This is a genomic window from Shewanella surugensis (genome assembly GCF_023284005.1).
Classification (GTDB): domain Bacteria; phylum Pseudomonadota; class Gammaproteobacteria; order Enterobacterales; family Shewanellaceae; genus Shewanella; species Shewanella surugensis.
The window spans coordinates 1-41,558 of the sequence record NZ_JAKIKS010000044.1 but is presented as its reverse complement, the minus strand read 5'-3'; the positions used below and the strand labels follow the sequence as shown (position 1 = coordinate 41,558).

Below are 41,558 nucleotides of genomic sequence, written 5' to 3'. Positions count from 1 at the left end.
GAACTCTACAGCGATGTTTAGGATGATTCTTGAACGCTTCTTCTAGCGTGGTGAACTCATGAGGTAACAGGGCTCTAACTTGTTTCATTTATAAAAAGTGATAATTCATATGCTAATGATAGTTATACAAAAATTTCGATATTGATACAAGTTCTATATCATTGGTAATGTAAAAAATATCAAAGATTAAATATTAACCTAATTGTTGGTAATTTTATACTCAGGTACTTAGCGACACTGTCAACTCAAGACGAACTGTTATTTTGTAATCGGTCATTATCCGTTTCTGCTTATGATGTGATTTATTATCTTGAAGATATGTTGTCGGATCAACAAGACTTTTTATTAATGGGTCAGGCGGGCTATGGTATCAATAATTGGGCGATGCATTATTTTATCAATTGGAATAATACCACATTATTATTACAAGAATCGTGGGGGGTGGGGAGCTATTCTGATATCAACCTTGCTAAGAAACGCCTTAGTTATAAATATGAACAATTAAAAAAAATATTAGTTCAAGTCCATAAAAAAAGTGCTTCTTTTCCTGGACGGCTTGTAGTCATTGATTCTGAATATAATCAATCGGGTTGGGGATGGAAGAAGTCAGATACTCATGTGGAGTGGGAAAAAGAAGACATGGATATTTTTGAGAATGTGAATCAAGCATTGGCTCAAATCGATTAGTTGGTCTGTTTCAATATGTAGAAATATTGAATAAAACATCATCTTTCCATAGCTTACGTTATTCAATGCCATTGACTTTTCAAACTGTGCTATGTCATAAAGGGGATAAGTACTTCAACGATGATCCCCAAGGCAATGCTTAAGAAAATAATACCTGTGACAAGGTTAATCATGGGCGTCATGTGTTTGAGTCTCAATTGTATATGTGCTTTAGATAAAAAGAGGCTAAGTAAGCTAAACCATAAAAGTGACAGTGAGAATAATAATATCACACTGGCAAGCTGAGTCTTAAGGTCGACTTCAGGGGTTATTAAGGTCGAAAAGAGGGTAATGAAAAAAATCAGTGCCTTTGGATTGAGTAAATTGGTCAATAAGCCTTGCCTAAAGGCTTGAAGTGGGCTGAGCACTATTATTGATATGGCCTTTTTCTTAGACGAATTGTTCAAGGATAGGCTAGAAAAGGCGGCTTTAAGGGCATGAACGCCTATCCAAGCAAGGTAAGAAGCACCCATCAATTGCACTAAAGTGAAAAGGATTGTGGAGCTGTGGATGAGTAAACTGACCCCCGTTAAGCTTAAGCTTGTGAGAATCAGAATGCCTACAGAAATACCTAGTGCAGCAGCAAGAGCCACTTGACGGTTTTGTTGTGTGGCTACTTTGACTGTTAAGGCAAAATCAGGGCCAGGACTCATCAGGGCTAAACTATGAATGATGGCCAGCGTTGTCAATAATTCGAAATCCATATTGTTATGTTCACAAAGTATAAAGAGGAATATAAATCAATTATCGTTAATTTGAGTATTGATGGATTGTAATAAATTGCAATGACAGCTTATTGATTAAAGAACCTATTAATCAGTGCTTGTCAATTAAGAACCTATCAATCGACGTTGAAAGTGACTTGGTGTGATTAAATAGGCTTCTTTAAAGGCTTTGTTGAAATGACTTTGATCAAAAAATCCCATATCGTGAGCAATATTTGTTGATGTTCCCCCCTTAAGTAAGGCTTTCTTTGCATGTTCTAGTCTGAGTCGCTTTAAATAGGCGTGAGGTGTCATGCCTGTTGCTTGTTTAAATTGCCGAAGAAATTGAAATTGACTTAAATCGAGCTGGTTGGCGAGATCCTCTAATTTAAAATAATGAGTTAAGTTTTTATTAAACAATGATTTAACTGCTATCAGTTGTTTGTTGCTTAAGCTAAATTGATGAAGGTGTGTACTTTGAACTTTTTGGCTATGACGCAGCAGTAATTCGGTAGTAAACGCCATGGTTGCAGTTTCTTTTAGCAGCCGATTGTCGTGATGCTGCTCTTCTTGTTGGGTGAGAAGTGAGTGTAAATTTAAAAAAGCGTGGCAAAACGCAGGATCGGGTAAAATCGCATGAGAAAAGAAACAGTCCGAGTGATGTAATTCTTGTGCAATATGATTGATATAATGAATCGGCAATGATAATACATTAGCCGTGTAGCCCTCATTTTGATAACTTTCGCCATCATGGACTTCATCATGGACTTCATCATGGACTTCATCATGGACTTCATCATGGACTTCATCATGGACTTCATCAGGGTTTAGGGTGGAAAGCACCGTGTTATTCACATGATAACCTTGGCCTTTATGGGTATAACGCTGACTACCTTCGGTAATTAAGCCGATGTGATAATCTAAATGGACATGTTTTGGAAAGGTAAAGTGTTGCAATCGTGCACGACTGATCTCCATTCCTGCAATGCTTGGATTATGCCAATAGTGAATACATTCTTTTTGCATGTTGCTACTTGTTGTTATTTTCTCTTTGTTTAGTAAAAAGTCGCACACAGAGAGATAAAATGGATGATCCCATCATAGCGATTGCCAGATACTCAGACTAGTAAATAATTGCAGGTGCTTATATTCGTTCTAAAGTGTTCCCTGATTGGTATCTTTAGATTGCATGGGTATAATCTCTATGGTCTATCGTTAATTAGTGCTAAATTCGTTGGCATAAAAGACTTTTACTATCAATAGGAGCCCCCGTGAAAGGTCAGATTATAAGAGAAATGAAAGTGTTAAAGGTTATTGATCCCGCTTTTGAAGTGCAAAGACGAGTCGCGTTTATTAAGGCCAAGCTTAAGCAGTCTAGCTTTAATGCTTTGGTGCTTGGGATCAGCGGGGGGGTTGATTCATCGGTTGCAGGGCGTTTATGCCAGCTGGCCGTTAATGAGCTTAACGAAGAAACTAATCGTGCAGAAGTGGATAATTCAGTACAGGCTGAAGCTGGGATGAGTAAAGATGAATATCAATTTATTGCAGTGCGTTTACCTTATAAGGTTCAAAAAGATGAACATGAAGCGCAGTCAGCTTGCCAATTTATAGCGCCATCAAAACAAGTGACGGTGAATATCGGTCAAGGGGTGGATGAATTGCATCATGCTGTTTTGACTGGGGTAACAGATGCAGGGTTAGTGAATGAAAATAACAATACGGATTTTGTTAAGGGTAATGTAAAAGCGCGGATGCGTATGATCGCACAATATGAAATTGCAGGTTTAATGGGGGCCTTAGTGGTAGGGACAGATCATAGCGCTGAAAATATTACTGGGTTTTATACTAAATGGGGAGATGGTGCGTGCGATCTTGCGCCTCTATTTGGATTTAATAAACGCCAAGTGAGACAAGTGGCACGCTTTTTAGATGCCCCAGAAACGTTGGTGGTTAAAGCCCCTACGGCCGATTTGGAATGCAGCCAACCTCAATTAGAAGATGAGGTGTCGCTAGGGCTGACTTATGATCAAATTGATGATTTTCTCGAAGGCAAAGAGGTGTCGAGTTTTGTGAGTGATAAGTTAATTTCCATCTATAAAGCCACGCAACATAAACGTGAACCCATCCCCACTATTTATGATTAATGATAGTCGTTAAGAGTAACGCTTATGTGTTACTCTCGATAAGGATATTTTCATATCATTTTGCTATAAATAAAAAAAATTAAGCAACTAAAAAACCTGATCACCTTTATATTCAATAATATTGAAAATGGGTGTTGCGTTTCTGTCTGTGACGAAGTGGCCATTATCAACTAACCTTATAGCGTTCAATATCGGAGTATTGCTAATAAGGATATATCTCATGAAAACCTTCTTTTGTTCAATTTTAATGGGTCTACTTTTTGGTTTGAATTTTTCGGCTCAGGCCGATCCTATTCAAGACTTAAGTATGAATGCTTACAAAGCAGGCTGGTTTCCAAACTTTTACCAGGGGCAAGCCATGACCTGTCCAAAAGCGTGTGAGGTTTGGGTTGGGACGCGTGCGGAGCAGGAAAAAACGACTGATATCGTATCCACAAAAGATGTGGCTTACGTGTGTAAAATTACGCGCGATCCGGCCATTATTATGGATCCGCAAAACGATCCGAGTTCTCATTGGATTTATGGTTCCCAGTTCGATGATGTCGCAGCTTGTTTTGCGACGCGCAATATAGGCTCAGACTTATTTATGTGCTTATGTGTGGATTATTAACTGGGCGGATGTCAAATCATAAGGATTTTTTGCGGAGAATTTAAAAGCCTTATTTATCCAAGGAGTCGTGGAGTCTTTTTCTCTACAAGGGTCAATATAAAGCCACATCAATCCTCAGTTAACTGAGGATTGATGTGGCTTTTGCATTTTGGGCTCAATGAATAGTGAAGGTCACTCATTTATTTCTATTGAGTGTTATTTTTCAGCAGATAATATATTTTTTGAGTTTTTCACTGACAATGAGCTTTGACGATTATGGGGGGCGTGGCCTACTCTTTCATATGTCCAAGTGACATGAAAACTGCATTTGTAGCTGATATGGAGATAGTCTCTTAGGCTAGGTGTTATGTAGCAATCATAATCGTGGGTATTTGGATTGATTCTTTGGTTCATGTTGTTTGCTGATAAAATGTAGAGCTGAGTGGAATGCGCAAGATGGATCGTTATTTTATTGGCGTTGATGTGGGAAGTCACAGTGTGCGATCTGGTTTTTTTAATGCCAGTGACCGAAAAATGACGGAAGCTAAGCATGAGACACTGATGTTTAAACCTCAGGCTGATTTTAATAGACGTTTATCCTTGATTAGCGGGGCGCGTCGTCTTGCCATATGCTTATACAAGCACGTGATACTTCATTAATCCTATTAGGGTTTGATTCGGCGTAAAAAGTGTTTTGACCTTGGGGTCACTTAGATACCCTTCTTCGCGTAGCGAATTTGAGTCTAAGCGAAAAGCCTTGGCGTGGGGTTGTTGATTATGTGGTTTTTTAGCGGGAGTTAAAAACATGGTAGGCAAGATTAAGTCAAGCCGTATCAAAACTCAAGTTTGAGTTTCATGCGGCTTTTTGTTTGTGTTTAAAAATATTAGTGTCATTTTGATAGGGTTATCAGCTTCATTTGTAGATAAATTTAAACCTTAAAATGGCTGATTGAAGTAAAGGATATTCAATCTTAGTTATCTAGGCTTAATATTGCCTCATACCAGCTCATTATTGGATTACGGACTATTTGATCGTTAGCTTCGTCAACAATACTGCTGCAGGGGCCTCGCTCAAATCCGAGATTACAACTGTCTCCCGTTTGGTCGATATAATTGATGTAATAGGATACAGTGCCTTGGCCGCTGGCCAATTGAATATCACTGGATTGTAATTGGATCGCGAATACTTTCGATCTATTCTCTTCATTGACCATCATCTTCAACTCTTCGAATGCTAAATCAAATTCATCATCGTTTAAGTTTTGAGTGAGGAGCTTTTCAAATTGTATTTTAAAGCCTTGAATGTCGGTTCCGCATAAATAATCCATAATATAATCACAAATATAATCAAAAGTGCGTTGGATTAAATGGGCTTTTTCTATGCTAAGTGGTTCGTTTGCCGTTAATATTAAGCCTGATTGTTCTGCATTTTCTCCTATTGCTCTGTTGATTGTATTTTGAAAATAGCTCTCACTGATGTTAATGCTATGTTATCCTTCTCTGTCGGTTGAATTAACGGCATTTTGGTTGTTCTCTGAAGAGAGCGAGTAGGCATTAATATTTGTTGCGAGTGGGTTAAAATAAGTCATATGAGTTGTCCTTTCTATGCGGGATGTTGAAGTGACAGGTTATGATACTTCTATGGCACCTTGGCTTCTATAAATATACATATTTTCAATGAAATCGTTAGTACTTTAGTCTGTTATTTTATGTTGTTACGAGTGGTGCATGGGCATTGTTTTTCATCCTAAATAATATGGCTTTAATCAGTGTTGAAGGTATTATTTAAGATATTCTGATTTTAAGAAGGTTAACATGTGTCAGCTTATTGCTAAGATCTAGGATACTTTCGTGATCCGTTATACTATGAGACTTACCATACATATTTACTTTTTGGGCTGATTCCGTTCCAAATAGGATGTCGAGTTGTCTCAATGCAATAAAAAACTCATTATCGCTATGCTAGCTGCGGGTGGCAGCCGCCGTTTTAAGGGCACTAAATTAGCTGCCACACTGAAAAGCAGCCAGAATGCGATACTCTTGGATACTTACCTTAAGTTAAAACGCGCTGCAGATGTTATTAATGCGGGTATGAATACAGACATTAATCTTGAGATGGAAGTCGAAGTCGTGGTGATTTTAGGTGGGCATCGGGCGCAGTTGCAGCCTTTATTACCAGAAAGCACCCATTGGGTAGTCAATCCCGATTGGGAGCAAGGCTTATCGACTTCGGTGAGGTGCGCAGCGCAGCATGCGATTAATTCACAAGCGTCAGGTTTGATGTTAACCCTTGCCGATCAAGTGGCTATTTCAGCAGCAGACTATCTAGAGCTTATTTATCTTTGGCAGCAAGATAAACAAACAGTGGCGTCGGAGTATTTAGAGGAGCCGGGCGTACCTGCTATTTTTAATGGAGACGATTTAGCGGTGTTTTCGAGAATTAAAGGTGATAGAGGCGCTAAGCCAGTGTTAATGCAATATAAAGCCCAAGGACGATTGAGTATGTTATCGCTGGATTGTGGCGCGTTAGATATTGATACTCGCGACGATCTTAATCGCTGGGATCTGCAATAGCGTTAAAACAGTTGGTTGTTTTTATACGCCCCTAAAAGCACTCCGTTGAAAAAAGAGAAAAGTCTTTTATGCTTCGTTACTGAGCATCAACTTAGAATCATTAGGCTATCAGCTCAAGAAGACAGTTGTGCTCGTTCACTCACGTCCATGTGATCACGACATTTGTTATCTGACCTATATGGATATCGGGAATGTCTTATTATTGTCTGGAGCAACAAAGACCTTAAACATCAGATGACGGGAATGTTATTGATGCAAGAGCAATTAACGATCTTGCTTAAAAGGCTTTAAATTCCAGCTGGATCCGGTATCTTCAATGGTTACGGGTATACATGTCGATATTGGCGTCGAACCTAACTGGATGGCCTTTCCTTTTTCACTTTTCTATTTTTTTAAATGCCCATATATGAGTAGGTGATACTGCATTAATAAATTATCGCTGTTCTATTTGTATTCGTATTACGCTAATTTCATGGTTCTGCTCTGTTATTTTACAACTGAAAATGTGACTTTGTGACGAAATATTGAGAAATTGTGGGGTTAATAGCATTTTTATGTATTAATTCGTGTTTTTTTACTCAAAAAAAGGTAATTTAGCCTACTTGTAAATTATGTTTACCTAATGCAGTAGCAGATTGGAATCGCGGGGGTGGGCTAAGTGAGAGGCTCACCTTTATATTCCATGCTAATAATAATTAATAATAAAAGCGCATTGATACATGGGCGTACGGCGATTTAAGTCGAGGATGCTTTAAAAGGTAACGCAATAACTTGATGAGTCAGTTTTAAAGTAAGCGGTTTAAGCCGAATACGACTATGTGGTATGAGTTCGGAGATATTTATGGAAAATCGTTGGTCTGTGGCTGTTTCAGCGGGGTTACTTGCTGTCGTTTGGGCAGGCGTTGCAGATGTTTTTAATTGGATCACTTGGCTGGGTTTCATGGGGTGCAGTACTTTTTTCGCTCAACATCTGTCAGGGATAAAAGGCATGTTTATGGCTTGGGCGACCAATTTATCTGGCGTGTTATGGGGTTGGTTGATTATTTCGGCGAGTAGTTTCTTTGTGTCGCCCATGGTGGGATATATTATGACTGGACTCGTGACTGCTGCCATGTGTTTACAAGCCAGTTATTATCGTTTGGCCTTTATTCCAGGCACTTTTATTGGTTGTTGTGTCTGTTTTGCGCTAGCGGGCGATTTAGTGGCCATTATACCGCCATTATTGATTGGAGGTACATTGGGCTTAGCGATGAGCTTATTAACAGGACAATTTGTGAGCTTGAGTAATAAGTTATCAAAAGCACAAGTAGCAGAGTGAGCGTTTGAAGAATGTAGTGAGTATTGTTGAATAAAGTGTCTAACGGGTCAGTAAAAAATGTACTTTAGATAAGTGAAACTAAAGTACACTTTTTTAACGAGAATAGTTTATTTAAAGCTGCTCCAAATCGGGGCATGATCTGATGGTTTCTCAATGGCCCTAAGTTCATAATCAACATCGGACTCGACAAGGCTTTCGGCGAGTGAAGACGTTGCGAGCACCACATCGATGCGCAAGCCGCGATTATCAACAAAGCCTTTACTGCGATAATCAAACCAAGAATAACGCTCGGTGCGATCAGGGTGCAGTTGACGGAAGGTATCGATGAATCCCCAGTTTAACAATGTTGCTAGCCATTCACGCTCCTCTGGTTGAAAGCTGCATTTTCCGGTTTTCAACCAGCGCTTGGCGTTAACATCCCCAATACCAATATCGAGATCAATCGGTGAAATATTGATATCGCCGATAATCGCAATGTCTTCTTCAGGATCATGATACTCATTCAAATAGTGCATCAGATCTTGATAAAATCGACGTTTAGCAGGGTACTTAGTCTCATGATTGATGTTATCTCCCTGAGGGAAATAGCCATTAAGCACAGTGAGAAGACGGCCATTTTCTTGTATAAAAGTGCCCATGATCATACGGCGCTGAGCATCTTCCCCATCAGTTGTAAAACCTTTTTTAATTTTTGTAGGGGCTTGCTTAGATAACATTGCCACACCGTAATGGGCTTTTCCGCCATGAAAATGAACATGGTAGCCCATGGCTTCTACATCTGCTAAAGGAAAGGCTTCATCATGAACCTTAGTCTCTTGCAGGCCGATAATATCGGGTTGGTGAGAGTCAATTAATGCTTGAAGCTGATGTAGTCTTGCGCGTAATCCATTGATATTAAATGAAACTATTTTCACTATGGTTTTTCCTTAGGGTAATACGCGTTTAAACGGTTTAACAATCACACTTTGATAAACACCTGCACTGATATAGGGATCGTTGTCGGCCCAAGCTTGTGCCTGCTCGATAGAGTCAAAGTCGGCCACGACTAAGGATCCTGTAAAACCGGCATCACCGGGGTTGTCGTTATCAATGGCAGGATGGGGACCTGCGATGAGCAGTTTACCTTCGTCGGCGAGCAGCTGTAGGCGAGCAAGGTGTTCGCTCCGTACAGATTTTCTTTTTGCTAAACTGTTTTCAATGTCTTGAGATGAGATCATATACCACATTATTTCAGTTCCTTACGCTGCTCTTCAGACATGTTTTTATAGAGATAAATGATAGTGATTACGGTGTTGATAAGGGTGAGTGCGGTTAAACCGAAGACTTTAAAGTTTACCCAAGTTTCCTGCGGTAAACTAAAGGCGACATAAATATTTAATAAACCACATGCGGCAAAAAAGAAAACCCAATACCAAGTGACATGTGCCCATATTTTATCGGCAACAATCAGCTCTTTTCCTAGCATACTTTTGAGGACAGGCTTATTAATAAGCTGGCTCACGATTAACCCAATGGCAAACAATGAGTAAACGATGGTGACTTTCCATTTAATAAAGGCATCATCATGGAAAAATAAGGTTAAAGAACCAAAAACAGTCACCATGGCAAAGGTGATGAGATGCATTTTTTCTAGTTTTTTGTACAGCATATAACTGACGATCAGTTGCAGCGCGGTGGCGACAATAAGCGCACCACTGGCGACATAAATATCGTAGATTTTATAAAAAGCAAAGAAAATGACTAAAGGTAAAAAATCGAGCAACTGTTTCATAAAGTGATATCAATCAAAATAAGTAAAAGTAGCCCTGAGTGTAGCACGATGGTGAAAGCGGAAAAAGCTCAGGGTAATATTAAGGGCTGATTTGAATAAGCGCTGTGGTGAGTTTATCACTTGGATTGGTTTGAGTGATGGATAAATAAGTATCACTGCTTTTTCTTGCCGATATAGGGAGACTGTTTTTAGTATTCTCTAAATAGACGTAATTATGGTAAATCATATTCCTGATACTCTCGTGGTTATTTTCTTTTAATGTATAAGAGACAACGAACCGCTCCGTTTCAATGAGATAACCGACGCCTTTATATCGATAAAAAGTTAATTGGTTAGGCTGTAGAATGTTAACTTGGCAATGTCGGTAAGGATTTTCTGCACGTGGGTGACGGTACCACAGATGAGGTGATTGATTGGGGTTATTGTGTTTAATGGTTTTATTACGGGTTACAGCAATGGTGAGATTAGTACATCCATGGGCAAGGAAACTCACTATCATTTTTTGGTCCGTGTTATTGAATACCGTGACCTGAGTGTCTTTAGGGATGTTAGTTTCGGGAAAAGCATTAACGACCTGAGTCAATAATACTGTAAAGATAAGTAAAAACAATGCCTTTAAACTAAATGTTTGGCACATACTTCCTCCTTTTTTATTTTGTCACTTTATAAAAAATAGGAGTGGGTTAACCTAAAAGCAAAGATAATATTGTTACATTGTATGTTCTGGTGTTTACTTTCTGTTTAATTGACTCTTTAATCACTACATGGTGTTATCAAGTGGTGACTTAGGTGTGGGCTGATCCGAACTTAGCGTATTAATCCGAGTTTGGCCGCTCGCTGGAGTGTCTATGTTAATGGTGTGAATTAATGACAATCACAACTAGCTTCAGTACGCTTGCAATACTGAATCTGCAGCACAGAAACAATCTACTTTTCCATCCTTAGAAGAGCAGCTGACTCCGACTGAAATGAGACCTGTTTCGGCCATATTATCACTAATATTTTGACGTGCTGAAATTTCAGAAATCCATTCACCTTGGAGTATTAAGTCAGTAAATAAATACTCCATTTCTGTCCAGTTTACATTTGTTTTTGGCTGAATGTAAGGTAAGTTTCGATTAGGATTGGCGTAGGCTAAACTTGAAGTCAATATGATTAAAAGTATGAGGTGGTGGCAGAATGCTAGCATGTTGATTCCTTTTTAGTTCTGATTAAATTGAGTCAATTCACTTCTTCACGTTGATTCATATGAATGCATCATTTTTTATGACGATAAGAGGTGCCAATAATAACATTGAGTTAGCAATGATTGATTTTCTCGCTTAAAAAATATTAACGTTGGTTGTTATTTCTCAATAAGAGGTAGTCATTAAGGCTTAAATTGATAGACTGGAGCAGAGTTGAGATGTTAACTTCTGATCATTACAGGATAAAACGAAACGATGATAAGTTCGGTCAGTATAGTGGGGTGTGGTTGGTTTTACCTTTAGCAAAAGCATTAGTAAAGGAAAACTTAATGGTTCGAGGATCGAAACGTACTCAGCAACAAGCACAATGGTTGGTAAAAGAAGGGATAGCAGGCTTCAGTTTGGACTTAGATGATTGCACCACAAGCCAAACTAATCGCCGAGTCAATCTCTTTGGGTTTGATTCCCCGCAGCTTGCTGCGTAAAAATCTTCAAGTGTTAGAATGAGTGGATGAGCACATTTATTCATAAAAGTCACAATGTATCAGTTCTTATGTACCATATAGTTTGTCCGACAAAATACAGAAAAGCTGTTTTTACTGAGGAGGTAGATACAGAGTTGAAGAATATTTGTATTGATATATCAAATCGGTATGAAATTATTTTCATTGAGATAGTAGCGGACAAAGATCATGTCCATTTTCTTATACAGTCGGTGCCAATGTATAGCCCCAAAAAGATAGTACAGATAATTAAAAGTATTTCAGCTCGTGAAATATTCAAGAGATGTCCTGAAGTGAAAAAGCAATTATGGGGAGGGCCGTTTTGGTCAGATGGTTATTTTGTTAGCACAGTAGGAAAGCACGGTGATGAAGAAATGATCAAAAAATATGTAAAGAATCAAGGTAATGATGACTATAAACAGTTTCATAAACAATCGGTAGAGAAGAGTGAACAGTTGATGGTGTGGTGATCAATTAATACCCCGCAGCTTGCTGAGGGGATTTTTATTAGCCGCCGAGCAAGTGTTTAGCGATGTGGCGCCAACCTGTGTGCTGAGGTTTGCCGGTTTAGTAGGCCCTAATCGTCATCCTGGACGCTTCTTATCAGGAAAAAGTGATATTGCGGGAGGGGCTGCGCCCGTTAATCTGGTGCATTTGGGTGATTTTGTTAAGGCGGTCACTTGTATCATTTTAGCCGATAATGTTCAGAGTGTTTATAATCTTTGTGCACAGGAACATCCAAGTCGGCAAGCATTTTACCGAGCCGCTTCTATTGATTTAGGGCTCACTTTACCTGTATTCAACCAGATTGAGCAGGTGGGGAAAAGAGTGGATGGGGACTTAATCACACGTGATTTAGGTTTCGCATATCAGTTTAACGAGCCCCTCGATATGTTGAGTCATTGCTAGCTATTTATTATTAATTACCGATGGTGTCATTTATGAAAAATGTTTTAAAAAACAAATATCTATTGTTATTTTTTGTGACAATTTTAATGCCTTTGCTTGTTAGTGCTAATACAAATTCAAGTGCGGTAACTTATGTAGAAGGCCAAGATTATACGCATATAGCAGGGATCCCTGAGGCTCAACAGCCTGTCGTACGTGAATTCTTTTCTTATAATTGTCCTCATTGTTATCGTCAAGATGCATTATTTGAACAAACGGCCACTTTACTGGGTAAGGATATTGTATTTGTTAGGACCCCTGTCGGCGCAGGTAGAGAGTCTTGGATTTTAAGTCAAAAGGCTTATTATCTTGCGCAGACGTTTAAGGTGACTCGTCAAGTGCATGGGGCCATTTTTAAGCGTATTCATGAGCAAGAAGGCAGTTTTAAAAATGACATGGATCTGGTTAACTTTTTTGTTAAACAAGGATTAGAAGTCAATGAGGTTAAGGCTACATTGGTGTCTGTGGATGCGAGCCTCGCATTATCCAATTACGATCTTCAAGCGCAATTGTCAGGTATTCGCGGCGTGCCTTCATTGTTGGTGAATGGTCAATACCTAATCAGTTCGATATCACAAACACCTGAGCAGCTTAGCAAGCTGATTCAATATTTAAGTCAGTTACCGATTAAAACCAGGGAATAATGATCCCCAAGCCAGTTGACTATGCATCTTTATCTGGCTTGGATCTTGTAGAATCATTGTCAGCTTGAGTGGCAATGATTTTTATTGTTTTTCCTTTCCTTATTTTCTATTGCTGACGCTATGAGTTTGATATGCTAATGGTGTGATAATATATAAATCATCTGAGACAAATTCATCGCTTTTGGCTTGGCCCCACCAGTGATGCCAAGGACCTAGATCACTGGTACTGTGAAATAATGCTTTGGACGTTAAGTGGGTGACTAAGCTTCCAAGAGAAATGGGCAGTCCTGATGGTGTCCTCTTTTTGATCATTTGTGGCATTAAGTCGGCAGGATCGTTCAGTCCCATTGCCCCGACAAGTTCATAGAAACTGTGTAAGGTGTTTTTATGAAAATGCATCACCCGCTCACTTTTCAGGTTAACATCGATAGCTTTACTTCGCACCGGATCTTGTGTGGCGACGCCTGTTGGACAACGATTGGTATTGCAGTGACGAGATTGTACGCATCCTATGGCGAGCATCATGGTTCTAGCTACATTGACGGTATCGGCGCCAAGGGCAATTTTTGTCAATAAATCGAAACTCGAAGCGGTTTTTCCTGAGCCAATAATACGAATTTTATTTCTAAGATCAACACCCATTAAAGCATTATGCACAAAGTAAATACCTTCAAGGCAAGTCATGCCTAAATGATTACTAAACTCTAAAGGCGCTGCACCAGTGCCACCTTCAGCACCGTCGACGGTAATAAAATCGGGAAGAATATTAGTTTCTAGCATGGCTTTACAAATGCACAAAAATTCTGCTGGATTACCGATACAGAGTTTAAACCCGACGGGCTTTCCGTCGCTCAGTTGACGTAATCTTTTTACGAATGTGAGTAAGGCTATCGGGGTGGTGCATTCAGGGTTGACTGCGGGTGACACACAGTCTTGTCCTTTAGTAATATGGCGGATAGAGGCGATTTCATCGGTAATTTTAGCCGCAGGTAACACACCGCCGTGACCGGGTTTCGCCCCTTGAGATAATTTGATTTCAATCATTTTTATTTGGGGTTTGTTGGCCATGGCTTTAAACATATCATCATCGAATTGGCCTTCATCGTTTCGGCAGCCAAATAAGCCTGAGCCCACTTGCCAAACAAGATCGCCTCCGTGCTTTAAATGATAAGGACTGACGCCTCCTTCTCCAGTGTTATGGAAGCAGTGTGCTTTTTTAGCCCCTAAATTAAGCGCTTCAATCGCGTTACGGCTAAGGGCACCAAAACTCATAGCGGATATATTCAGATAAGAGGCGCGATAGGGCTGGGTGCAATCATCGCCGCCAAAGATGATGTGTTTAGTTTCTGCTTTGACTGTTTTAGGGTTTAAGGAATGCCATGCGCTTAAATAATTTTCTTCCATTAAGTTTCGCTGGGTACCAAAGGCGATGGTATCTCTGACATTTTTTGCTCTTTGGTATACCAATGAACGTTGTTCACGGTTAAAGGGCTTTTCTTCTTCGTCATTAGCGATGAAATATTGTTGTATTTCAACTCGGAAGGATTCTAAAAAGTAACGAATATAGGCAACGCTTGGATAGAGACGATTCAAGTTATGTTTACTAAACTTTAAATCATAAAAGCCGACGATGGTATAAAGTAATGTACAACACAAAATGAGAACAGAGGAAAGATCACCAACATTAAGCCAGAGGGTAAAAGCCAGTATATTACCTACGCTAGCAATGAACCAAAATACTTTCTGCATCGGAGTCATAAAGGATCCTTTTATTACGTCTAATTCGATCGTAGAGTATGAGTGTCTATTCAACGCCATTGCTGTAACTATAGCAAGGTCGTTGACATTTTATTCCGGTTTCTTTCAATGTGCTATTGATGAGATTCAAAAAATCTGAAAATATACCCCAATCGGTTCAAAATGCAGGATCTCGCTGACATTAAACGTTTTGATCGTTAATGGCTTTTATGCATTTACTGATATTTTTCTCCAGTAGATCATCATTTTCATTGATCTGGCTATGATATTTATGCTTTCTTCAGGATAAGATGACCAGATCGTTTATTCAGGATCATTATTGGCTTAAGAGTATTTTTAATGTCAACTGAACCCATATACCCGTGATACTTCAAGATGCATGTTTTCAGAGCCAGTAAAACCAATCAATTTAAGGCGCATGATTGCGGGAATGTAGGCACCTTTTAAAAGCATGCAACATAGAAGTGATTGGTTTTAATGGCTCCTAATAGGCTGGTTTAAAAGCCTTTTATTCTGCGTTATAGAGCATTAACTTAGAATCACTAGGTCATCTGCTTAAAGCCTTGCCTACAAGGCTTTTAATTCCAGCTGAATCCTGCATCTTGAAGTATCACGGGTATATAACGCGATCGCTTGGGTATCGATTTAGCGTCATTTAGGGATATCATCTATTATTAAGCAATGAACAGTATTGGAGTGAGTCATGGTCGTTGCAGAGACAGATCGGTTATACCTTCGGCGATTTATCGCTGATGATGCTAAAGCCGTTTTTTTACTCAATAGTATGCCTAAAATCTTAAGTCATTTACCGGGTTCACCGATAAAGTCGATAGAGGAGGCACGTCGAGTCATCATTGATGTTGCCTTACCGATGTATGCTGAGTTTGATTATGGTCGATGGGCTGTTGTTCATAAGCAAGATGATCGCGTTATTGGCTATTGTGGCCCTAAATACCTAGCCGAGTATAATGAAGTTGAATTAGCCTTTCGGTACTTACCGGAATATTGGGGTCAAGGTTTTGCAACAGAAGCAGCCGTTGCAGCCATAGAGGAGTGTGAGGAGTATCATCTTACTGGTATGATAGCCTTGGTATTACTCGGTAATAAAGAATATGAAAAGGTGCTTAATAAGATTAAAATGTTTGAAATAAAACGTGACAATTATTTAGGCTATAAAGTGAAAATATTCCACAGATTCTTTAATCATTAATATTGCGCATTGTGTTGAGAACTTTGAACGTGAGTCGTTTGAACATGCATTTGGTATATAAAAAAACCAGCTAGTATTGCTGGTTTGTACACTTCTATTTAATTGTTATTCTACGTCATGATTGCAGCTATCATCGGTACAAACACCGTATAAATATAAGCTGTGATTAGTCAGTTTAATATTGTATTTAGTGGCAATGATATCTTGACGTTGTTCGATGATGTCATCGGCAAATTCAATGACTTTACCACAAGATAAACACACTAAATGATCATGATGATGCTGGCTGGCAAGTTCAAATACGGCTTTACCACTTTCAAAATGATGACGTGTCACAATGCCTGCGTCATCAAATTGGTTTAACACGCGATATACCGTTGCAAGGCCAATTTCTTCACCTAAATCTAATAATCTTTTATAAAGATCTTCAGCACTGATGTGTTGGTTTTCCGGCTCTTGCATGAGCTCTAAGATCTTAATTCGGGGAAGGGTCACTTTTAACCCTGCTTTTTTTAGCGCTTGATTTCCATCAGTCATGATGCATCTCTTATTTGCAGAACGATTAGCATAAGTGTTAATGGTTCATTTGTGGCCGTTGAAACCATTATATGTGTACAAATAGAAAACTGAAACCTTTGATTTCTCCATATGTCCTCGAATGAATAATAATTATAGGGTATTTTTAAAAATATAAGATAAAACAATCAATTTAAGCATACATTCTGTAATGTTACTCGTTAATGCGATGAACAGAGGATGAGGAAAAACAATCTATATTATTGGATTAACAGGATCGAAAAAACCCCATAAAGTGTTTTATGGGGTTTTTATTTTTGTTAAAGATGAGTCGCTAACTAAGCATTACTTCTTAGCTGCAGCTTCACGTGCTTTAACTTCAGCAATCACTTTTTCAGAAACACTGTTTGGACATGGTGAGTAGTGAGCGAATTCCATAGAGAATTGGCCACGGCCCGATGTCATAGTACGTAGTGAACCGATGTAACCGAACATTTCGGATAACGGTACGTCAGCTTTAATACGAACACCAGTCACACCGGCCATTTGGTCTTTGATCATACCGCGACGACGGTTAAGATCGCCAATAACATCACCCACGTTGTCATCTGGGCTAAATACGTCAACATTCATGATAGGTTCAAGAAGTTGTGCACCGGCTTTAGGCATAGATTGACGGAAAGCGCCTTTAGCAGCGATTTCGAACGCGATAGCTGACGAATCAACTGCGTGGAAAGCACCATCAAGAAGAACGAGTTCAACATCTAATACAGGGAAACCAGCAACCGTACCCGTACCCATCAAAGAGGCGAAACCTTTCTCAACGGCAGGCCAGAATTCCTTAGGAACATTACCACCAACAACTTTAGAGCTGAAAGTGAAACCTGTGTTTTGCTCACCAGGACGAATGATGTAATCAATTTTACCGAATTGACCAGAACCACCAGACTGTTTCTTATGCGTGTAGCTATCTTCAATTTCTTTAGTGATAGTTTCACGGTAAGCAACTTGAGGCTCACCTACAATGAGATCTACACCGTATGTACGCTTCAGGATATCGACCTTAATGTCTAGGTGAAGTTCACCCATACCTTTAAGAATCGTTTCACCTGAATCAATATCTGTTTCTACGCGGAATGATGGATCTTCAGCGATCATCTTACCGATAGCGATACCCATTTTCTCTGATCCGCCTTTATCTTTTGGTGTAACAGAGATAGAGATAACGGGCTCAGGAAATACCATCGCTTCTAGTGTACAAGGATGCTTAACATCACACAGAGTGTGACCTGTTTGCACGTTCTTCATACCGACGATAGCGATGATGTCACCCGCTTGAGCAGATTCTAATTCGTTACGCTCATCGGCTTGCATTTCAACCATACGACCTACACGTTCAGTTTTACCGGTGAACGAGTTAAGGATGGTGTCTCCCCTGTTCAGTTTACCTGAGTAAATACGGACGAAGGTAAGTGCACCGAAACGGTCATCCATGATTTTGAATGCTAGTGCTTTAAGTGGTTCATCAATAGAAACAAGTGCGAATTCGCCATTCTCTGCACCGTCTTCATCAGTCAGCGGCTGAGGATCGACTTCAGTTGGTGAGGGTAGGTAATCAACAACAGCATCAAGCAGAAGTTGCATACCTTTGTTTTTGAACGCACTACCACAATATGTTGGGAAGAATGACATATCACGTGTTCCTTTGCGGACACAACGCTTGATGTCTTCGATAGAAGGCTCTTCGCCTTCCATGTAAGCTTCAAGTAAATCATCGTCCTGCTCAAGAGCCGTTTCGATGAGTAGTTCACGGTATTCTTCAACTAAGTCGACCATGTCAGCTGGAACATCTTCAATTTTGTAGTTTTCAGCTTGTCCCGTTTCGTCCCAAATCCATGCTTTACGAGTCAATAGATCGACAACACCGGTGAATTCGTCTTCGATACCGATTGGAAGTACCATGACGATTGGATTAGCCGCTAATACGTCTTTAGTCTGCTTAACAACGCGTAGGAAGTCAGCACCCATACGGTCTAACTTGTTGACGAAGATGATACGAGCAACTTCTGATTCGTTCGCATAACGCCAATTTGTTTCTGATTGAGGCTCAACACCGCCACTACCACAGAATACACCTACACCACCGTCTAATACTTTGAGAGAACGATAAACTTCAACAGTGAAGTCAACGTGACCAGGGGTGTCAATAACGTTAAAACGGTGATCGTTCCAAAAACAACTGACAGCAGCAGACTGAATGGTAATACCACGCTCAGCTTCCTGTTCCATGAAGTCAGTTGTAGATTCACCATCGTGAACTTCACCGATTTTATGGATTTTACCGGTTAGCTTAAGGATACGCTCGGTTGTCGTGGTCTTACCCGCGTCAACGTGAGCGAAGATACCAATGTTTCTGTACTTTGATAAATCAGTCATTTTTTTACTCTATTGGAGTTACGTTCTAAAATTCCGCGCAAGTATAGCAATACTTTCCGATTTTTTTTATCAATTTTTATCAATTGGGGTTAAATAAGCATAATTAAAATCAAAAAGCCCTTAAAATCGCTGAATTATGGATTTAATTATTGACCTATAATTTTGTTTAACCCCAATATCGGTTCGATTAAGGTGTGGTAAGTGGTTATGAGGTCATAGGGGAGTGAGGTATTTATTCATCATGTCGAAAAGTTTGGTTTTTTGAATGGGTTTAGAAAGATAATCATTCATGCCTACTTGGGCACACATTTTGATGTCCTGATCTAAAATACTGGCAGTGAGTGCGATGATAGGAGTGGGGGTTCTTTGCTGTTGTTGTTCATATTGACGGATTTCTTTGGTGGCGGTAAAACCATCCATTTCTGGCATCATGCAATCCATGAGTATTAAGTCAAAATGAGGACCATTTTTCACTTTTTCAAGGGCTTCTAAACCATTGCTCGCAATTTCATAAAGGTAATTTTCTTTGGATAAAAATAAGGAAACAACTTTTTGATTAACCAGATTATCTTCAACAATTAAAATGTTTTTTTGTACATTTTCTTGCTGATTATTGTCGTGCTCTGTTTGAACAAGGTCATTCAGTGAGTGGCTTTGGCGTTGATAGCAATATTTTATCCCACTCGCTAAGGTATTGATGAGCCGACTACCGAGTAATGGGTATTTCACTATGCCATCAATTTGGTCTTTAAAATCGATACTGGGTGTGAGAATGTGCTGGCATATGATGAAGGGAATATGTGGATGTTTATCTTGAAAGGCATTCAGTTGGGCGAAGAAGTCGTTGTCATTTTCTCCTTGATAATGGTAAAGGATAATCGTGTTTTCAGTGAGTGTTGTTATATCGCGAATATCGGCTAGGCATGGATGGACAGCCATTCCATAATAGTGGAGTTTACTGTGTAATACTTGATTGAGCTCAGCGTCATCACTGATGACAGTAACTGATGACTTGCTGAGTATTGATGATATGACAGGGGGTTTTTCGTTAACAAGTTGTGCATCTATGGTAAAGAAGAAGCTGCTGCCTTGGCCTTTTTCCGAATCGACTTCTAATTTACCCCCCATCAGTGCAACCAGTTGCGAACAGATACTTAGCCCTAAGCCTGTTCCGCCAAACTGACGAGTAATAGAGCTGTCTTCTTGGGTAAAAGGGGAGAAAATACTGTCTTGTTTATCTTTTTCTATGCCTGTTCCTGTGTCTGTTACTGCAAAATAAAGCCGCAATTGGTCTTGCTGTTTTTCAGCCAGTTTTATGTGTATTGTAATGGCGCCGGAGCCGGTAAACTTTACGGCATTGGACATGAGGTTCATTAGTATTTGACGTAATCGGTGTTCATCAATCATCAAATTAAAGGCGACGTTATCATCAATATCGACATCTAGATTAACGGATTTTTCTATTGCTTTAGAGACCACAATGGCGAGCGTATCATAAGCCACTTCACGAACATTGGCTTCACAAGACGTGATCTCTAAATTACCTGATTCGATTTTTGATAAATCCAGTACATCGTTTATTAACATTAATAAGGTTTGTGAGGAGGTTTCAATGGTACCTAAGTATTCTTGCTGAGTGGGGGTGAGCTTGGTTTCGGCTAAAATGCTCGACATACCAATAATACCATTCAGTGGTGTGCGGATCTCATGGGACATATTGGCTAGAAAGGCACTCTTTGCTTTATTGGATGTTTGCGCTTGTATATTGAGTTGCTTTAAATTATTTTCAATTTTGGTTAACGAGCGGGTTAAATAAAATAGCACGGAAACAAGTAGAACAAAGAGTAAGAGTATTAATAATCGATTGAAATTTTCTAAATTAGCGAGTTTATTGGTGAGCGCCAATGGAATTTCAATGGTCAAGATATTGAGTTCATTTTCTACCGAATGAATGGTATCTCTGAGCTGTCCTTGTAAACCTAAATGTTGATTGATGCCTGCAATATGTTCGAGTTCTTCCAATTGAAACAATATTTTAGTAAAAGCTTGCAGATCATTATGCAGTTTTTCATGATCGGGATGAATGGCAAATAAAGACTCTAATTTATTAATATCATTGGTGAAATTATATTGATATTGAGCTTCATGTAAAGTAAAGAAATGATAAATATTTTGTTGAACCTGCCAAAACATGAGTTGAATACTCTGATTTTGGGTGTTGATGATGTCTTTTTCAAGGTGCATTAAAGCGATTTGTAACAGATGCCTTAATCCATCATTATTTCTCCCTCGGATATTGAGTAAGACTAAGGATAATTCATTGATGGCGAGCATATAAGAGTCGATACTGGTAATCATATCTTCACTGTTATAATTAAGTTCAATATTATTAATCTTTAATAAACGCTTAATGTGGGTCACATCTTGTTTTAATTGTTCTCCTTGTTGCTTTAATAATGTGGTGTATTGTTCACCCATTCGAGCCATAAAATCTTTTTCGTGCCTGCGCATCATTAATAAACGATTAGAAGAGTTAGAAACAGTGACTTCTAATGAAAGTAAATTGTTTTCAGTTTCAATGATTTGATGATTGAAGTAACTATAGATAATAAGCAGTATAATAATGGCGCTGGTGGCGAGTTGGAGTTGTAACTTGATTGAGCTGGCTATTCTTTTTGGCATAATAAAATCGCGTCCATATACTGATGTTTTTTGAACAAATAAATATTTTTTCTTGTTGAGTATAGTCAACACCCTTTATTTTGGTGGAAAGATATAGAATATGGCGCCATGAACGTTGGCAGAGATACTTAGCAGCAATAAGCGACATACTCTGACGTTATCTTCGAATGTGCTGAGTTCTGTACGGGGAATAGGGGCGTCATAAAGGGCTTTAGTCTGCTGGTGGAATATTGGCGTTTTTACGAAATAAATTCATTGGATCGTATTTTTTCTTTATTTGTCTTAGTTTGTCGTAATTTTTTCCAAACACAGAGGGAAGCTGACCGACATGATCTTCTTCAACACCAGAATGATTAAGATAAATGCGGTTGTTATTTGAATAAGCAGCGAGTCTATCCCATAGTGCACGCCCCCAAGCAATGTTAGCATCATCAAAGTTAGCATCAATCCACGCTAAATTAGATTCGAGCATAAAGTCAGTATCTCTTGAGCCAAAGGCGGTTGCTTCTTCGGGGACTTCACGATAAACGCCTCTTAAACATTGGATCACAAATGAGACATTACCCTGACAGGTAGCCAGTGGGCGAAGTCTAAAGCCATCGATAAATTCTTTTAATATATTTTGATCTAATTGATTGGTAAACATAGATTTAAAATAAAATCGTTGTGGTTGGATTTTATCGACATCCCAGCCTTCAAACCACTGCTGTACGGCTTCAAAAGGCATGATGGATGTCGCGTCATGAATAAGTCCATCAAAATGGCGAAGGGCTTCAATTTGTTTCTTGGCTTCTTTGCTCTCTCCTGTATGTACACCTGCGAGCATGACCACATCTTGATTATGTAAATGTTTAGGAAAATGAGTACTGGGCGGGACCCGGTAAATAAAAGCCACAGAGGTTAAATCTCGACTCGCGTGCGTCATAAAATCTCGCCATTTCAGTAATACCGACTCTGCTTTATCGATGGCATACATCGGGCCACAGAAGAGTACTTCCGGTCCAACAGGATGGGCTTGAAATAAAAAGGAGGTGACGACGCCAAAGTTTCCGCTGCCGCCTCGAATAGCCCAAAATAAATCGGCATGGTTGTTTTTTGAAACGTTTAATACTTTACCATCGCTGGTGACTATTTGAGCGGCTAACAGGTTATCAATGGATAAACCATGTTTTCCGGTTAGCCAACCAAAACCTCCGCCCAATGTCAGACCTGCTACACCGGTGACGGAGACGACACCGGTTGGCACTGCGAGTCCAAAGGCTTGGGTTTCATGATCCAGCTTGTGAAGTAGAGTGCCTGCTTCTACTCTCACTTGTTGTGTTTTGGGATCGACATAGACCCCTTGCATTAAACATAAGTCTAATAGAATACCGCCTTCACAGCTGGCGTGTCCCGCGATATTATGGCCGCCGCCTTTAATGGCGATGAGTAATCGATGTGCAGCAGCAAATTGGACAGTGGTTTGAATGTCGGCCACACCCGTTGGTTTAACAATCAGGGCTGGCTTACGGTCGAAAATATGATTAAATATCTGCCTTGATTGCTCATATTCATCACATCCTTCATATAACACCTCTGAATTAAGTGTGGACTCAAATTGTTGCCGTTCAGCTTCTGATATATCAACGTCAGTATCATTCAATCCTTTAATTTGTATCATGTTGCCGCCACACCTTATTACTCGCTATTATCTATTCAATATATTAGTCGATGATTGATGATTTTTTAACATTTTAGTGGGTAATGGGATTGGGGGGGGACTTATTTGTTTGATGTCGCTTTCTAAAGTGTGATCCTAACGTGAGTATTACTTTTCGTTTTTATTGAAAATCTTTCAGCATTAAAATGTAAAGAGCCTTAAATGGACCACCCACAGATAATAAGCCTATGGATGGTAAAAAGAAGCAATGACTCAATCAATAGATTGGTATAAATACGCCGCTGCGCCAATGAGTCCGGGTTGGGGCTCTGTGATTAAATATAAAGGCGCTTGATCCACATATTCTTTGAACCGGCCTTTATGGGTGTAACATTGATTAAATTGCTCAAGATCTACATGTTCAATGATACGAGGCATAATGCCCCCCGAAATATAGACCCCACCAAAGGCCCCATTCATCAGTACGAGATCCCCTAAAAATTGCGCTAAAATCTCAAGGAATAGTGTGACACTTTCAACACATAAAGTGTCGGCTTGGTTGATGAAAGCATCGGTAATGTCTTTTGCATCAAATGGTTGAGGATGTTGGCTCGCTTGGGCAGCAAGGGCTTGATAGATATTGACGATGCCTTGGCCGGATAATAATCGCTCAATGGATACGCGTTTATGTTGGCCAAATAGATAGGCGAGTACGTGCATTTGTTGTTCAGTGGTGGGCGCAAAGGCAATATGACCGCCTTCTCCACTGATGCAGTGGTATTGTTCACCAATAGGCACAAGCTGGGCAATACCCAGTCCAGTCCCTGGGCCGCAGACCATTTTGGGCGCGTGTGCTTGTCCTTTTCTTTTGCTCATGGTGATGAGTTGTGTTGACGATAAATGCGGCAGAGACATAGCAATGGCATGATAGTCATTGATAAGATGTACTTTATTGATTGCACAGCGCTTCTCGATGGAATGAGCTGAAAAACGCCAGTCCATATTGGTCATTTTTATTTCTTCATCGTTAACCGCGCCAGCAATACAAATACAGGCTTTATTAACAGTCAACTGATTTTGTTCAATATAATGGTTAATAGCGGCTTCTAGAGAGGAAAATTCAGCGCACTTATAGGTTTCAATATGATTAAGTTCACTCTTATAAGCAATGGCAATGCGGATATTGGTGCCACCGACATCGGCGACTAAATGATCTTGCTGCATAGGCTTCTCTTTGTTTCACGTTATTAAAGTTAAGATAACGGATCCAACACGGGATCGTGAACAAGACCAAAACCTAGCGATTGAGATTTTGTTACTGCATTACGTTATCAAAATGACAAAAAAGCGTGAGTTAAACGTATTTTAAAGCTAGGCATTGAATGAATGCCTAGTAATATATTGATTTAACTCACCAATAATAAGCTCGCTAAGCTATGGATCTTAATAACTTAACTGTTGTTTTTTTATCATGATTACCCCACTAATGCAACCCGAATTCAATCCCCCCAAGTGTACCACTTCGTTAGCACTTCAGTTTAATGTGGTTTGGTCATTGAGACTGAGAACGTTTTTATTTATTGCATTAGCTGTGGGTTTTGTTCAATAAATATTGGAGGCGGGGGGCTTGGAGCCTTGTTTTTATTTTTAGTGTTGTTTTCACCAATAAGAGGCTTAACCTCGCTGTCACTTGGGGTTATACTGGCGGCGAATTATTATCGAGTTGCGGTTATCAATAAATGACACAAGAAGTTCAAATAACAGTGCCATCAATCATATTGGCATTAGACACCTGCACAGAGTCTTGCTCTGTGGCTTTAACGGTGAATGGCGTGGTGTATCAAGAGCAAGTGGATGCGCCTCGTGAGCACAGTCAACGATTGTTACCGATGCTCGACAGTGTATTAAAGCAAGCACAAGTGGTATTGAAAGATGTGGGCCTCATTGCCTATGGCCGCGGTCCGGGTAGTTTTACCGGTATTCGTATTTGTATCAGTATGACCCAAGGGCTAGCCTTAGGGCTTGATATCCCTGTTATTGGTATTTCAACTTTAGCCACCATGGCGCAAATAGCGATAGCAGAGCACGGGGCAAGCCAAGTGTTTTGTGCCATCGATGCCCGTATGGGCGAAGTGTATTGGGGACAATTTATTGACGTTGAGGGGATCGCAACGCTTGTGGGTGAAGAGCGAGTGAGTCGTCCAGAGGACGTGGCTTTACAACTGGAGTTGAATGCTCCCATCATGTGTGCGGGGACCGGTTTTGATGCTTATCCGCAATTATTAACCTTAAGCGAACACGCGCTGCTTTGTGAGCAAGCAACATTCCCCCAAGCCCACGCCATGTTAGGCTTGGCTGAACTTGGTTTTAAACAAGGTGATGCCACCAGTGTCGATGAACTCGCCCCGGTGTATTTACGTGATACCGTGACGTGGAAAAAATTACCCGGTAGAGGATAGTCAAACAATCCCCTCTCTAACCCGATGCTGTTAGAGATGCTTTACTGAATATATGTTAAAGAGACATTCTTTAGGATATTGATAAGGGCATCTCTTTATTGAAATTTTAATGCACTGGCAATGCAACAGACTGAAATCATTACATCAGAAAAGAACAAGATGTATAAAATATCATTAACGGACTGCCAGCAGCGCAGGCAGTCAGATTAATGAATATACCTCAGCTTGGCTGGAATCTTGGGCGGTGATGGCGGTAGCTTGTTGGATATAAGTGGGAGGAATATTTCGTTTGTACCCAGTATACCAAGACTCCTGCTTGGGTGAATGCATCGCATGGAAAGGGAAGTGCTGGGCGACCTTATGATGATACAGACTATTCTATCATGACTAAAATAGGGGATCTAGCTGCTGGTCGTCAAAACGGTGGCGGTGGTGGCAGATGTTGCAGCGATCAAGGGAGATGGTGAAGTATCGATTACTTTTCATGTGACGCTTTAGTTATTGAAGGGAACCAGTCTGCTTTACATTAATAAAGGCTATCTTTCCGAACATTCATTGCCCACTGAATATCAGTCATATTCAGTGGGCTTTTTATTGCGGGATAAAGTAAGGATGATATGATTATTTGAATGCGGGAAATAAGAGAGTAATCGTTACTGGCTCTTGATATGATGGTTTGAAATAAAGAATCATCTTCATTAATAGGAAAGTGTGATGCGTCAATCTAAAATTCCAACCAAAGGGCGTTTTTTTATCGAGCTATTGATTGCGTTTTTAGTGACTCGTTTGCCCTTGATTCAAATTCCTTTTAAGTGGTTAGAAAGCTACTTTCATGAATTATCCCATGGACTGGCCACCGTGTTAACGGGTGGTTCAGTGAGTCATATTCAACTGTTTCCCAATGGTGCAGGTTTATGTTTTAGTCAAGGTGGCTGGCCAGTCATTATCGGTTTTAGTGGCTATTTCGGCGCTGCACTTTGGGGATATTTATTGTTTATTCTGGCAACCTCTCCGAGAGGAATAAGGATAAGCTTTGCCTTATTAGGCGCAGGCGTTTTACTCACCATTACCCTTTGGGGGCGTGACTTACTCACAATTTTGATTTTGGCGGTACTCGCCGGATTATTTTTATTGCCCCTTAAACTCAGCGGCAAAGCTTTTTTTAACTGTGGGTTACGGATTATGGCTTTGATGATCATGCTCAATGCATTAGCGAGTCCGACCTATTTGTTAGGGATCGGCGCCCGCGGGGATGCGGCTATGTTAGCCTCGCAGACGTGGATCCCGGCTTGGATTTGGGTGGGGATGTGGTTGTTGTTTAGTGGTTGGATGCTTTTTTTAAGTTGGCGCCGAGTGCGCGATGTGAGAGTCTTAACGTAGTCAATGTGTCGATTGTTCATACTGACTTATAACGTGTTAACAGCCAATGAATAAAGACTTGGTTTTTTATTTTTGGGCTGCTATTTTGGACGCTAAATTAGCCATCAAGGAAGAAAATGATGTTTTTGAGTAAGGTTTCAAATGTTAACGTATCCCGTGCAGTAAAACCTCTGGCGTTATTGCCACTGTTAAGTGTGGGTTTATTGTTGAGTAGTGTCAGTTTTCAAGCGTTGAGTGCTACCGATCCCATTGATGCAAAAGATCCTTTGCTGCTTGCGGTGAAGAGTGATTTCAGAACCCCGAATAATGTTCAACGTGATACATATAGGCATCCCTATGAAACATTAGAATTTTTTGGGGTGAAACCAACCGACACTGTGGTTGAATTGTGGCCTGGTGGCGGTTGGTATGCTGAAATATTGGCGCCTTATTTAAATAATAATGGCCATTATATTGGGGCCATTTTCGACAGTAATCCTAAAGATGAAGCTCAGAAAAATGGTTATAGAGCGACGTCGGCTAAAAAATTTAATACTTGGATAGAGAATAATAAAACCCATGTATCTCAGGCAGAAGTGGTTACCTTTGATCCCCCTAGTTATTATTCATTAGGTCAAAATAACAGTGCCGATGTGGTGTTAACCTTTAGAAATTTACATAATTGGGCAATGAAAGATTATCTTTTACCTGTGTTTCAGTCGGCCTATAAAGTACTTAAACCGGGTGGCATCTTCGGGGTGGTTGAACATCGAGGTAAAGAAGGGATGTTAGCCAATAGCGGTTATATGGAGCAGGATGAAGTGATTGCTTTGGCAAAAAAAGTGGGCTTTACTCTGGCGGCCAGCTCAGAGGTGAATGCCAATGTAGCGGACATGAAAGATTATCCCAATGGTGTATGGAGCCTTCCTCCGAGATTAAAAGGCGGTGATACCGATAAACAAAAATATTTGGATATTGGTGAAAGCGATCGTATGACGCTTAAGTTTATTAAACCGACTCGTTAACTTACTTGAAAGCGTTACTGAGTTAAAATGAAATTTATTTAAAGGGTATTTAATCTAAATAGGGCGTAGTCTCACAGAGATGATAGTGCGATGACCTTAGAATAATGAGGTCATCTTGCAAATGTTGTTATCAGATCTTTTCGGGTTAAATATGGACCAAAATAAAGAGCACCGTAAAGAGCCTATCACCGCTCTTTGGGTGCTCTTTATTGTTTATTTCATCCAAAAATTTACAATCAAAAAAAGGGGGATAAATGCTTTGGGAACAAGATAGCAACGGTCACGACATCCAAATTCAATTGCCTCACATCCGTTTGTCGGGACGATTATGGGGCGAGGAAGGTAAGCCATTGCTGCTGGCATTGCATGGTTGGTTAGATAATGCCAATAGTTTTGAACCCCTTTCGACTTATTTGAACGAATTTCAAGTCTTAGCCATTGATTGGCCGGGTCATGGATATTCAGAGCATCATCGCGGGCATTATCCTCTGCATTGGGTCGACTATATTTTTGATCTGGATATGTTAATGACATATCTTGCGGATAAACAGGCCCCAATCGCTATTTTAGGGCATTCATTGGGCGGCATTGTTGCATCGGCCTATGCCGCCGCTTTTCCTGATAAAGCCAAAAAATTGATCTTAATTGAGGCTTTAGCCCCGATTTTTGAGCCGGTAACAGAGAGTAAAGCGAGATTAAGAAAAAGCTTTAGAAGTTACCAGAGGTATTTAGCGGCTCAAGATAAACCGCTTAGTGTTTATGACAGTTTTCAGGTGGTAATTAATGCTAGGCATAAACTAACAGGATTAGATTTACCTTGGTGTGAGTTACTCACTAAACGCAATATGGAGGTTAATGGTACAGGGGTGAGTTGGCGGAGCGATCCCAGATTGAGGCTCGATTCCCCGACACGACTGAACTTTGAGCAAGTGGATGCGTTAATGCAAGGTCATCCTTGTCCGACATTATTAATCACTGGTTCTGAAGGCTATAAACAGTTACAAACGGCGCTTCCTACGGCTAAAAAATGGTTTCAAGATCTGTCGACAATACACTTAAGTGGCGATCATCATCTGCACATGGGGAATGCTAGAGGGGTGGCGGATGCAATAAACGCATTTTTGCTGTGAGTTGTCGAGATTTCTTGCTCTAGCGTTTCAGCCAGTAAATTGGGACTAGGCTTTTTGTTTCATTTATGTGATGATGTTCAAAAAATTAAACGCTTGTATGATTTTTATCATTAGTAATAGAAATACAATCATTAAGCCTGTTTTTTGACATAAGCATTACGTTTGCGATGAGATGCTTTTGTTGTACTGCTTTCACTATTTTGAAGGCAAGAGGAGAGAGTTTTGGATCAGCCTTGGATTAATAATTTACCCGATGATGTACCTGCCGAAATAAACCTCAATGAGTATGCTTCACTCGTTGATTTATTTGAACGTTCAACGGCGAAATATGCCGATCAAGCTGCTTTTGTTAATATGGGAGCAAGTTTAACTTATCGTAAGTTAGAAGAGCGAAGTCGTGCTTTTGCCGCTTATTTACAAAATGAGTTGAAGTTGAATAAAGGCGATAGAGTGGCCATTATGATGCCCAACTTATTGCAATACCCGATTGTGTTATTTGGCATATTACGTGCTGGCATGGTGGTGGTGAATGTGAATCCTCTTTATACCCCTCGTGAGTTAGAACATCAGCTGAATGACTCAGGGGCAAAGGCCATTATTGTTGTTTCAAATTTTGCTCATACTTTAGATAAAGTCGTTCAAAAGACGCAAATAGAGAGTGTAATTTTAACGGGATTAGGCGATCTATTGAGTGTGCCTAAGCGTACTTTAGTCAATTTTGTCGTTAAGTATGTTAAAAGAATGGTGCCTAAATACCATTTGCCTCATGCTATTTCTATGCGCCAATCATTATCTAAAGGCCGTAGAATGCAGTATGTCAAACCGCATATTGAAACATCGGATTTAGCCTTTTTGCAATACACGGGTGGCACAACAGGGCTGTCGAAAGGGGCCATGTTAAGTCATGGCAATATTGTGAGTAATGTATTACAAGCCGAGGCCGCGTATTCGCCTTTACTGGAAAATGGCGAAGAATTAGTTGTTACCGCCTTGCCGCTTTATCATATTTTTGCGCTGACAGTGAATTGCCTGTTGTTTTTACATAAAGGTGCGACTAATTTATTGATCACCAATCCACGGGATTTACCGGCTTTTATTAGTGAGCTAAAAAAGTATCCTATTACGGTCTTAACCGGAGTGAATACCTTATTTAATGCGTTGGTCAATTCGAAAGACTTTACCGGTTTAGATTTTTCAACATTAAAGCTCTCTATCGGTGGGGGCATGGCTGTGCAACGCGCAGTGGCTGAAAAGTGGCAAAGTATTACTCATACTCGTTTATTAGAAGGCTATGGATTAACCGAAGCCTCTCCGCTAGTGACCTGTTGTCCTTATAACTTAGAGGGTTACAATAGCTCCATTGGTTTTCCTGTGGCGATGACAGATGTACAAGTTCGTAACGACAAGGGAACGCTACTTGCGCAAGGGGAAAAAGGTGAAATCTTTGCCAAAGGCCCGCAGGTGATGTTGGGGTATTGGCAGCGTCCTGAAGATACCCAAAAGGTGATTGATGCCACAGGGTACCTTGCTACGGGTGATATCGGTTATATGGATGAAAAAGGCTTCTTCTATATTGTCGATCGCAAAAAAGATATGATTTTAGTGTCAGGCTTTAATGTGTTTCCGAACGAAATTGAAGACGTAATTGCCATGCATCCCAGTGTCGTTGAAGTGGCTGCTGTCGGTGTGCCTAATGAAGTGTCTGGAGAAACCGTTAAAGTCTTTGTGGTTAAAAATGATGATGCCTTAACGGAAGAGGATGTGATTACTCATTGCCGTAGTCATTTAACCGGCTATAAAGTGCCAAAGCTGGTGGAATTCAGAAGTGAGCTGCCAAAATCCAACGTCGGTAAAATATTACGTCGAGAGTTAAGAGATGAACAATAAAGACTTACGGGGTTTGTCTCTTATTGCTCGTGGCTTGTGGTAATATAGCGATAAAATTAAAAGAAGCCGGCTAATGCCGGTTTTTTGTTTACGTTTTCTATGAGCGGATTTTGGAGAATATATTGTTAGCTTTTGAGTATATAGATGATAATGTGAGCCTTGAAGCTTTAGTTGAGCAATATGAACACGCCGATTTATTAGTACTAGATACCGAATTTGTTCGTACTCGAACTTATTATGCGAAGTTAGGGCTGATCCAAGCGTATGACGGCAAGACGCTAGCGCTTATCGATCCGTTAGCAGTGACTAATTTGTCTGTTTTTTGGGCTTTGTTAACTAATCCTAATATTATGAAAATACTGCATTCTTGCAGTGAAGATTTGGATGTATTTGCTCATTATGCTCAGTGCCAACCCAGCCCACTCTTTGATAGCCAGCTAGGAGCGAGTTTAAGTAGTTTGGGTCATAGCTTAGGGTATGCAAACCTGGTGGAACAACTCTTAAATGTCAGTTTAGATAAAGGCGAGTCTCGAACCGATTGGTTAAAACGTCCTTTGTCTCAGGCCCAACTGGATTATGCTGCAAACGATGTGTATTACTTATATGAGCTCTATCCTCAACTCATCGAAAAGCTTCAAGCAAGGGACAGGCTAGATTGGGTCTTTGCTGAGAGTGAACGCATGTCTGAAAACAGGTTGATACCCGTTGCTCCTGATGAGGCTTATCTTAAAGTCAAAAATGCCTTTCAATTGTTGCCTAAGCAATTAGCTTGTCTGAGAGATTTAGCCAAATGGCGTTTAGAGGTTGCTTTAGCACGCGATATGGCATTAGGCTTTGTGATAAAAGATCATGCGCTCATTGCCCTTGCCAAAAAGCAGCCACAAAGTGTCAGTCAGTTAGCGAAAGTGACTGAGTTAACCGATCAAGAAAGACGGGTACACGGTAAAAAAATTATTGAGATCATTAATCAGATTAGTTTCGATAATGTTCCTGATCCTATTGATGTTATTGCGCTTAAAACAGGATATAAGTCTGCTTTTAAAGCCATTAAACAAGCCTTAGTTTCTCAAGCCGAGTTGAAAGATGTGCCTATTGAGCTGCTGGGCTCTAAGCGGTACATTCATGAATATTTACGTTGGTTATGGGATGGCAAAAAAGGGGATTTACCGCTGGTGTTGACAGGATGGAGAGCCGATGTTGTGGGTGATCTTCTTGGCGAGATAACACTCTAATTTTTATATTCCGTTAACCTTCTAAACCCAAAGTATCTGGGAATCATAACGCCCCGATGTGTGTCATAGTGCATTGCACTGGGGCGTTTTTTATGGATAGAGATTGGCGTATTTTCCCTTATGGATCAGGTAACGTCACATTGAGCTCGAGTACTGACAGCTTTTCATCATTTTGATCTAATTGTACTGAGATTTGATCGGGTCCAACATTAACATATTTTCTGATCACTTCAATAATTTCATGTTTCATCTGTGGAAAATAGTCTGGAGCATCTCGTTCTCCGCGCTGATGGGCGACGATTATTTGGAGACGCTCTTTGGCGGTTGCTGCTGTATTCACTTTTTTGTCACTTTTAAAATAATCGAGTAAAGACATAGTTAGTTACCAAAAATGCGTTTTAGAAAGCCTTTTTTCTCTTCGGTGATGAAACGAAAAGGCAACTCTTCACCTAAAAGACGTGCGACACTATCACTGTAAGCGATCCCCGCGTCACTTTCTTGATCTAAAATTACGGGTACACCTGAATTTGAGGCTTTAAGTACCGATTGTGATTCAGGGATCACGCCGAGTAGCGGAATGGCCAATATTTCTTCGACATCGACGACACTTAACATCTCTCCACTACTGACACGTTCCGGTGCATAACGTGTGAGCAGTAATAGTTCTTTAACAGGCTCTAAGCCTTGTTCAGCTCGTCTTGATTTACTCTGAAGCATGCCAACAATCCGGTCCGAGTCTCGTACTGAGCTGACTTCAGGATTGGTCGTGACAATCGCAAGATCGGCATAATACAGTGCCATCATGGCGCCATTTTCTATGCCTGCAGGTGAATCGCAAATGATGTATTCAAATTGTTCTGCGAGTAAGCTTAATACTTTTCCAACGCCTTCTTGGGTCAAGGCATTTTTATCTCGAGTTTGAGAAGCTGGTAGAATGTAGAGTTTATCGCAACGTTTATCTTTAATGAGTGCTTGGTTAAGATTAGCTTCACCATTAATCACATTAACAAAATCGTAAACAACGCGTCGTTCACAACCCATAATAAGATCTAAGTTTCTTAATCCAATATCAAAATCAATAACGACAGTCCTATGTCCTTTTAGGGCTAATCCTGTTGCAATGGCTGCGCTTGACGTTGTTTTTCCAACGCCGCCTTTGCCTGAGGTGACAACAATAATTTGTGTCATGTTATTTACTATCCTTTTTAATCTGTCGGTTGTTAAAGTGATAAGTTATCGGCCGTTAGGATATGACCATCAAGGCGTATACACGCCCCTTGGGTGGTCCCATTTTGCTGAAGGTTTTCTGTTAACCAATATTGGCCAGCGATTGAGACTAATTCCGCTTCCACTTTTTTGGCTATGATGACAGCATGCTTATCGCCAGCGGCGCCCGCCATAGCCTTGCCTCTTAACGTACCATAGACGTGTATACTGCCATCTGCAATGACCTCTGCACCATTCCCAACCGCGCCAATAATGATTAAATCCCCTCCTTTTGCGTAAATTTGTTGTCCTGAACGAATAGTTTGCTGGATGATTTTGGTTGTTTTGGGTAATTGAGGATGATGCTGGCTTTGTTTTCCGGATTTAATGACAGCAAGTCCCAGCAATTTTGCTTGTAGCATCAGCTCGGGTATTGCTTCCGTTATCCCTACAATGACTAATTGCCGTGATGTGAGTAGGGTCTTGAGAGTCGCCAGATCGAATAAAGGATCCTTGATGAGCTCAATATTGATGACTAAAGGCGCACCGATAAAAAATTGAGGCGCAATGGCCAATTTATTATCGAGCTCTGCTGTGAGCCTTTCCATATCTTGATGCTTGATATGAAGGACTGAGAGGGTAAAGGATGCGCCCTTTAATTCTAGGCTTGGTGTGTACATTCCTAATTTGCTCTTTACAAAATGATCAACTTTACGTCGATAAACATTAAATTCCGGACTGCCCATGGTATAGTGTCAGTAATTAGCTGGCAAGTTGAATTGTTTGGAAATTGAGCCTGATATGATCTGTGCAGTGTATAAAAGTAGTCGAAAACAAGAAACCTACCTATTTATTGAAAAACGTGATGATTTTGAAAAGGTACCTGAAGCATTGATGGAGATGTTTGGTATCCCGTCTTTGGTGATGATATTACCTTTGCAAAAAAGGCAGCATTTAGCGTTTGCCGATATTGAAAAAGTAAAAAGTGAATTATCTGATAAAGGCTTCTATTTGCAGCTTCCCCCGCCGGTTGAAAATTTATTAGAAGCTCATAAACATGAGATCGGCTACAGTCCTAATTAAGCGATGTGATCGCTGTTTTATTCAAGGCTGTTTATCTTTTTGGATTGAATTTTTAACCTAAGATTGCTTTAATTACGCTGTGAGTCATGTGGTATATACCCAAGCTCATTGAAAATGCGGGATAGGGATATGTTATTAATGAGTCGCTTTCATAAGTGACTCATTTTTTTTATGTTTATTTTTATATTGTTATTCAGCGTATGGCGTTGTTATCGTGGCAAGTTGGAAATTTCTCAGTAGTGCATTGGTGATGTTGTAACCTAAATATAAGTAGTTTTCAATGTCTGGATGCACGTTATAGTGATAGTCGTTGACTGGAATATTGGGCTGGGCAATGGAGATGTGTGTATCGGCATTATAGGTGAGTATGTCCTGAGTCAGACTTGGGTTAGATAGGCTCTTACTGGTATTTAGAATATAGCGATTATAAGTGATATCGGCGCAACCATCAGGGGTTATCATTTTACAACTGCCACTATTGGCGACTGGCGTGATCGGAGACACAATATGATATAGAGTATTGTTCTGTTGAGGGTTAAGATATTGAGGTAAGGTAATATTGATTAAATGTTTAAGATCGTTTTTTAAATCACCAAAAGTATCGAACCCAATCATTATATCATTAGTACCTGCTAAGATGATGGCAAAAACACTGGCGTTTTGAGGGATTGGGGTTATCGGTTGTTTAAAGAGTGATGCAATGGAAAGTTGTGGGGACTATCGCATAATGTATAGGCCTGATTGGCAAAATAGGGCGCATCAACCATGACACTTTGATGGTAAGCATCAGATCATTAAATGAAAATGGGTAAAAAGAGACTGCCACAACCTACAACCCTTGTCACGCCTAGTTTTTATGAGGGGATTAATAAGGTGCTTGAGAGTGTTTTTTAAGGGTTTATTAAAAACAATCTGCTAATTGATGAAATATCAACAATACTAATATTACTCACATTTTATAGCCTCCAATCGGAGAGCCTGTGCTGTGAAATGTCAACTCCCATTCATTTGTAAAGAGTTGCCATGATGAAGATTGCGAAAAAATATTTAACTTGGATTATCCCTCTGTTATTTTTAGCGGGTTGCAGCCTTGGCGTTCTGGACTCTAAGGGTCAAGTGGGTAAAGAGGAAGGGGCGCTCATTATCACGGCCACCTTACTGATGCTCATTGTTGTTATTCCTGCCATAGTCATGACATTTGTGTTCGCTTGGAAATATCGAGAGAATAACGAAAAGTCGACTTATGCGCCCGATTGGGCCCACTCTGTTAAAATTGAATCTTTTGTGTGGGGGGTGCCTTTCCTTATTATCTTAATCTTGGCCATTATTACTTGGCGCTCGACACACCAATTGGATCCTTATAAACCGCTTGATAGTGATGTTGAGCCCATTGTTATTGAAGTGGTGGCCTTAGATTGGAAATGGTTATTTATTTATCCAAAGTACGGTATTGCGACGGTTAATCATATTGAAATGCCTATCAATGTGCCTATCGCCTTTAAAATCACCTCCGATGCGCCGATGAATTCCTTTTTTATTCCAAGATTGGGTGGGCAAATTTACGCCATGTCGGGGATGCAAACTCAGTTACATTTAATTGCCAATGAAAAAGGCACCTTTAGAGGATTATCGGCCAATATTAGTGGTCAAGGTTTCTCTGATATGACGTTTACCGCCACTGCAACATCAGACAAAGACTTTAAAGATTGGGTCAATAGCGTTCGGCAGTCTCAATTAAGGCTGGATAAGGTGCAATATAATAAATTGAGCAATAAGAGTGAAAATCACCCCATACAATATTTTTCTTATGTTGAGCCTCGACTATTTGAAGCCGTGATTGAGAAGTACATGATGCCAGGTAAACAAGATGCGGATCGCAAATTTATTATAAGGCAGGATTAATATGTTAGGGAAATTAACTTGGGATTCTGTTCCCTGGGATAACGGTATTGTGATGGGCGCCGTTTCCTTCATGGCTGCGGTGGTCATTATATTAGCACTCATTGTGACTCGTTATGGTAAGTGGCGATACCTTTGGAATGAGTGGTTTACGACTATCGATCATAAAAAAATCGGCATCATGTATATCTTAGTGGGTTTTGTCATGATGTTAAGGGGCTTCAGTGACGCTATTATGATGCGTTCACAATTAGCCATAGCTGCGAGTGCGCCGGGGTACCTACCACCAGAGCATTATGATCAAGTTTTTACCGCTCATGGGGTGATCATGATTTTCTTTGTCGCCATGCCTCTGGTGATAGGGCTGATTAATATTGTCGTGCCACAGCAAATTGGTGCGCGAGATGTGGCGTTTCCTTTTATGAATTCATTAAGTTTTTGGCTATTTGTTGTGGGAATGGCATTAGTGAATATGTCCTTAGCCATCGGGGACTTTGCTAGAACCGGCTGGCTTGCCTATCCACCTTTATCAGGCATAGCGAATAGTCCTGGCGTGGGAGTGGATTATTATATTTGGAGCTTACAAATAGCGGGTATTGGTACCTTGATGACGGGGATTAATTTTTTTGTCACTATTATGAAAATGCGCTGCCCAGGAATGACATTGATGCGCATGCCGATTTTCACTTGGACTGCACTGTGTACTAACATTTTAATTATTGCTGCATTTCCTGTACTGACGGTGACATTGGCTTTACTGACACTCGATCGATATTTAGGTTTTCACTTCTTTACCGCTACCGCGGGTGGCGATCAAATGATGTACGTTAATTTGATTTGGATTTGGGGCCATCCTGAAGTTTATATTCTTATTTTACCCGCTTTTGGGGTGTTTTCTGAAGTGGTCCCTACTTTTTCTCGTAAAAAGCTCTTTGGTTATACTTCAATGGTGTATGCAACAGGGGTGATTACTATTCTTTCTTTTAGTGTCTGGTTACATCACTTTTTTACCATGGGATCAGGGGCTAATGTGAATGCTTTTTTTGGCATTGCGACTATGGTGATTGCTATTCCTACGGGAGTGAAAATATTCAATTGGTTGTTTACGATTTATCGAGGTCGCTTACAAATTAGTTTACCCATCATGTGGACCTTAGCCTTTTTGTCGACCTTTACCATTGGCGGTATGACAGGCGTACTGCTATCGGTGCCGGGGGCTGATTTTCTATTACATAACAGCTTATTTTTAATTGCCCACTTTCATAATGTCATCATTGGTGGCGTCGTATTTGGTATGTTTGCGGGTTACAGTTATTGGTTTCCGAAATCCTTTGGATTCATGTTAGATGAAAAGTGGGGGAAACGCGGTTTTTGGCTCTGGGTTATAGGGTTTTATTTAGCGTTTATGCCGCTTTATGCATTAGGGTTTATGGGGATGACACGGCGTTTGAATCACTATGATATTGATACCGGTTGGCAGCCTTTATTAATGGTGGCGATGGCGGGGGCTGTATCCATTTTCTTGGGGATTGTTTGTCAAATTATCCAGCTTTATGTGAGCATTCGTGATCGTGATCTGAATCGAGATTTAACGGGCGATCCTTGGAACGCACGCACACTGGAATGGTCTACCAGCTCACCTCCGGCTTTATATAATTTTCCGTTCACCCCCGTTGTTGACGGCATTGATGCTTTTTGGGCGGAAAAACAGAAAAACCCGGTTAGACCTAAAGAGACAAGGCCCTATGTTGATATTCATATGCCGCGTAATACGGGGGCAGGGTTTATTATGTCGGCTTTTGCGCTTTTCTTTGGTTTTGCGATGATCTGGCATATTTGGTGGTTAGCTTGTGTTGGGGTATTGGGGATCCTCTTTACCTTTATTCATCGCAGTTTTGAGACAGATGTGGATTATTATATTCCTGCAGCAGAGATTGAAGCGACCGAAAAATTAAGGAGTTACAATGTCTAGTGCGGCGATGGATCCCCATGTAGAAGAACTCGATGAGCATTCCATAACCATCTTTGGTTTTTGGATTTATATCATGAGTGATTGCATTTTATTTTCCACGTTATTTGCCACTCACGCGGTGTTGATGCCGAATTTTTTTGGAGGACCCACGCCAAAAGAGCTGTTTTCAATGCCATTTGTATTGATAGAAACGTTTCTTTTATTGACGAGTAGTTTTACCTATGGTCTCGCCATGTTGGCCATGCATAAAGGTAAATCTGTTCAAGTCATTAATTGTTTGGTCATTACTTTCTTATTAGGAGTGGGATTCATATCAATGGAGTTATATGAGTTTCATGAATTGATCACAGAGGGCAATGGTTGGCAAAGAAGTGCGTCGATCTCTAGTTTCTTTGGTTTAGTGGCTACCCATGGTTTCCATGTGACTTTAGGACTGATTTGGATGCTAGTGTTAATGTGGAGTGTTTGGCGTTTTGATTTAACCAAGCAAATCAAAACACGGCTGACTTGTTTGAGTCTATTTTGGCATTTTCTCGATATTATTTGGATTTGTGTGTTTACGGTTGTTTATTTGATGGGAGCGATAGCAACATGAAGCAATCAACTGTCACCAGTAGCGGGGCCGACCATGGTACTTATGCCTCTTATATTATTGGATTCGTTCTATCCATTTTATTGACTATTATTCCTTATTATATTGTTGTTTATTTGGATATCTCTACTGGATTTAAAACCTTATCTATTGTCATCCTTGCTGTCGCTCAATTGTTAGTGCAATTGATTTTCTTTTTACACCTTAATACTCGCTCCGAAAAAGGTTGGAACTTTTTATCTTTTGTTTTCACTATGCTTGTTGTCCTTATTTTAATCGGAGGTTCACTTTGGATCATGTACCACCTTCGAGCCAACATGATGTTATGAAGGTCAAGTTATTTTTATCGATAACGAAACCAGGGATAATATTAGGCAATTTAATCACCGTTATTGGCAGTTTTTTTTTAGCATCACAAGACGTGCTCAATATCGGGGTGTTTTTATTATTAATCGTGGGAATAAGTTGTGTTATTGCATCGGGTTGTGTGTTTAACAATATCATTGATAAAGATATTGATAGTGTCATGGAGAGAACGGCTAAGCGAGTGCTCGTTCAAGGACTGATGTCTGATAGGACGGCATTGCGTTATGCTCTTATTTTAGGAGGATTAGGCTTTTTATGCTTACTTAATATTAATTTATTGAGCTTTTTATTTGGGTTGATTGGCTGGTTTTTTTATGTGGTTATTTATAGTTTATGGGCAAAAAGACAATCCGTGTATGGCACTATGATAGGCAGTGTATCGGGAGCGATGCCAATGGCGGTTGGGTATTGTGCGGGAGCCAATCGTATTGACTCTGGATTAATGATATTGGTATTGATTAGCATTTTTTGGCAAATACCGCACTCCTATGCGATTGGTTTGTTTCGAAGTGATGATTATAAAAAAGCAAATATTCCTTTGTTTTCAATTTTATATGAAAATAAAAAAGTCACCGTTCATTGTCTACTTTATATTGTAGTCTTTACTTTACTCTGTGGGACCTTATATTTATTGGACTATGCGGGGACATTTTACTTGCTTGTAATGATGTTGCTTTGTTTTTATTGGATATGGCTTACTCTGCGTGGGTTTTATACCTTATATGTCAAAAAATGGGCAAGGAGTATGTTTGTCTTTTCTATTGTCATCATTTCCTCCTTTAGTCTTTTAATTGGATTTAACTATTAGTTTAGTTGTTAATATTTAAGTTTTAAACTTAATGCTCTAACTGTTTATTATTATGTGCCATCGTTGTATTAATATTAATTATTTTCAAATTGTTTTGTTTCTCTTGTGATAAAATGTCGTCTATCAACATGTACCCACATTAATTTACCTATGTCAATTCGTCGTTAATTAACTTGGCTGATATTTAATGGAAGTTGTATCTATTAATGTATTGTTAATAAGAATAAAGCCCATCTGAATAAAATAAGTTTGTTTGATGATTAAAAATTGTTTACCTTATAAATTAGACTGTGATTAACGCACTAAGTTTTAAGTCTGTTTGAAATGAATTCATTATCTAATAATGGCAGTGTACATCTGTTGCTGTTCAAGGTATATGGGTGTTTAAATTATTTTGGTGTGTTATTTCTTTCTTTTTGGTATTGATATGTTTAACTTTCTTGTTAATGGAGTTAATGGAGTTAATAGGAGTTAGCCAGAGGTGAAATTTAAAATGTTTATAATAAAAAGCATAACTACATGTTTATTATTCATTTCAATTAATGTGATGGCTTCAGAAAAAAACCTTAATGGTGGGATTGTTCTGTTGATTCTATAGGGCTAGGTGTGGGTTATAGTTATGGCTTTAATTCACTTTCAACAGAGTCTGGAAGTCTTAGTGATATTCAAGATATTGATACCTCTGGGGAGGCCTTTAACGTAAATGTGTTATTTGATAATCAATACAATTCATTATTTAAGCCTTATGTTGATTATACTTTGTTATACCATAGTGATCGCAAGTTTAATATATTTGGAACAGGGTTACAGTTTGACTTTCCCATTGAGAACTCAGCGCTTTCTTTTTATCTTTCCGGTGGTGTGGGATATGGTATGTCTAGTTGGAGTCATATTCCTATCTCGGGATATTTGGTTAATTCAGCGCAATCGACGAGTTTTGTTGGCACATTAAAATCGGGGATGGCATATCAACTCACCGAACGTTTTTCTTTGGGATTAAGTTTACGTTATGACTTTTATGACTTAGACGCTAAGGTTGTTGATAATAATTACGCCAGTGAAAATAATGTCACTAATATCGCAGGGCGGGAGCATACTTTGTCGGATAATTAACCAAAGAAAACTTTTGCCCTGTAATCATCGTCCCAACTCGCCTTTTTTAGCTTATTTCGCTGACTTGGCGCACCGCAA

Annotated in this window: 42 protein-coding genes; 24 read left to right on the top strand and 18 right to left on the bottom strand. The window is 39.9% G+C overall.

Annotation, left to right across the window (positions count from 1 at the left end; genetic code table 11):
* Nucleotides 1-318: 318 nt before the first annotated feature.
* A complete protein-coding gene (locus L2764_RS12615) occupies nucleotides 319-687 on the top strand; it encodes a hypothetical protein (protein ID WP_248940611.1) in 369 nt (122 codons plus the stop codon).
* Between the two features lie 89 nt (nucleotides 688-776).
* Here L2764_RS12615 and L2764_RS12610 read toward each other — a convergent pair whose 3' ends face one another.
* Both L2764_RS12610 and L2764_RS12605 read right to left on the bottom strand, forming a co-directional pair.
* Nucleotides 777-1,430, bottom strand: a complete 654-nt coding sequence (locus tag L2764_RS12610) for a LysE family translocator (protein WP_248940610.1) — start codon at nucleotides 1,428-1,430, stop codon at nucleotides 777-779.
* Between the two features lie 126 nt (nucleotides 1,431-1,556).
* The gene (locus tag L2764_RS12605) at nucleotides 1,557-2,456 is read right to left on the bottom strand and encodes a helix-turn-helix transcriptional regulator (protein WP_248940609.1); all 900 of its coding nucleotides are present in this window, start codon (nucleotides 2,454-2,456) and stop codon (nucleotides 1,557-1,559) included.
* A 245-nt stretch (nucleotides 2,457-2,701) separates the two neighbouring features.
* Between L2764_RS12605 and nadE the strand changes: the two genes are divergently transcribed.
* The 3 genes from nadE (at nucleotide 2,702) to L2764_RS12590 (ending at nucleotide 4,823) form a co-directional block, all read left to right on the top strand.
* Complete coding sequence (gene nadE / locus L2764_RS12600) at nucleotides 2,702-3,574, top strand: NAD(+) synthase (protein ID WP_248940608.1); 873 nt, start codon at nucleotides 2,702-2,704, stop codon at nucleotides 3,572-3,574.
* A gap of 220 nt (nucleotides 3,575-3,794) precedes the next feature.
* On the top strand, nucleotides 3,795-4,184 hold the full coding sequence (locus tag L2764_RS12595) for a hypothetical protein (RefSeq protein ID WP_248940607.1): 390 nt from the start codon (nucleotides 3,795-3,797) through the stop codon (nucleotides 4,182-4,184).
* Between the two features lie 426 nt (nucleotides 4,185-4,610).
* A complete protein-coding gene (locus L2764_RS12590) occupies nucleotides 4,611-4,823 on the top strand; it encodes a hypothetical protein (RefSeq protein WP_248940606.1) in 213 nt (70 codons plus the stop codon).
* Between the two features lie 311 nt (nucleotides 4,824-5,134).
* Here L2764_RS12590 and L2764_RS12585 read toward each other — a convergent pair whose 3' ends face one another.
* Nucleotides 5,135-5,491: a hypothetical protein gene (locus L2764_RS12585; protein WP_248940605.1), complete on the bottom strand. Its 357-nt coding sequence runs from the start codon at nucleotides 5,489-5,491 to the stop codon at nucleotides 5,135-5,137.
* A gap of 598 nt (nucleotides 5,492-6,089) precedes the next feature.
* On the opposite strand from L2764_RS12585, the gene L2764_RS12580 reads away from it, so the two are divergent.
* Together L2764_RS12580 and L2764_RS12575 are read left to right on the top strand one after the other, a co-directional pair.
* Nucleotides 6,090-6,737: a nucleotidyltransferase family protein gene (locus tag L2764_RS12580; protein ID WP_248940604.1), complete on the top strand. Its 648-nt coding sequence runs from the start codon at nucleotides 6,090-6,092 to the stop codon at nucleotides 6,735-6,737.
* 841 nt (nucleotides 6,738-7,578) lie between these two features.
* Nucleotides 7,579-8,055: a DUF1097 domain-containing protein gene (locus L2764_RS12575; protein WP_248940603.1), complete on the top strand. Its 477-nt coding sequence runs from the start codon at nucleotides 7,579-7,581 to the stop codon at nucleotides 8,053-8,055.
* A 107-nt stretch (nucleotides 8,056-8,162) separates the two neighbouring features.
* On the opposite strand, the gene xthA is transcribed toward L2764_RS12575, so the two are convergent.
* The 5 genes from xthA to L2764_RS12550 form a co-directional block, all read right to left on the bottom strand.
* On the bottom strand, nucleotides 8,163-8,969 hold the full coding sequence (gene xthA / locus L2764_RS12570) for an exodeoxyribonuclease III (RefSeq protein ID WP_248940602.1): 807 nt from the start codon (nucleotides 8,967-8,969) through the stop codon (nucleotides 8,163-8,165).
* Nucleotides 8,970-8,981: 12 nt separating this feature from the next.
* Nucleotides 8,982-9,281 (bottom strand): YciI family protein, encoded by a 300-nt coding sequence (locus L2764_RS12565; protein ID WP_248940601.1) that lies wholly within the window; start codon nucleotides 9,279-9,281, stop codon nucleotides 8,982-8,984.
* Complete coding sequence (locus tag L2764_RS12560) at nucleotides 9,281-9,826, bottom strand: septation protein A (protein WP_248940600.1); 546 nt, start codon at nucleotides 9,824-9,826, stop codon at nucleotides 9,281-9,283. Before L2764_RS12560 ends, L2764_RS12565 begins: the two co-directional genes overlap by 1 nt.
* A 79-nt stretch (nucleotides 9,827-9,905) precedes the next feature.
* Nucleotides 9,906-10,463: a hypothetical protein gene (locus tag L2764_RS12555; protein WP_248940599.1), complete on the bottom strand. Its 558-nt coding sequence runs from the start codon at nucleotides 10,461-10,463 to the stop codon at nucleotides 9,906-9,908.
* Nucleotides 10,464-10,712: 249 nt separating this feature from the next.
* A complete protein-coding gene (locus L2764_RS12550; protein WP_248940598.1) occupies nucleotides 10,713-11,015 on the bottom strand; it encodes a hypothetical protein in 303 nt (100 codons plus the stop codon).
* Between the two features lie 216 nt (nucleotides 11,016-11,231).
* Between L2764_RS12550 and L2764_RS12545 the strand changes: the two genes are divergently transcribed.
* The 4 genes from L2764_RS12545 to L2764_RS12530 are packed head-to-tail and all read left to right on the top strand — an operon-like array spanning nucleotide 11,232 to nucleotide 13,108.
* Nucleotides 11,232-11,498: a hypothetical protein gene (locus tag L2764_RS12545; protein WP_248940597.1), complete on the top strand. Its 267-nt coding sequence runs from the start codon at nucleotides 11,232-11,234 to the stop codon at nucleotides 11,496-11,498.
* Nucleotides 11,499-11,524: 26 nt separating this feature from the next.
* The gene (gene tnpA, locus L2764_RS12540) at nucleotides 11,525-11,986 is read left to right on the top strand and encodes an IS200/IS605 family transposase (RefSeq protein ID WP_248940596.1); all 462 of its coding nucleotides are present in this window, start codon (nucleotides 11,525-11,527) and stop codon (nucleotides 11,984-11,986) included.
* Nucleotides 11,987-12,005: 19 nt separating this feature from the next.
* Nucleotides 12,006-12,425 (top strand): Rossmann-fold NAD(P)-binding domain-containing protein, encoded by a 420-nt coding sequence (locus tag L2764_RS12535; RefSeq protein WP_248940595.1) that lies wholly within the window; start codon nucleotides 12,006-12,008, stop codon nucleotides 12,423-12,425.
* Between the two features lie 32 nt (nucleotides 12,426-12,457).
* Complete coding sequence (locus L2764_RS12530) at nucleotides 12,458-13,108, top strand: thiol:disulfide interchange protein DsbA/DsbL (RefSeq protein ID WP_376708412.1); 651 nt, start codon at nucleotides 12,458-12,460, stop codon at nucleotides 13,106-13,108.
* Between the two features lie 99 nt (nucleotides 13,109-13,207).
* Here the strand turns inward: L2764_RS12530 and L2764_RS12525 are convergent, their stop codons facing one another.
* On the bottom strand, nucleotides 13,208-14,866 hold the full coding sequence (locus L2764_RS12525) for an FMN-binding glutamate synthase family protein (RefSeq protein ID WP_248940594.1): 1,659 nt from the start codon (nucleotides 14,864-14,866) through the stop codon (nucleotides 13,208-13,210).
* 703 nt (nucleotides 14,867-15,569) lie between these two features.
* Between L2764_RS12525 and L2764_RS12520 the strand changes: the two genes are divergently transcribed.
* A complete protein-coding gene (locus L2764_RS12520) occupies nucleotides 15,570-16,076 on the top strand; it encodes a GNAT family N-acetyltransferase (protein ID WP_248940593.1) in 507 nt (168 codons plus the stop codon).
* A 105-nt stretch (nucleotides 16,077-16,181) separates the two neighbouring features.
* Here L2764_RS12520 and fur read toward each other — a convergent pair whose 3' ends face one another.
* From fur to glk, 5 genes are all read right to left on the bottom strand, one after another.
* The gene (gene fur, locus L2764_RS12515; protein ID WP_248940592.1) at nucleotides 16,182-16,613 is read right to left on the bottom strand and encodes a ferric iron uptake transcriptional regulator; all 432 of its coding nucleotides are present in this window, start codon (nucleotides 16,611-16,613) and stop codon (nucleotides 16,182-16,184) included.
* A gap of 324 nt (nucleotides 16,614-16,937) precedes the next feature.
* A complete protein-coding gene (gene fusA, locus L2764_RS12510; RefSeq protein WP_248940591.1) occupies nucleotides 16,938-19,028 on the bottom strand; it encodes an elongation factor G in 2,091 nt (696 codons plus the stop codon).
* 213 nt (nucleotides 19,029-19,241) lie between these two features.
* Nucleotides 19,242-21,710: a hybrid sensor histidine kinase/response regulator gene (locus L2764_RS12505; RefSeq protein WP_248940590.1), complete on the bottom strand. Its 2,469-nt coding sequence runs from the start codon at nucleotides 21,708-21,710 to the stop codon at nucleotides 19,242-19,244.
* Nucleotides 21,711-21,921: 211 nt separating this feature from the next.
* Nucleotides 21,922-23,370 carry an FAD-binding oxidoreductase gene (locus L2764_RS12500; RefSeq protein ID WP_248940589.1) on the bottom strand — a complete coding sequence of 483 codons (1,449 nt, stop codon included), beginning with the start codon at nucleotides 23,368-23,370 and terminating at the stop codon, nucleotides 21,922-21,924.
* Nucleotides 23,371-23,622: 252 nt separating this feature from the next.
* Complete coding sequence (gene glk / locus L2764_RS12495) at nucleotides 23,623-24,573, bottom strand: glucokinase (RefSeq protein WP_248940588.1); 951 nt, start codon at nucleotides 24,571-24,573, stop codon at nucleotides 23,623-23,625.
* Between the two features lie 515 nt (nucleotides 24,574-25,088).
* Here glk and tsaB point away from each other — a divergent pair.
* The 6 genes from tsaB to rnd all read left to right on the top strand — a co-directional run bounded on the left by tsaB (nucleotide 25,089) and on the right by rnd (nucleotide 32,441).
* Nucleotides 25,089-25,808 carry a tRNA (adenosine(37)-N6)-threonylcarbamoyltransferase complex dimerization subunit type 1 TsaB gene (gene tsaB, locus L2764_RS12490; RefSeq protein ID WP_248940587.1) on the top strand — a complete coding sequence of 240 codons (720 nt, stop codon included), beginning with the start codon at nucleotides 25,089-25,091 and terminating at the stop codon, nucleotides 25,806-25,808.
* 714 nt (nucleotides 25,809-26,522) lie between these two features.
* Nucleotides 26,523-27,188, top strand: coding sequence for a M50 family metallopeptidase (locus tag L2764_RS12485; protein ID WP_248940586.1), 666 nt, complete (start codon nucleotides 26,523-26,525; stop codon nucleotides 27,186-27,188).
* 119 nt (nucleotides 27,189-27,307) lie between these two features.
* A complete protein-coding gene (locus L2764_RS12480; protein WP_376708413.1) occupies nucleotides 27,308-28,192 on the top strand; it encodes a class I SAM-dependent methyltransferase in 885 nt (294 codons plus the stop codon).
* A gap of 254 nt (nucleotides 28,193-28,446) precedes the next feature.
* The gene (locus L2764_RS12475) at nucleotides 28,447-29,322 is read left to right on the top strand and encodes an alpha/beta fold hydrolase (protein ID WP_248940584.1); all 876 of its coding nucleotides are present in this window, start codon (nucleotides 28,447-28,449) and stop codon (nucleotides 29,320-29,322) included.
* Nucleotides 29,323-29,544: 222 nt separating this feature from the next.
* Complete coding sequence (fadD, locus tag L2764_RS12470) at nucleotides 29,545-31,209, top strand: long-chain-fatty-acid--CoA ligase FadD (protein ID WP_248940583.1); 1,665 nt, start codon at nucleotides 29,545-29,547, stop codon at nucleotides 31,207-31,209.
* A 122-nt stretch (nucleotides 31,210-31,331) separates the two neighbouring features.
* Complete coding sequence (rnd, locus tag L2764_RS12465) at nucleotides 31,332-32,441, top strand: ribonuclease D (protein WP_248940582.1); 1,110 nt, start codon at nucleotides 31,332-31,334, stop codon at nucleotides 32,439-32,441.
* Nucleotides 32,442-32,559: 118 nt separating this feature from the next.
* Here rnd and minE read toward each other — a convergent pair whose 3' ends face one another.
* From minE to minC, 3 genes are read right to left on the bottom strand one after another with little or no spacing between them, the layout of a single operon-like run.
* Nucleotides 32,560-32,817 carry a cell division topological specificity factor MinE gene (gene minE, locus L2764_RS12460; protein WP_248940581.1) on the bottom strand — a complete coding sequence of 86 codons (258 nt, stop codon included), beginning with the start codon at nucleotides 32,815-32,817 and terminating at the stop codon, nucleotides 32,560-32,562.
* A 2-nt stretch (nucleotides 32,818-32,819) separates the two neighbouring features.
* Nucleotides 32,820-33,629 (bottom strand): septum site-determining protein MinD, encoded by an 810-nt coding sequence (gene minD, locus L2764_RS12455; RefSeq protein ID WP_248940580.1) that lies wholly within the window; start codon nucleotides 33,627-33,629, stop codon nucleotides 32,820-32,822.
* Between the two features lie 32 nt (nucleotides 33,630-33,661).
* Nucleotides 33,662-34,327, bottom strand: coding sequence for a septum site-determining protein MinC (minC, locus tag L2764_RS12450; RefSeq protein WP_248940579.1), 666 nt, complete (start codon nucleotides 34,325-34,327; stop codon nucleotides 33,662-33,664).
* A gap of 121 nt (nucleotides 34,328-34,448) precedes the next feature.
* Between minC and L2764_RS12445 the strand changes: the two genes are divergently transcribed.
* The gene (locus L2764_RS12445; protein WP_248940578.1) at nucleotides 34,449-34,730 is read left to right on the top strand and encodes a YcgL domain-containing protein; all 282 of its coding nucleotides are present in this window, start codon (nucleotides 34,449-34,451) and stop codon (nucleotides 34,728-34,730) included.
* A 189-nt stretch (nucleotides 34,731-34,919) separates the two neighbouring features.
* Here L2764_RS12445 and L2764_RS12440 read toward each other — a convergent pair whose 3' ends face one another.
* The gene (locus L2764_RS12440; RefSeq protein WP_248940577.1) at nucleotides 34,920-35,345 is read right to left on the bottom strand and encodes a hypothetical protein; all 426 of its coding nucleotides are present in this window, start codon (nucleotides 35,343-35,345) and stop codon (nucleotides 34,920-34,922) included.
* 408 nt (nucleotides 35,346-35,753) lie between these two features.
* On the opposite strand from L2764_RS12440, the gene cyoA reads away from it, so the two are divergent.
* The 6 genes from cyoA to L2764_RS12410 all read left to right on the top strand — a co-directional run bounded on the left by cyoA (nucleotide 35,754) and on the right by L2764_RS12410 (nucleotide 41,480).
* Nucleotides 35,754-36,632 (top strand): ubiquinol oxidase subunit II, encoded by an 879-nt coding sequence (gene cyoA, locus L2764_RS12435; protein ID WP_248940576.1) that lies wholly within the window; start codon nucleotides 35,754-35,756, stop codon nucleotides 36,630-36,632.
* Nucleotides 36,628-38,601 carry a cytochrome o ubiquinol oxidase subunit I gene (cyoB, locus tag L2764_RS12430; protein WP_248940612.1) on the top strand — a complete coding sequence of 658 codons (1,974 nt, stop codon included), beginning with the start codon at nucleotides 36,628-36,630 and terminating at the stop codon, nucleotides 38,599-38,601. Before cyoA ends, cyoB begins: the two co-directional genes overlap by 5 nt.
* A complete protein-coding gene (cyoC, locus tag L2764_RS12425) occupies nucleotides 38,594-39,196 on the top strand; it encodes a cytochrome o ubiquinol oxidase subunit III (RefSeq protein WP_248940575.1) in 603 nt (200 codons plus the stop codon). The genes cyoB and cyoC overlap by 8 nt, the downstream gene beginning before the upstream one ends.
* Nucleotides 39,193-39,522 (top strand): cytochrome o ubiquinol oxidase subunit IV, encoded by a 330-nt coding sequence (gene cyoD, locus L2764_RS12420; RefSeq protein ID WP_248940574.1) that lies wholly within the window; start codon nucleotides 39,193-39,195, stop codon nucleotides 39,520-39,522. The genes cyoC and cyoD overlap by 4 nt, the downstream gene beginning before the upstream one ends.
* Nucleotides 39,483-40,367 carry a heme o synthase gene (gene cyoE / locus L2764_RS12415; protein WP_248940573.1) on the top strand — a complete coding sequence of 295 codons (885 nt, stop codon included), beginning with the start codon at nucleotides 39,483-39,485 and terminating at the stop codon, nucleotides 40,365-40,367. The genes cyoD and cyoE overlap by 40 nt, the downstream gene beginning before the upstream one ends.
* 606 nt (nucleotides 40,368-40,973) lie before the next feature.
* A complete protein-coding gene (locus tag L2764_RS12410) occupies nucleotides 40,974-41,480 on the top strand; it encodes an outer membrane protein (RefSeq protein ID WP_248940572.1) in 507 nt (168 codons plus the stop codon).
* Nucleotides 41,481-41,558 lie beyond the last annotated feature (78 nt).

Bases quoted from the DNA above. Each gene is read 5' to 3' on its own strand.
- L2764_RS12615 (WP_248940611.1), top strand. From the start codon at position 319: ATGTTGTCGGATCAACAAGACTTTTTATTAATGGGTCAGGCGGGCTAT.
- L2764_RS12610 (WP_248940610.1), bottom strand. From the start codon at position 1,430: ATGGATTTCGAATTATTGACAACGCTGGCCATCATTCATAGTTTAGCC.
- L2764_RS12605 (WP_248940609.1), bottom strand. From the start codon at position 2,456: ATGCAAAAAGAATGTATTCACTATTGGCATAATCCAAGCATTGCAGGA.
- L2764_RS12595 (WP_248940607.1), top strand. From the start codon at position 3,795: ATGAAAACCTTCTTTTGTTCAATTTTAATGGGTCTACTTTTTGGTTTG.
- L2764_RS12590 (WP_248940606.1), top strand. From the start codon at position 4,611: ATGCGCAAGATGGATCGTTATTTTATTGGCGTTGATGTGGGAAGTCAC.
- L2764_RS12585 (WP_248940605.1), bottom strand. From the start codon at position 5,491: ATGGATTATTTATGCGGAACCGACATTCAAGGCTTTAAAATACAATTT.
- L2764_RS12575 (WP_248940603.1), top strand. From the start codon at position 7,579: ATGGAAAATCGTTGGTCTGTGGCTGTTTCAGCGGGGTTACTTGCTGTC.
- L2764_RS12565 (WP_248940601.1), bottom strand. From the start codon at position 9,281: ATGTGGTATATGATCTCATCTCAAGACATTGAAAACAGTTTAGCAAAA.
- L2764_RS12560 (WP_248940600.1), bottom strand. From the start codon at position 9,826: ATGAAACAGTTGCTCGATTTTTTACCTTTAGTCATTTTCTTTGCTTTT.
- L2764_RS12555 (WP_248940599.1), bottom strand. From the start codon at position 10,463: ATGTGCCAAACATTTAGTTTAAAGGCATTGTTTTTACTTATCTTTACA.
- L2764_RS12550 (WP_248940598.1), bottom strand. From the start codon at position 11,015: ATGCTAGCATTCTGCCACCACCTCATACTTTTAATCATATTGACTTCA.
- L2764_RS12545 (WP_248940597.1), top strand. From the start codon at position 11,232: ATGTTAACTTCTGATCATTACAGGATAAAACGAAACGATGATAAGTTC.
- tnpA (WP_248940596.1), top strand. From the start codon at position 11,525: ATGAGCACATTTATTCATAAAAGTCACAATGTATCAGTTCTTATGTAC.
- L2764_RS12530 (WP_376708412.1), top strand. From the start codon at position 12,458: ATGAAAAATGTTTTAAAAAACAAATATCTATTGTTATTTTTTGTGACA.
- L2764_RS12525 (WP_248940594.1), bottom strand. From the start codon at position 14,866: ATGACTCCGATGCAGAAAGTATTTTGGTTCATTGCTAGCGTAGGTAAT.
- L2764_RS12520 (WP_248940593.1), top strand. From the start codon at position 15,570: ATGGTCGTTGCAGAGACAGATCGGTTATACCTTCGGCGATTTATCGCT.
- fur (WP_248940592.1), bottom strand. From the start codon at position 16,613: ATGACTGATGGAAATCAAGCGCTAAAAAAAGCAGGGTTAAAAGTGACC.
- fusA (WP_248940591.1), bottom strand. From the start codon at position 19,028: ATGACTGATTTATCAAAGTACAGAAACATTGGTATCTTCGCTCACGTT.
- L2764_RS12505 (WP_248940590.1), bottom strand. From the start codon at position 21,710: ATGCCAAAAAGAATAGCCAGCTCAATCAAGTTACAACTCCAACTCGCC.
- L2764_RS12500 (WP_248940589.1), bottom strand. From the start codon at position 23,370: ATGATACAAATTAAAGGATTGAATGATACTGACGTTGATATATCAGAA.
- glk (WP_248940588.1), bottom strand. From the start codon at position 24,573: ATGCAGCAAGATCATTTAGTCGCCGATGTCGGTGGCACCAATATCCGC.
- tsaB (WP_248940587.1), top strand. From the start codon at position 25,089: ATGACACAAGAAGTTCAAATAACAGTGCCATCAATCATATTGGCATTA.
- L2764_RS12485 (WP_248940586.1), top strand. From the start codon at position 26,523: ATGCGTCAATCTAAAATTCCAACCAAAGGGCGTTTTTTTATCGAGCTA.
- L2764_RS12480 (WP_376708413.1), top strand. From the start codon at position 27,308: ATGTTTTTGAGTAAGGTTTCAAATGTTAACGTATCCCGTGCAGTAAAA.
- L2764_RS12475 (WP_248940584.1), top strand. From the start codon at position 28,447: ATGCTTTGGGAACAAGATAGCAACGGTCACGACATCCAAATTCAATTG.
- minE (WP_248940581.1), bottom strand. From the start codon at position 32,817: ATGTCTTTACTCGATTATTTTAAAAGTGACAAAAAAGTGAATACAGCA.
- minD (WP_248940580.1), bottom strand. From the start codon at position 33,629: ATGACACAAATTATTGTTGTCACCTCAGGCAAAGGCGGCGTTGGAAAA.
- minC (WP_248940579.1), bottom strand. From the start codon at position 34,327: ATGTACACACCAAGCCTAGAATTAAAGGGCGCATCCTTTACCCTCTCA.
- L2764_RS12445 (WP_248940578.1), top strand. From the start codon at position 34,449: ATGATCTGTGCAGTGTATAAAAGTAGTCGAAAACAAGAAACCTACCTA.
- L2764_RS12440 (WP_248940577.1), bottom strand. From the start codon at position 35,345: ATGATTGGGTTCGATACTTTTGGTGATTTAAAAAACGATCTTAAACAT.
- cyoA (WP_248940576.1), top strand. From the start codon at position 35,754: ATGATGAAGATTGCGAAAAAATATTTAACTTGGATTATCCCTCTGTTA.
- cyoC (WP_248940575.1), top strand. From the start codon at position 38,594: ATGTCTAGTGCGGCGATGGATCCCCATGTAGAAGAACTCGATGAGCAT.
- cyoD (WP_248940574.1), top strand. From the start codon at position 39,193: ATGAAGCAATCAACTGTCACCAGTAGCGGGGCCGACCATGGTACTTAT.